The sequence below is a fragment of the Vibrio sp. R11-SG3-ISO9 genome, assembly GCF_059834255.1.
Map to the genome: position 1 here is coordinate 1 of NZ_JCBDGU010000024.1, position 57,157 is coordinate 57,157.

General features: G+C 45.8%; 58 protein-coding genes and 1 other RNA gene (1 of these 59 cut by a window edge). 31 read left to right on the top strand and 28 right to left on the bottom strand.

From position 1 onward, the window contains the following. Positions 1-276 precede the first annotated feature (276 nt). Genes hemW through AC6R05_RS06925 form a run of 7 tightly spaced genes read right to left on the bottom strand, consistent with a single transcriptional unit; the run spans position 277 to position 5,044 of the window. Positions 277-1,464, bottom strand: coding sequence for a radical SAM family heme chaperone HemW (gene hemW / locus AC6R05_RS06895; protein WP_500646986.1), 1,188 nt, complete (start codon positions 1,462-1,464; stop codon positions 277-279). After that, positions 1,464-2,063 (bottom strand): XTP/dITP diphosphatase, encoded by a 600-nt coding sequence (locus AC6R05_RS06900; protein ID WP_500646987.1) that lies wholly within the window; start codon positions 2,061-2,063, stop codon positions 1,464-1,466. Before AC6R05_RS06900 ends, hemW begins: the two co-directional genes overlap by 1 nt. A gap of 38 nt (positions 2,064-2,101) precedes the next feature. Beyond that, complete coding sequence (locus AC6R05_RS06905) at positions 2,102-2,533, bottom strand: DUF4426 domain-containing protein (RefSeq protein WP_032549854.1); 432 nt, start codon at positions 2,531-2,533, stop codon at positions 2,102-2,104. A gap of 28 nt (positions 2,534-2,561) precedes the next feature. After that, the gene (gene yggU / locus AC6R05_RS06910; RefSeq protein WP_032549853.1) at positions 2,562-2,852 is read right to left on the bottom strand and encodes a DUF167 family protein YggU; all 291 of its coding nucleotides are present in this window, start codon (positions 2,850-2,852) and stop codon (positions 2,562-2,564) included. Further along, positions 2,852-3,409 (bottom strand): YggT family protein, encoded by a 558-nt coding sequence (locus tag AC6R05_RS06915; protein ID WP_150869309.1) that lies wholly within the window; start codon positions 3,407-3,409, stop codon positions 2,852-2,854. The genes yggU and AC6R05_RS06915 overlap by 1 nt, the downstream gene beginning before the upstream one ends. Before the next feature lie 54 nt (positions 3,410-3,463). Further along, the gene (gene proC / locus AC6R05_RS06920) at positions 3,464-4,282 is read right to left on the bottom strand and encodes a pyrroline-5-carboxylate reductase (protein ID WP_500646988.1); all 819 of its coding nucleotides are present in this window, start codon (positions 4,280-4,282) and stop codon (positions 3,464-3,466) included. Between the two features lie 57 nt (positions 4,283-4,339). After that, complete coding sequence (locus AC6R05_RS06925; protein WP_500646989.1) at positions 4,340-5,044, bottom strand: YggS family pyridoxal phosphate-dependent enzyme; 705 nt, start codon at positions 5,042-5,044, stop codon at positions 4,340-4,342. 26 nt (positions 5,045-5,070) lie between these two features. Between AC6R05_RS06925 and AC6R05_RS06930 the strand changes: the two genes are divergently transcribed. Together AC6R05_RS06930 and AC6R05_RS06935 are read left to right on the top strand one after the other, a co-directional pair. Then, positions 5,071-6,108 carry a type IV pilus twitching motility protein PilT gene (locus tag AC6R05_RS06930; RefSeq protein ID WP_408693547.1) on the top strand — a complete coding sequence of 346 codons (1,038 nt, stop codon included), beginning with the start codon at positions 5,071-5,073 and terminating at the stop codon, positions 6,106-6,108. Between the two features lie 15 nt (positions 6,109-6,123). Further along, the gene (locus tag AC6R05_RS06935) at positions 6,124-7,233 is read left to right on the top strand and encodes a PilT/PilU family type 4a pilus ATPase (protein ID WP_500646990.1); all 1,110 of its coding nucleotides are present in this window, start codon (positions 6,124-6,126) and stop codon (positions 7,231-7,233) included. Positions 7,234-7,287: 54 nt separating this feature from the next. Here the strand turns inward: AC6R05_RS06935 and AC6R05_RS06940 are convergent, their stop codons facing one another. The 5 genes from AC6R05_RS06940 to rsmE all read right to left on the bottom strand — a co-directional run bounded on the left by AC6R05_RS06940 (position 7,288) and on the right by rsmE (position 10,350). Continuing rightward, positions 7,288-7,446 (bottom strand): hypothetical protein, encoded by a 159-nt coding sequence (locus tag AC6R05_RS06940; protein ID WP_500646991.1) that lies wholly within the window; start codon positions 7,444-7,446, stop codon positions 7,288-7,290. Between the two features lie 96 nt (positions 7,447-7,542). Continuing rightward, positions 7,543-7,965, bottom strand: coding sequence for a Holliday junction resolvase RuvX (gene ruvX, locus AC6R05_RS06945; protein ID WP_032549845.1), 423 nt, complete (start codon positions 7,963-7,965; stop codon positions 7,543-7,545). Between the two features lie 31 nt (positions 7,966-7,996). Next, positions 7,997-8,560 (bottom strand): YqgE/AlgH family protein, encoded by a 564-nt coding sequence (locus AC6R05_RS06950; protein WP_032549843.1) that lies wholly within the window; start codon positions 8,558-8,560, stop codon positions 7,997-7,999. 94 nt (positions 8,561-8,654) lie between these two features. After that, the gene (gene gshB, locus AC6R05_RS06955) at positions 8,655-9,605 is read right to left on the bottom strand and encodes a glutathione synthase (RefSeq protein WP_500646992.1); all 951 of its coding nucleotides are present in this window, start codon (positions 9,603-9,605) and stop codon (positions 8,655-8,657) included. A gap of 13 nt (positions 9,606-9,618) precedes the next feature. Continuing rightward, positions 9,619-10,350, bottom strand: coding sequence for a 16S rRNA (uracil(1498)-N(3))-methyltransferase (gene rsmE / locus AC6R05_RS06960; protein ID WP_500646993.1), 732 nt, complete (start codon positions 10,348-10,350; stop codon positions 9,619-9,621). A 194-nt stretch (positions 10,351-10,544) separates the two neighbouring features. Here rsmE and AC6R05_RS06965 point away from each other — a divergent pair, with 194 nt between their 5' ends. After that, positions 10,545-11,885, top strand: a complete 1,341-nt coding sequence (locus AC6R05_RS06965) for a hypothetical protein (protein ID WP_500646994.1) — start codon at positions 10,545-10,547, stop codon at positions 11,883-11,885. 80 nt (positions 11,886-11,965) lie between these two features. Here AC6R05_RS06965 and AC6R05_RS06970 read toward each other — a convergent pair whose 3' ends face one another. The 4 genes from AC6R05_RS06970 to metK form a co-directional block, all read right to left on the bottom strand. After that, a complete protein-coding gene (locus tag AC6R05_RS06970; RefSeq protein WP_150869301.1) occupies positions 11,966-12,697 on the bottom strand; it encodes an endonuclease in 732 nt (243 codons plus the stop codon). A 90-nt stretch (positions 12,698-12,787) separates the two neighbouring features. Beyond that, positions 12,788-13,291 carry a SprT family zinc-dependent metalloprotease gene (locus AC6R05_RS06975; RefSeq protein WP_500646995.1) on the bottom strand — a complete coding sequence of 168 codons (504 nt, stop codon included), beginning with the start codon at positions 13,289-13,291 and terminating at the stop codon, positions 12,788-12,790. 77 nt (positions 13,292-13,368) lie between these two features. Beyond that, complete coding sequence (locus AC6R05_RS06980) at positions 13,369-14,166, bottom strand: DUF2189 domain-containing protein (protein ID WP_150869299.1); 798 nt, start codon at positions 14,164-14,166, stop codon at positions 13,369-13,371. Between the two features lie 355 nt (positions 14,167-14,521). Next, positions 14,522-15,676, bottom strand: a complete 1,155-nt coding sequence (gene metK / locus AC6R05_RS06985) for a methionine adenosyltransferase (RefSeq protein ID WP_032549836.1) — start codon at positions 15,674-15,676, stop codon at positions 14,522-14,524. Between the two features lie 348 nt (positions 15,677-16,024). On the opposite strand from metK, the gene tkt reads away from it, so the two are divergent. Then, positions 16,025-18,019 carry a transketolase gene (gene tkt, locus AC6R05_RS06990; protein ID WP_150869298.1) on the top strand — a complete coding sequence of 665 codons (1,995 nt, stop codon included), beginning with the start codon at positions 16,025-16,027 and terminating at the stop codon, positions 18,017-18,019. A gap of 93 nt (positions 18,020-18,112) precedes the next feature. On the opposite strand, the gene AC6R05_RS06995 is transcribed toward tkt, so the two are convergent. Further along, positions 18,113-18,349 (bottom strand): hypothetical protein, encoded by a 237-nt coding sequence (locus AC6R05_RS06995; protein ID WP_032549834.1) that lies wholly within the window; start codon positions 18,347-18,349, stop codon positions 18,113-18,115. A 201-nt stretch (positions 18,350-18,550) separates the two neighbouring features. On the opposite strand from AC6R05_RS06995, the gene epd reads away from it, so the two are divergent. The 4 genes from epd to mscS all read left to right on the top strand — a co-directional run bounded on the left by epd (position 18,551) and on the right by mscS (position 23,379). Continuing rightward, the gene (gene epd / locus AC6R05_RS07000) at positions 18,551-19,585 is read left to right on the top strand and encodes an erythrose-4-phosphate dehydrogenase (protein ID WP_032549833.1); all 1,035 of its coding nucleotides are present in this window, start codon (positions 18,551-18,553) and stop codon (positions 19,583-19,585) included. A 151-nt stretch (positions 19,586-19,736) separates the two neighbouring features. Beyond that, on the top strand, positions 19,737-20,900 hold the full coding sequence (locus AC6R05_RS07005) for a phosphoglycerate kinase (RefSeq protein ID WP_032549832.1): 1,164 nt from the start codon (positions 19,737-19,739) through the stop codon (positions 20,898-20,900). Positions 20,901-21,052: 152 nt separating this feature from the next. Then, positions 21,053-22,129, top strand: coding sequence for a class II fructose-bisphosphate aldolase (fbaA, locus tag AC6R05_RS07010; protein ID WP_032549831.1), 1,077 nt, complete (start codon positions 21,053-21,055; stop codon positions 22,127-22,129). Positions 22,130-22,512: 383 nt separating this feature from the next. Continuing rightward, a complete protein-coding gene (gene mscS, locus AC6R05_RS07015) occupies positions 22,513-23,379 on the top strand; it encodes a small-conductance mechanosensitive channel MscS (RefSeq protein WP_285467991.1) in 867 nt (288 codons plus the stop codon). Between the two features lie 99 nt (positions 23,380-23,478). On the opposite strand, the gene AC6R05_RS07020 is transcribed toward mscS, so the two are convergent. Further along, positions 23,479-24,108, bottom strand: coding sequence for a LysE/ArgO family amino acid transporter (locus AC6R05_RS07020; RefSeq protein WP_500646996.1), 630 nt, complete (start codon positions 24,106-24,108; stop codon positions 23,479-23,481). 142 nt (positions 24,109-24,250) lie between these two features. On the opposite strand from AC6R05_RS07020, the gene AC6R05_RS07025 reads away from it, so the two are divergent. Next, positions 24,251-25,147, top strand: coding sequence for a LysR family transcriptional regulator ArgP (locus AC6R05_RS07025; RefSeq protein ID WP_032549828.1), 897 nt, complete (start codon positions 24,251-24,253; stop codon positions 25,145-25,147). 110 nt (positions 25,148-25,257) lie between these two features. Further along, positions 25,258-25,971, top strand: a complete 714-nt coding sequence (locus AC6R05_RS07030) for an oxidative stress defense protein (RefSeq protein WP_500646997.1) — start codon at positions 25,258-25,260, stop codon at positions 25,969-25,971. Between the two features lie 92 nt (positions 25,972-26,063). Here the strand turns inward: AC6R05_RS07030 and serA are convergent, their stop codons facing one another. From serA to zapA, 5 genes are all read right to left on the bottom strand, one after another. Next, the gene (gene serA / locus AC6R05_RS07035; RefSeq protein ID WP_032549826.1) at positions 26,064-27,293 is read right to left on the bottom strand and encodes a phosphoglycerate dehydrogenase; all 1,230 of its coding nucleotides are present in this window, start codon (positions 27,291-27,293) and stop codon (positions 26,064-26,066) included. Positions 27,294-27,556: 263 nt separating this feature from the next. Beyond that, positions 27,557-28,213 (bottom strand): ribose-5-phosphate isomerase RpiA, encoded by a 657-nt coding sequence (gene rpiA, locus AC6R05_RS07040; protein WP_032549825.1) that lies wholly within the window; start codon positions 28,211-28,213, stop codon positions 27,557-27,559. 82 nt (positions 28,214-28,295) lie between these two features. Then, a complete protein-coding gene (locus tag AC6R05_RS07045; protein WP_500646998.1) occupies positions 28,296-28,895 on the bottom strand; it encodes a 5-formyltetrahydrofolate cyclo-ligase in 600 nt (199 codons plus the stop codon). A gap of 6 nt (positions 28,896-28,901) precedes the next feature. Beyond that, positions 28,902-29,086: non-coding RNA, 6S RNA (ssrS, locus tag AC6R05_RS07050), on the bottom strand. Between the two features lie 10 nt (positions 29,087-29,096). Further along, complete coding sequence (gene zapA / locus AC6R05_RS07055; protein WP_032549823.1) at positions 29,097-29,405, bottom strand: cell division protein ZapA; 309 nt, start codon at positions 29,403-29,405, stop codon at positions 29,097-29,099. 306 nt (positions 29,406-29,711) lie between these two features. Here zapA and AC6R05_RS07060 point away from each other — a divergent pair, with 306 nt between their 5' ends. Genes AC6R05_RS07060 through AC6R05_RS07070 form a run of 3 tightly spaced genes read left to right on the top strand, consistent with a single transcriptional unit; the run spans position 29,712 to position 32,724 of the window. Further along, positions 29,712-30,287: a YecA/YgfB family protein gene (locus AC6R05_RS07060; protein ID WP_500646999.1), complete on the top strand. Its 576-nt coding sequence runs from the start codon at positions 29,712-29,714 to the stop codon at positions 30,285-30,287. A gap of 23 nt (positions 30,288-30,310) precedes the next feature. After that, on the top strand, positions 30,311-31,489 hold the full coding sequence (gene ubiH / locus AC6R05_RS07065) for a 2-octaprenyl-6-methoxyphenyl hydroxylase (protein WP_500647000.1): 1,179 nt from the start codon (positions 30,311-30,313) through the stop codon (positions 31,487-31,489). Between the two features lie 11 nt (positions 31,490-31,500). Next, positions 31,501-32,724 carry an FAD-dependent 2-octaprenylphenol hydroxylase gene (locus AC6R05_RS07070; RefSeq protein WP_032549820.1) on the top strand — a complete coding sequence of 408 codons (1,224 nt, stop codon included), beginning with the start codon at positions 31,501-31,503 and terminating at the stop codon, positions 32,722-32,724. Positions 32,725-32,805: 81 nt separating this feature from the next. Here the strand turns inward: AC6R05_RS07070 and AC6R05_RS07075 are convergent, their stop codons facing one another. The 3 genes from AC6R05_RS07075 to ygfZ form a co-directional block, all read right to left on the bottom strand. Beyond that, positions 32,806-33,012 carry a DUF1107 domain-containing protein gene (locus AC6R05_RS07075; protein ID WP_032549819.1) on the bottom strand — a complete coding sequence of 69 codons (207 nt, stop codon included), beginning with the start codon at positions 33,010-33,012 and terminating at the stop codon, positions 32,806-32,808. A 582-nt stretch (positions 33,013-33,594) separates the two neighbouring features. Then, on the bottom strand, positions 33,595-34,056 hold the full coding sequence (locus AC6R05_RS07080) for an aminoacyl-tRNA deacylase (RefSeq protein WP_500647001.1): 462 nt from the start codon (positions 34,054-34,056) through the stop codon (positions 33,595-33,597). 6 nt (positions 34,057-34,062) lie between these two features. Continuing rightward, positions 34,063-35,034 (bottom strand): tRNA-modifying protein YgfZ, encoded by a 972-nt coding sequence (gene ygfZ, locus AC6R05_RS07085; protein WP_500647002.1) that lies wholly within the window; start codon positions 35,032-35,034, stop codon positions 34,063-34,065. A gap of 168 nt (positions 35,035-35,202) precedes the next feature. Between ygfZ and AC6R05_RS07090 the strand changes: the two genes are divergently transcribed. Further along, complete coding sequence (locus AC6R05_RS07090; protein ID WP_032549815.1) at positions 35,203-35,463, top strand: FAD assembly factor SdhE; 261 nt, start codon at positions 35,203-35,205, stop codon at positions 35,461-35,463. Continuing rightward, the gene (locus AC6R05_RS07095; protein WP_500647014.1) at positions 35,435-35,854 is read left to right on the top strand and encodes a protein YgfX; all 420 of its coding nucleotides are present in this window, start codon (positions 35,435-35,437) and stop codon (positions 35,852-35,854) included. Before AC6R05_RS07090 ends, AC6R05_RS07095 begins: the two co-directional genes overlap by 29 nt. A 10-nt stretch (positions 35,855-35,864) precedes the next feature. Here the strand turns inward: AC6R05_RS07095 and nadB are convergent, their stop codons facing one another. Further along, a complete protein-coding gene (gene nadB, locus AC6R05_RS07100; protein ID WP_150869287.1) occupies positions 35,865-37,475 on the bottom strand; it encodes an L-aspartate oxidase in 1,611 nt (536 codons plus the stop codon). Between the two features lie 389 nt (positions 37,476-37,864). Here nadB and rpoE point away from each other — a divergent pair, with 389 nt between their 5' ends. The 11 genes from rpoE (at position 37,865) to acpS (ending at position 47,239) form a co-directional block, all read left to right on the top strand. Continuing rightward, positions 37,865-38,443 carry an RNA polymerase sigma factor RpoE gene (gene rpoE / locus AC6R05_RS07105; RefSeq protein WP_032549813.1) on the top strand — a complete coding sequence of 193 codons (579 nt, stop codon included), beginning with the start codon at positions 37,865-37,867 and terminating at the stop codon, positions 38,441-38,443. Positions 38,444-38,469: 26 nt separating this feature from the next. Further along, on the top strand, positions 38,470-39,111 hold the full coding sequence (locus AC6R05_RS07110) for an RseA family anti-sigma factor (RefSeq protein WP_150893427.1): 642 nt from the start codon (positions 38,470-38,472) through the stop codon (positions 39,109-39,111). Continuing rightward, positions 39,108-40,073, top strand: a complete 966-nt coding sequence (gene rseB, locus AC6R05_RS07115) for a sigma-E factor regulatory protein RseB (RefSeq protein WP_032549810.1) — start codon at positions 39,108-39,110, stop codon at positions 40,071-40,073. Before AC6R05_RS07110 ends, rseB begins: the two co-directional genes overlap by 4 nt. Continuing rightward, complete coding sequence (locus tag AC6R05_RS07120) at positions 40,070-40,540, top strand: SoxR reducing system RseC family protein (protein WP_032549809.1); 471 nt, start codon at positions 40,070-40,072, stop codon at positions 40,538-40,540. Before rseB ends, AC6R05_RS07120 begins: the two co-directional genes overlap by 4 nt. A gap of 134 nt (positions 40,541-40,674) precedes the next feature. Further along, positions 40,675-42,468 (top strand): translation elongation factor 4, encoded by a 1,794-nt coding sequence (gene lepA, locus AC6R05_RS07125; protein ID WP_150869442.1) that lies wholly within the window; start codon positions 40,675-40,677, stop codon positions 42,466-42,468. 245 nt (positions 42,469-42,713) lie between these two features. Then, on the top strand, positions 42,714-43,610 hold the full coding sequence (gene lepB / locus AC6R05_RS07130) for a signal peptidase I (RefSeq protein WP_032549806.1): 897 nt from the start codon (positions 42,714-42,716) through the stop codon (positions 43,608-43,610). A gap of 26 nt (positions 43,611-43,636) precedes the next feature. Beyond that, a complete protein-coding gene (gene rnc / locus AC6R05_RS07135; RefSeq protein WP_032549805.1) occupies positions 43,637-44,314 on the top strand; it encodes a ribonuclease III in 678 nt (225 codons plus the stop codon). Beyond that, positions 44,307-45,278, top strand: coding sequence for a GTPase Era (gene era / locus AC6R05_RS07140; RefSeq protein ID WP_032549803.1), 972 nt, complete (start codon positions 44,307-44,309; stop codon positions 45,276-45,278). The genes rnc and era overlap by 8 nt, the downstream gene beginning before the upstream one ends. An 87-nt stretch (positions 45,279-45,365) precedes the next feature. Beyond that, positions 45,366-46,097: a DNA repair protein RecO gene (gene recO, locus AC6R05_RS07145; protein WP_032549802.1), complete on the top strand. Its 732-nt coding sequence runs from the start codon at positions 45,366-45,368 to the stop codon at positions 46,095-46,097. Continuing rightward, complete coding sequence (pdxJ, locus tag AC6R05_RS07150; RefSeq protein WP_032549801.1) at positions 46,094-46,831, top strand: pyridoxine 5'-phosphate synthase; 738 nt, start codon at positions 46,094-46,096, stop codon at positions 46,829-46,831. The genes recO and pdxJ overlap by 4 nt, the downstream gene beginning before the upstream one ends. Before the next feature lie 27 nt (positions 46,832-46,858). Next, positions 46,859-47,239, top strand: a complete 381-nt coding sequence (gene acpS, locus AC6R05_RS07155) for a holo-ACP synthase (protein WP_500647003.1) — start codon at positions 46,859-46,861, stop codon at positions 47,237-47,239. An 89-nt stretch (positions 47,240-47,328) separates the two neighbouring features. On the opposite strand, the gene barA is transcribed toward acpS, so the two are convergent. Then, positions 47,329-50,142 (bottom strand): two-component sensor histidine kinase BarA, encoded by a 2,814-nt coding sequence (gene barA, locus AC6R05_RS07160; protein ID WP_500647004.1) that lies wholly within the window; start codon positions 50,140-50,142, stop codon positions 47,329-47,331. A 165-nt stretch (positions 50,143-50,307) separates the two neighbouring features. On the opposite strand from barA, the gene rlmD reads away from it, so the two are divergent. The 5 genes from rlmD to eno form a co-directional block, all read left to right on the top strand. After that, on the top strand, positions 50,308-51,633 hold the full coding sequence (gene rlmD / locus AC6R05_RS07165) for a 23S rRNA (uracil(1939)-C(5))-methyltransferase RlmD (protein WP_500647005.1): 1,326 nt from the start codon (positions 50,308-50,310) through the stop codon (positions 51,631-51,633). A 108-nt stretch (positions 51,634-51,741) separates the two neighbouring features. Next, on the top strand, positions 51,742-53,964 hold the full coding sequence (gene relA, locus AC6R05_RS07170; RefSeq protein WP_239841237.1) for a GTP diphosphokinase: 2,223 nt from the start codon (positions 51,742-51,744) through the stop codon (positions 53,962-53,964). Positions 53,965-54,306: 342 nt separating this feature from the next. After that, entirely contained in the window at positions 54,307-55,104 is a 798-nt protein-coding gene (mazG, locus tag AC6R05_RS07175) for a nucleoside triphosphate pyrophosphohydrolase (protein WP_331441524.1), read from the top strand. A gap of 151 nt (positions 55,105-55,255) precedes the next feature. After that, positions 55,256-56,896, top strand: coding sequence for a CTP synthase (gene pyrG / locus AC6R05_RS07180; protein WP_004739047.1), 1,641 nt, complete (start codon positions 55,256-55,258; stop codon positions 56,894-56,896). A 76-nt stretch (positions 56,897-56,972) separates the two neighbouring features. Beyond that, positions 56,973-57,157: the 5' portion of a phosphopyruvate hydratase gene (eno, locus tag AC6R05_RS07185; RefSeq protein WP_032549795.1), read on the top strand. 1,114 nt of this gene lie beyond the right edge of the window; only the first 185 of its 1,299 coding nucleotides appear in the window; its start codon is at positions 56,973-56,975; its stop codon lies beyond the right edge, outside the window.

Genomic DNA, 57,157 nt, shown 5'->3' on the forward strand with positions numbered 1-57,157 from the left:
GTTCCTCATTCTTGGGGATGACCGGTTAAGCTAGTGTTCTGATCATAAGTGACAATATTTAACGTCATTCCCGATAGCGACGAAGGAGCGTAGTCGGGAATCTGTTCTTTTTCTTAGCGCAAGCTAAAAAGGGTTGACCCTAAAGCCAACCCTTTCATCATTTTTCTCGAATCTCGAATCTCGAATCTCGAATCTCGAATCTCGAATCTCGAATCTCGAATCTCGAATCTCGAATCTCGAATCTCGAATCTCGAATCTCGAATCTCGAATCTCGAACTACTCGTCTTCTTCCGCCATAAACGCTTCTAGCAGGTCATTGAGGAACAACTTACCTTTTTCGGTGATTTGCCAATGCGTCTCTGTCTCTTGCAAGTAGCCTAAGTCAATAGCCCAGTTGATGGTCTCTTGAACCGCCTCAAAGCCCAGCCCTGTCGTATCCAAGAAATCTTGCTTTGGACATGCTTCCATTAATCGAAAACGGTTCATGAAGAATTCAAATGGCCTATCTTCATTAGCGACCTCAAATTCATCCGACAGATAAGGCTTAGCAAGATTCTGATACGCAGCGAGATAGCCTCTAGGGTGCTTTACCTTAGTGGTACGTACGATTCTACCATCGCTAAAGCTCAGCTTACCGTGAGAGCCACAACCGATGCCGAGGTAGTCACCAAAGCGCCAGTAGTTCAGGTTGTGCTGGCATTGATAGCCCGGCTTGCTGTAGCCTGAGATCTCGTATTGCACATAACCTGCTTCGGCGAGCTTCTTATGCCCTAGCTCGAAGATATCCCATAGGTCATCATCGTCTGGCAGCGTAGGTGGCTTGTAGTAAAACATGGTATTAGGCTCAATAGTGAGCTGATACCAAGATAGATGCGGCGGATCGAGTTCGATCGCCTTATCAAGATCCGCCAGAGCTTGTTCAATACTTTGATCCGGCAAGCCATGCATAAGATCGAGATTAAAGCTGTTTAGATCGATCTTATGTGCAAGATGAGCCGCATTGATCGCTTCATCTTGACCGTGGATTCGTCCCAATCGCTCTAGTTTCTCTTGCTCAAAGCTTTGAACACCAACTGAGATACGTGTGACTCCAGCCTCTCGATAACCGGCAAAACGTTCCGCCTCGATGGTACCTGGGTTTGCCTCCATGGTGATCTCGATATCAGCCTTAAACGGGATACGTTGCTCAATCCCTTTAAGCATTCGCTCGATACCTTGAGGGGAGAATAAGCTCGGTGTTCCACCGCCAATAAAGATCGAGTGTAGAGGTCTCGGTGACTGGTTGAGGTGATATCTTTCAATATCGGTATCAAGATCCTCAAGCAGGGCATCAATATATTCATTCTCCGGTATGTCGGCTTTTAGCGCATGCGAATTAAAGTCGCAGTATGGGCACTTCTGCACACACCACGGGATGTGAACATATAGACTCAGAGCTGGTGGAATCAGTGTCGCTTGACTCATTACTGAGCTTGCTCTTTTAGCGTTTTGAACAGTGTAGTCAGTGCTTTACCACGGTGAGATAGCTGTTTTTTACGTGTTGGTTCAAGCTCCGCTGAGGCGCAGTTATCTTCAGGTACGAAGAAGATAGGATCGTAACCGAAGCCATTGTCACCATGCGCTTCAGTTAAGATGCGACCTTCCCATTTGCCATGACAAACGATAGGTGTTGGATCGTTTTCGTGACGCATTAATACTAAAACACAGTGGAAGCGGGCGGTACGCTCGGCTTCTGGCACACCTTCCATCGCCTTCAGAAGCTTCTCTATGTTCTCTTGATCTGATGCATCTTCGCCAGCGTAGCGCGCTGAGTATATGCCCGGTGCGCCTTTTAGGTAGTCAACCTCTAGACCTGAGTCATCCGCAATGGCTGCAAGCCCTGTTTCTTTGGCTGCATGACGCGCTTTAATGATCGCATTTTCGATGAAGGTAGTTCCGGTTTCTGCAACCTCAGATACGTTGAATTCACTTTGTGCTAAAACTTCAAAGCCGAAGTCAGACAGAAGATCTGCCATTTCGCGAACTTTGCCTTGATTGCCTGTAGCTAGAACGATCTTATTCATTGGGGTAACTCTAAATTTAAATAGTGGAAGTGAAGAGATTACTCTTCAACATAAAATTTTTGGGTAAAACGAAGCGGGCCAGCGCCTTTTAGGCCAGAGTTAACATCGATATCAAAGGTGATGTTCTCTTCGTGTGTGATTGGAAACTCTGCGAGATAGTAAATCGCATCGCCTTCTTTGATTTCACGAAACTCCAAAGTTCGAGTGTTGCCGACTAGGTTTCTTGCAGTTCCAGAGATTTTAGCAGTCGTAGCAGGTTTGCCTAGTGCAGAAGTATCCAGAATGCTGATGTTTAAAATAGCTGAGTAGCCGTTTCGTTTTAACTGATACTGCTTAGCAACTTGAGCGGTTAGGAATGTTGAGTTGAAAGCAGAATAATGTACCTCAACGTCTTTGATGTTTTTAAATTGTCCCGCCCAAGTTGGCAGTGCAATCAAGCTTGTAAGTAGTGCTGTAATCCATAAACGCATAGTGACTCCAATAAATAGCAAAAAGCCATCACAAGATGGCTTCAATTTCATTCGGTATTTGGCTAGGGGAACATATTCGAACTTGTTTATGTCTACCTAACTCGCCCTTTTCGATCTTAACCAGCCCTTTAGCGACTTTAAATTGCTTCGACAGATACTTGGTTAGATGGGCATTGGCTTTGCCATCAACAGGCGGTGCTGTGATGGCGACTTTTAACTCTTCACCATGCAAGCCGATAATTTTGTCTCGGCTTGCTTTGGGTTGGATGTAGAGCCGTAGAAGAATGTCATCTTCCTCTCTCCAAACGGCTACCGACATTATAATTGGAACCAGATAGGACCAACTAGATCACCCATCAAGAAGTTAGCAAACTGCAGAACAATAAACAGTACTAATACGCTAAGGTCGAAACCACCCATATCAGGAAGAATGCGGCGGATCGGGATGAGCATTGGCTCTGTTAGTTGATGGAATACATACTCAATTGGGCTACGACCTTGGCTAACCCAGCTTAGGATTGCACGGATCAATAGTACCCAGAACAGTAAGCCACCTGCAGCTTTCAGTAGTGAAAGAGCCCCAAATATTAGGAAGCTGATATCAAATACGGCAGCGCCACCTGAGATGATCAGGTTAAGAGCAACAAACTTCAGTACGCACAATGCATAGGCAAACAATACTGTCGCCATATCAATGCTACCGATTGATGGAATGACACGACGCAATGGTGCTACAACTGGTTGAGTAGCTTTTACGATGAATTGTGAGAACGGGTTGTAGAAGTCAGCACGTGATGCTTGCAACCAAATACGTAAGATCACCACCATGATATAGAGATCAAAAAGGGTCGAGATCAAAAAGCTCATCGAGTTCATATAGGTTCCTTTTTCGGAGTAATTCATAGCGATCCAGTGATCGCTATGCTGTTCTTAAAATAGTTTTTCCATCTCTTCAGCTCTTGCTACCGCGGCTTGCATCGCTTTGGCGACAATCTCTGATAGGTGATTCTCATTAAAGGTGCGCAGAGCTTCAGCCGTTGTGCCGCCCTTAGATGTCACTTGTTCACGCAGTGTAGAAAGCTCAGTGTTGGGGTTTGCTACAACCATTTCTGCGGCGCCCAATGCTGATTGCTGAACCAATTGGCGTGCCGTTTCAGGCGTAAAACCTTGTTTGATAGCTTCCGCTTGCATCGCTTCCATAAATAGGAAGAAGTAAGCTGGGGCACTACCTGCAGCAGCAATGATGTTGTTAATCCCAGCCTCTTGTTCAACCCAAGTGACTTTGCCAACCGCTTGCATCAGCTGTGCAGCAAAGGTTTTATCGCCTTCTGTCGCTTTGGCATTGGCAAACAAACCACTCATGCCTTTGCCAACCAGTGATGGCGTGTTTGGCATCACTCGAACAAGGCTCAGTGAAGAGTCTAGCATTTCATCAAATCGAACCGCGTTGATACCTGCTGCAATTGAGATCACAAGTTTGTTGCCAAAGTCGACCTGCTGCAGTGGCTTGCACACCTTTTCCATCATTTGTGGTTTTACGGAGAGTACCACTACGTCAGCCTGCGTGGCTGCGTCGATATTGTTACTGGTTGTATTAATACCGTAATCTTTTTCAAGCGGTATTCTGCGCGTTTCTGATGGTGCTGTCGCGATAATTTTATCAGCAGGGTAACCACTCGCGACTAAACCCGCCACGATAGAACGTACCATGTTGCCTGCGCCGATAAAGGCGATGTTCTTATGTTCCATATATACAATCCTGAGCTTCATCGCCAGTTGAAGGCTGATGAGATAATACGATTAAAACTATTTTGCGTAATTGCGCGCACCAAATATCGCGGTACCGATACGTACCATGGTACTTCCTGCCTCAACGGCCGCTTCCATGTCTCCGCTCATACCCATAGATAGTGTATCTATGTTGTCGTATTTTGAACTGAGCTTTTGCTGCAGGCTTGAGAGCTGATTAAATGCAGCAAGTTGCGATTCATAATCTGACACGTTAGCAGGAATTGACATCAATCCTCTTAAAGTGAGGTTGGGAAGTGACGAAATCAACTCCGCCAATGCAAAAACTGATTCTTCATCGGTTCCTGATTTGGAGTCTTCACCACTGGTATTAACCTGAATAAGAACTTGCAGTGGCTCTAGGCCTGAAGGGCGCTGATCGTTTAAGCGTTGGGCAATTTTATCGCGCTCAACCGAGTGTACCCACTGGAAGTTTTCTGCAATCGGTCGCGTTTTATTGGATTGAATTGGTCCAATAAAATGCCACTCCAAATTAAGGTTAGAATGTTGTTCTGAAAAGTGTTTTACTTTATCAACACCTTCTTGAACGTAGTTTTCACCAAAGGCAACCTGTCCTCCGAGTGCCGCTTCAAGGATCGCGTCATTCGGTTTTGTTTTACTAACGGCTAAAAGTTGCACCGACTCTGGCGTTCGGCCACATTTTTTCTCTGCAGTTCTAATCTGCGAGGTGATTTGCTCGATATTTTGTTGAATACTACTCATAGCTGACTTTACTTAAGGGAAAATAAATGGATATCACTGAGTTACTGGATTTTAGTGTAAAGCATAACGCGTCAGATCTACATCTTTCTGCGGGTGTATCTCCAATGGTACGTATAGATGGTGAAGTTAGGAAGCTTGGAATACCGGCTTTGAGCCATGCTGATGTGCATCGTTTGGTTTTTGAGATCATGAACGATTCACAGCGCAGTGAGTTTGAAGAGAAGCTGGAAGTGGACTTTTCATTTGAGTTGCCGAATGTTGGCCGTTTCCGTGTGAATGCCTTTAACCAGTCGCGTGGTTGCTCTGCGGTGTTTCGAACCATCCCTGTTGAAATCCCGACGCTCGAGCAGTTAGGTGCTCCTGATATCTTTGAAAAGATAGCTAACTTTGAGAAAGGTTTGGTTTTGGTCACTGGCCCAACGGGCTCTGGTAAGTCGACCACACTGGCGGCGATGGTTGATTATGTAAACCGTAACCACAACAAGCACATCCTGACCATTGAAGACCCTATCGAATTTGTTCATACCAATAACAAGTGCTTGGTTAACCAACGTGAGGTTCATCGTGATACTCACAGCTTTAAAGCGGCGCTGCGTAGTGCACTGCGTGAAGACCCAGACGTAATCTTAGTTGGCGAGCTGCGTGACCAAGAGACAATCAGTTTAGCCCTAACAGCGGCTGAAACCGGTCACCTGGTGTTTGGTACACTGCATACTAGCTCTGCGGCTAAAACCATTGACCGTATTATTGATGTCTTCCCTGGTAGCGATAAAGACATGGTTCGCTCAATGTTATCGGAGTCCTTGCGCTCGGTGATTGCTCAGAAGTTACTGAAACGAGTCGGCGGAGGTCGTGTCGCATGTCATGAGATTATGATGGCAACGCCTGCTATTCGTAACCTGATTCGCGAAGACAAAGTCGCTCAGATGTATTCAATTATTCAAACAGGTGCCGCGCATGGTATGCAGACCATGGAGCAAAATGCCAAACAGTTGATTGCCCAAGGCGTGGTTGACTCAGATGAAGTCCAGAAGAAAATTGAAATAGAAACAGCACTGTTTTAATCAAAGGTATTGGCAATGGAATTAAATCCGATCCTTGAGGGGATGCTGTCGCAAAAGGCGTCCGATCTTTATATCACGGTTGATGCGCCAGTGTTGTTTCGTGTCGATGGAGAGCTGCGCCCGCAAGGTGAAGTTCTCAATGAAGATCAAGTGTCACAGCTGCTAGACGTAATGATGGATCAAGAGCGACGTGATGAGTATCGCCAAACGCGTGAGGCGAACTTTGCCATTGTTCGAGACGGTGGGCGCTTTCGTGTCAGTGCTTTCTTTCAGCGAGAACTGCCAGGAGCTGTGATTCGTCGTATTGAAACCAACATCCCAACCTTTGAGCAATTAAAGCTCCCTGATGTTCTACAGGACCTTTCAATCGCTAAACGCGGCCTTGTGCTGGTGGTTGGTGCAACAGGTTCTGGTAAGTCGACGTCAATGGCGGCAATGACGGGTTATCGTAACAACAATCGTTCAGGTCATATTCTTACGGTGGAAGATCCGATTGAGTTTGTGCATGAGCACAAGAAGTGCATTGTCACCCAGCGTGAGGTGGGCTTAGATACAGAGAGCTACGAAGTTGCGCTCAAGAACTCGTTACGTCAAGCTCCCGATATGATCTTGATTGGTGAGATTCGAAGCCGTGAAACCATGGAATACGCAATGACTTTTGCTGAGACTGGGCACTTATGTATGGCCACTCTGCATGCGAATAATGCTAACCAAGCTTTAGAACGTATTCTTCATTTGGTGCCGAAAGAGCAGAAAGAGCAGTTCTTGTTTGATTTGTCGATGAACCTGCGTGGAGTTGTTGCACAGCAGCTCATACGAGACAAAAATGGCAATGGTCGTCACGGTGTGTTTGAGATTTTACTCAACAGCCCACGTGTGTCAGATCTTATTCGTCGTGGTGATTTGCATGAACTCAAAGCAACGATGGCAAAGTCGAAAGAGATTGGTATGCAGACTTTCGATCAAGCGTTGTATGACTTAGTTATTGCAGGGAAAATCAGTGAAGAGGATGCATTCCACAGTGCTGACTCGGCTAACGACCTGCGATTGATGTTGAAAACACAACGCGGTGACGATGATTACGGCAGTGGATCTCTGGCTGGCGTTAAGATTGATATGGGATAAATGACAAAGCCCTGAGCTAGTTCAGGGCTTTAGAATCTTTGACTTTGAGAAAGTTTAGTTGTGTGAAAAACTGCGGTTGTCAGAGGAATAACCTTTCTCTTTCTCAAGCTTTATTTTTTCAGGGTATTGGTTACCGCTGTAGCCTGCTGAGCTGGTTAATGAGCTGCAAGCAGAAACGGTTAAAGCGGCAAAGATAACTAGAAAAATTTTCATGTGAACTCCCACTTTGACTATGAATAGCACCAGAACTACGTCATGAATTAAGAGCGAGATCACAAAAAGTTCGAATTATTGACCACTTAATTTTGGCTAAGAATATTGTGCTTCAAACCAGCTTTCTAGAATTACTACAGCAGATTGGTTATCAACATTGCCTTTACTCAAGGCTTTGTAGCCACCCATGTCAAACAGTTCAGCGCGCGCTTCAGCCGTAGACAGTCTCTCATCATGCAGCTCAACATCAACACCAAAACGTCCCTTTAGGCGGTTAGCAAATTTCTTTGCTCGCGGGGTAATGGTTTCCAGCTCTTTGCCATGAAGGTCTGTTGGATACCCAACAACAATGAGGTCGGGTTGCCACTCTTTGATCTGCTTTTCAATATCGTCCCAATTTGGGATGCCATCTTTCGCTTTAAAGGCTTTTAGTGGGCTAGCTGTACCTGTGATTTCTTGACCAATAGCGCTACCGATACTTTTTGTACCGTAATCGAATGCCATAATTGTACGTGACATAGTGTTTCCAAATTGATGAGATGGATAAAGGTTATGCGTGACCAGATTCTGCCGACAGTTGTGCCGCGTTGATTCCGAGCATCTGAACTGCGACCTTCCAACGTTCTGCGATTGGGGTGTCAAATATGACCTTAGGGTCGGCCTCAACAGTGAGCCAAGAGTTCTCAGTCAGCTCAGTCTCTAGTTGTCCTGGCTCCCAACCTGCGTAGCCTAAAGCCACAAGGTAGTGTTGAGGTTCATCCTCAGTGCCGAGAACCGTAAGAATATCACGTGATGTCGTGACAGAGAGCTGATCCGTCATGCTGATGCTAGATTGATAGTTGCCGTTGGGCTTGTGCAGAATAAAGCCTCTGTCTTCAGCAACAGGGCCGCCACTCAAGACGGGTTTGTCTAAACTGGCTTGATTCAACTTAGGCTGAGTCGCGTCGATTTCAACTTGCTTGAGCATATTGCCCACAGTGACGTTAATGGGAGCGTTTATCATCAGCCCCATTGCTCCTTCGTCATTGTGTTCGCAAAGGTAGATCACTGAGTTTTGGAAGTAAGGATCTTTCATTCCAGGCATTGCGACCAGAAAATGGTTAGTGAGATTCATAGTACCTCCTGCTCTAAAGGAAAAAGGAGCGGCTTGGTCGCCGCTCTCATGCTAACTCAGTCAGCTAATATTATTGTCTAATTATTAGCTTAGGTTATTTTGCGCTAATGCGGCGTTCAATCGCATCCATTAGCTTACCGGTAATCGAGATATCGAAGGCACCTTCAATTTCACGAATACAAGTTGGGCTGGTTACGTTGATCTCTGTTAGCTTATCACCAATCACATCAAGGCCAACAAAAATCAGTCCTTTCTCTTTCAGAGTTGGAGCGACTGCTTTAGCAATTGCCCAATCAGTTTCGCTAAGAGGACGTGCTTCACCTGTACCACCAGCGGCTAGGTTACCACGAGTTTCGCCTTTCGCAGGGATGCGTGCTAAGCAGTAAGGCATTGGCTCGCCATCCACAACAAGAATACGCTTGTCACCATTGCTGATGTCTGGAACGAAAGTCTGAGCCATTGCGTAGTTCTGGCCGTGGTTAGTCAGTGTTTCAATGATTACAGATACGTTTGGATCGCCTTCTTTAACTCGGAAGATAGACGCACCACCCATGCCATCAAGAGGCTTAAGAATCACATCACCATGCTTCTCACGGAACTCTTTAATCTTTTCCGCTTTACGCGTAACGATAGTGGTTGGCGTTAGTTCTGGGAACCATGCTGTGAACAGCTTTTCGTTACAATCACGAAGGCTTTGCGGTTTGTTTACGATTAGCGCGCCGTTCTCTTCTGCACGCTCAAGGATGTAAGTCGCATAGATGTACTCAGTATCAAACGGAGGATCTTTGCGCATTAGAACCGCATCCAAATCAGCCAAGGCAATTGTTTGTTCTGATTTGAATTCATACCAGCCGTTTGGATCTTCTTTCAGTTCAACAACCTTAGTGTCGGCAATTGCAACACCTTGATCGAGGTGAAGATCATTCATCTCCATGTAATGGATTTCGTAGCCGCGGCGTTGCGCTTCAAGCATCATGGCAAAGCTAGAGTCTTTTTTGATGTTGATGGACGAAATAGGGTCCATCACGATACCGATTTTGATCATTATTTTTCTCCGTTTAACCAAGATCGCCGAAACGAACTTGTAAAGCTGTAATTGCAGTTAGAGCCGCAGTTTCAGTGCGTAGAACACGTGGACCAAGTAGCGTCTCTTCAAATTTGTATTGTTCTGTCATGCTGATCTCTTCAGCTGATAAGCCACCTTCAGGGCCAATCAATAGACGAACCTTGCTGATAGGCTCTGGTAGAGTATTGATTGAGTACTTTGCTCTAGGGTGTAGGTTTAGCTTTAGTGCTTCGCTTGGCTCACTACACCACTCTTCGAGCTGCATGATAGGGCGAATCACAGGTACAGTGTTACGACCGCACTGCTCACAAGCGGCAATCGCGATCTTCTGCCATTGCGCTAGCTTTTTCTCGAAGCGTTTGGCATCAAGCTTCACGCCGCAGCGCTCAGAGATGAGTGGAGTAATGGTGTTTACGCCAAGCTCTACCGATTTTTGGATAGTGAATTCCATCTTATCACCGCGAGAGATAACCTGACCAAGGTGCAGGTCGAGTGGTGACTCACTGCTGCGCTCGATTCGCTTTGTCACGTTAACTGTCACATTTTTCTTCGATACTTCGGTGATCTCAGCCGGAAACTCAGCTCCGCTACCATCAAAAAGCAGGACTTCTTGGCCCTCTTTCATGCGCAATACGCGTCCAACATGCCCTGCAGCATCCTCGCCAAGTGCGAGAGAACCTAATTGTTGAATGGGTTCAGGGTGGTGAATTCGAGGGATTCTCATGTTGGTTGACCTGTAAATTGTTTATCTGGGGTTTATTGTCTCAGCCTAACATGGATGCGCAGTGAAGAAAAAACAAGTGGTTGGCATAAATAGGCGTGCTATCCGAAGTTTAAGGGGGACGATTTGTAATTTATAAACTTGAGGAATAGAATCCAAGTGATTGAAAATAAATATAATTAAAACTAGGCTTATTTATGTTGCAAATGAAAAAACGTTCTATCTTAGCTGGCTCTATTATTAGCGCACTGTTGGTTGGTTGTGGAGGAGGCTCTAGTTCGTCATCAGATGCCCCTGCGAGTATTGCTTCACCTAATGTGAATGGTACGCCTTCTTTAGCATCGGTTTCGACAGCCACATCCACTTCTTCATCGTCTGATATTGTTGATTGCGCTAAGGCATTTTTAGAAAAGCGCTCTTGTGATTTATCGGTTATTCAACCTATCGGGGTCGATGGTACAAATGTCACGATTGAGCAGATTGAAAGTCGGTTGGTCGTTTCACACCCATGGATGGCTGAGAGCTTTATTGCAGCACTGCGAGAAATTAACGACCAGGATCTACTCAACCTGTTTAAACCACTTAACAGTATCGTGCTCAGTTATGATGTGCGCCCATCTTTTTACAATACCGCTACGGCATCAATGTATATTGACCCGAGGTATGTGTGGCGTACGAAGAGTGAGTGGGATTCTATTTACCAACAAGATGATTACCGCAAGAACTTCCAGACAGAGTTTAAGTTCGACAAAGCGCAGCGTTACGTTGAGCAAAACTCTTACAATTACGTAACCTATTCAAATACATACAATGCAACTGCTAACTATCAGCGTGGAGCTGAGCATGTCGCGCCAGGGCTGTTTCGATTGTTGGCGCACGAGTTAGCTCATGCCAATGACTTTTTACCGGCAAGTGATTTGATACAAACGCCAAGCTCAGGAACTATCTCTAGCTACCTTCAGAAGCTACAAACATTGAATCGAGATTTGTTTGATAGCAATCCGTTAACTTCAACAACATTGATAGACGCAGCACAAGTAGCGTTTCGTGGTAAGGAGATGACTGACGATGTCCGCAATTTGACCGGTGAAACCGCTGGCATGGAGTTCGAAGGTGATAAGGCCGCTGCATTCTACTCTTATTCACATCCAGCTGAAGATGTCGCAATGCTGTTTGAAGCATACATGATGTATAAGAAATACAATGCGATCTCTGATTTTGCGTTTGTGAGCATTCCGCAATCAAGCAATCCGTCATGTGATGAATGGAAGATCCAATGGGGACAACGTTCTCGATTGTCAGATCAAGGTGTTCAAGACAGAGCCGTATTTGTTGCTAATAGAATTTTGAGTAAGCCTAGCGCTGACATTCGCACGGAGCTTGCGAACTTACCAGATAACCCAAGTGCGTTTGTGCAGGGAATGGGTTGGTGTGATAGCCGCCAATCAGGTGTGATGGCCGCTTCTCGCTCTGTACAGTGGGAAGACAACACAGTCGTCATCGATGACTTGCGCTATCTAGAAGATTTTGAACACTAATTAGCGACCAAGGCTCTTTAATTTTAAAGAGCCTTTTGTTTTTTCTGTGGGTACTTTTCTAACAATATTCAATCGTTCACTTACTTACAGCTCTCATAAACGAATGGGTTATGGTTACCTTGAATGCGGAAAATACGTTCATCACGAGTACACTCCCATTCATCGACAGGGAACTGCTTATTCCACGCCATCATTAGGTTGGTTTGTTGTTTCGATAGCTTGAAGCCGTATTCTTTGCTCATGTACAGGTAAGTGCGTGCGATTGAACCTTTGGCGCGATCGGGTGGCATAACCTTGCGCTGTTTGAAGTTAACCTGCATCTCACATTGACCGTAGCTAACGCCATCAACCCCATTCCATTGGCTGAAGTTGTAGTTAGAGCGATCACCATTCACTTCACCGATCGCAGGAGTTAGGTTGTGGAGGTCTGCTTCCATTGATTTGAAGACCTTGTCATTGCGGGTGCAGTTCTTACGACCGCCATTCTGCCAACACTGACGCTGGTGGCCGAATTGCCATGCAGGCACCACATGCTCCCACTCAATGCGAGAAGCTCGCTTCTGCTGTTTTCTGACTTCATAGCCGCAACCTTCAAGGTCAGGGACCCCTTTCTTTTTATCCTTCCAAGTAATGTCGCAACCACAATAGAAAGAAGTGGGGTGGTCAAGGTAGATCTTTACGGCTTCCCGTTTTGCTTTGGAAAAAGAGCTTGGCGGCGCGGCGAAAACGCTTTGGGTTACCAGTAGGCCAAATAGTATTGAAAAGCAAAAAGACACCAGTAGGCCAAATGCTTTTGAAGGTGATTTTTTCATGCGAAAAGACTGATAAAAGTATGATAATTATCAGTCTAGCACTCAAATGACACTTTACTCTATTACATTTTATGGCTGGCTTTATTGTGCCTAGCTGAGCTGTTTACCGGTGAAAGTGAGAAGCTGCTTGCACTGCTGACAGCGGTAGCTTGCCTGATTGCGCTGCACTTTATTATGACGACGGATGGTCAGTGGGTAGAGGGTACAGCCGCAGTTGTATTCGAATGTCTTTCCTTGTACTGATTCCACCGAAAAGCTATGCGTGGTCTTTGCTGGTACCTTGAACACCTGCTCCATCACATACTGCCACTCTTTACCATGAGGCTTAACGCGACCAAAGACTTGATGAGTAATAAGGTGTGCTATCTCATGAGGGATTACTTCCTCAATAAAGGCATCTTGATTTTCATTGAACAGCACCGAATTTAAACGTATTTCATTAAGTTGAAGATAAGCTTTTCCCGCAGCTTTCCCTCGTACTTGATAAGTCAGCTTTGGAATTGGAAATTGGCGAGAGAAGTGCGAGTTTGCAATGTGAATACACTCAGCCAATTTCTTGTTGGCACGATGGTGTAATGGGCTGTAAGACGACAAAAGTGAGACTCCAAACAAAAGGCCTTAGCTTGATGCTAAGGCCTTATCCTATCATTGCTCCCGATGTAGATCAGGTATTACATGTGGTGCTTTTTCTTGATGGTCTCATGGTAGGCGTGCCATGTACCATAGCCGAGTAGTGGCATGGTCACGATCATACCGACACCGTAAGTGGCAAAACCAATTAAGATACCGCCGCAAATGATGGCAGCCCATACTACCATAGCTGGTAGGTTAGATTTCACCGCGTTGAAGCTAGTGAATATCGCACTCATTACGTCGACTCGGCGCTCCATCATTAGTGGAATCGAGAAGGCTGAGATACTAAAAATAAGGCTAGCAATGACAAAGCCCACGACAGAGCCTGTTATCAAGAATGGGGCAAACTCAGCAAGTGGTGCACCTTGCACTGATGGGTACAGAGCATGTAACAGGGCCGCGATTCTCATCCAGAAAATCATCGCTACCATTAGCACAATGGCAAATGCCCATTGGTGAGTTGAGTTGCGAGTGATTGCCTTCATTGAGTGAAATAGGCTGGCGTTGTGGCCTTTCTCTCTTTCCCAGCTAGCATCATATAAGCCGAGTGCTAAAAATGGCCCAATCAGCATGTAGACGATCAGGCTCGGCATAACCACTAGGTGTGTGCCTTGCCACTGAACAAGCTGAACAATCGCCACGGCAGCTGCCATAAAACATAAACCATAGAATGCACTGATCATCGGCATTCGCACTAAATCGTGAAGCGCGAGTGAAAGCCAATGAAAGGGCGCAGAAATACTGACTTGGTTACACGGAATAGTGCGAGCGTATTCACTGTCACTCACCCTATTTTTGTCTTTTTTAAAATCGGATGGATTTGCAGTACGAGGCATAACTTCCCCTTAGTTAAAATAACGTCCTAAATTCAACCTCGTATGTCTTCACAGCGGCTGGCAGCGAGTCATCTTGGCTGAGCTGTTATTGGAATATCATGTCCTAGAGAGTTGTCTCGTGTTTCCTAACGGGGTGTAACCTAACCAGTTGTTGCACCAAATGTGAGCTTGATCGCCTAGGAGTACTTTAACTATTGTCACTACTGTCAAAAAACACAAATTATCCGGGGTGTTTTTAAGTGGGGTATAAGAAGAGAAGTGGACGAAATGTGGTGGGGTATTTGAGGTAACTGTATAAAAATAAAGCCCTTACTAACGAGTAAGGGCTTTTGGAAATTTTTTGCGTGGCGTTAAATTATTTTAGGCCAGCGAAGTCAGCTAGGATTGCTGCTTTGTCTGTTGCTTCCCATGGGAACTCTTCGCGACCGAAGTGGCCGTAAGCTGCCGTCTTCTTGTAGATAGGCTGAAGAAGGTTCAGCATCTCTTGAAGGCCGTATGGGCGTAGGTCGAAGTTTTGACGAACTGCTTCAATGATGATGTCATGAGGTACTTTCTCAGTACCGAAAGTTTCAACCATGATAGATGTTGGATCAGCAACACCGATAGCGTAAGAAAGTTGGATTTCACAACGGTCTGCCATGCCAGCTGCAACGATGTTTTTAGCAACGTAACGAGCTGCGTAAGCTGCAGAACGGTCAACCTTTGATGGATCTTTACCAGAGAATGCACCACCACCGTGACGAGCTGCGCCGCCGTAGGTATCAACAATGATCTTACGACCAGTTAGACCACAGTCACCCATTGGGCCACCGATTACGAAACGGCCAGTTGGGTTGATGAAGAAGTTAGTGTCTTTGTTGATCCACTCAGAAGGTAGTACTGGCTTGATGATCTCTTCCATTACTGCTTCACGTAGATCAGGAGTTGTTACTGAATCACAGTGTTGCGTTGAAAGAACAACAGCATCGATACCAACGATCTTGCCTTGGTCGTACTGGAAAGTAACTTGTGATTTCGCATCTGGACGAAGGAAGTCTAGCTTGCCGCTTTTACGTACTTCAGCTTGTTTCTCAACAAGGCGGTGAGAGTAAGTAATTGGTGCTGGCATTAGGATTTCAGTTTCGTTTGTTGCGTAACCAAACATGATGCCTTGGTCACCAGCACCTTGCTCTTTAGGGTCAGCTTTATCAACACCTTGGTTGATGTCTGGAGACTGCTTACCAATTGTGTTTAGTACAGCACAAGAGTCAGCATCAAAGCCCATGTCAGAGTGAACGTAACCAATTTCACGAACGGTTTCACGAGTGATCTCTTCGATATCAACCCACGCAGACGTTGTTACTTCACCGCCAACCATAACCATGCCCGTTTTCACGTATGTCTCACAAGCAACACGTGCTTTTGGATCCTGTTCTAAGATGGCATCAAGAACAGCATCAGAGATTTGGTCTGCAATTTTATCTGGATGGCCTTCTGAAACAGATTCAGAAGTGAAAAGGTGCTTAGCCATGAGAGCTCCACTTTTAGTATTAGGTGCAAAGTTTCTATCTGCGTCGCATAGGGTTGCGCCGAGATTAAATTCAATAATTTCTGTAGGTGTTTCTACATCTAGACGTCTATTCTAAATTCCAACGGTCGAATTACAAGCTCTTTTTTATGATATGTCATAACCAAACGATTGCTTTCTCACTTGTGCTAGTTCGTTAAAAACTAGGGAAATGTTGTAAAAGTGCGAAAACTGACCTTGAAAACCTCAGCAAAACGTTTGCAGTCGCCATAGGCGTTTGAGAGAATAACCGCGCTAATAACTAGCAATTATTTCTCATTTTTCAAATCGCTTATGCACTCAGGAGCAGACATGCCTTCTCGTAAAGATCTCGCAAATGCAATCCGCGCACTTAGTATGGACGGTGTTCAACAAGCTAATTCAGGCCACCCAGGCGCACCTATGGGTATGGCTGACATCGCTGAAGTTCTTTGGCGTGGTCACTTGAACCACAACCCAGCAAATCCAGAGTGGGCAGACCGCGACCGTTTTGTATTGTCAAACGGCCACGGCTCGATGCTAATTTACTCTCTGCTTCACCTAAGCGGTTATGAGCTATCAATCGAAGATCTTAAAAACTTCCGTCAACTGCACTCTAAGACTCCGGGTCACCCAGAGTATGGCTACGCACCAGGTATCGAAACGACAACTGGTCCTCTAGGCCAAGGCATCACTAACGCAGTTGGTATGGCGATGGCTGAGAAAGCACTTGCTGCTCAGTTCAACAAAGAAGGCCACGACATCGTTGACCACTTCACTTATGCATTCATGGGTGATGGCTGTCTGATGGAAGGTATCTCTCACGAAGCATGTTCTCTAGCAGGTACGCTAGGTCTTGGTAAGCTTATCGCTTTCTGGGATGACAACGGCATCTCTATCGATGGTGAAGTTGAAGGTTGGTTCTCTGACGACACGCCTAAGCGTTTTGAAGCATACGGCTGGCACGTAATCCCAGCAGTAGACGGTCACGATATCGAAGCGATCAATGCTGCAATCGAGGCGGCTAAAGCAGACCCTCGTCCTACGCTTATCTGTACTAAAACGATCATCGGTTTTGGTTCACCAAACAAATCAGGCTCTCACGACTGTCACGGCGCACCACTAGGTCACGACGAAATCGCAGCAACTAAAGAAGCACTAGGCTGGGCTCACGGTCCATTTGAAGTTCCTGCAGACATCTACGCTGAGTGGGATGCAAAAGAAGCTGGTGCTGAGAAAGAAGCGGCTTGGAACGCGAAATTTGACGCGTACGCAGCGGCTTACCCAGCAGAAGCAGCAGAACTTAAGCGTCGTCTGAATGGCGAACTACCAGCTGAGTGGGAAGAGAAGGCAAACCAAATCATTGCTGATCTTCAAGCAAACCCTGCTGATATCGCATCACGTAAGGCATCTCAAAACGCACTAGAAGCGTTTGGTCAAATGCTTCCAGAATTTATGGGCGGCTCTGCTGACCTAGCACCTTCGAACCTAACTATGTGGTCTGGTTCTAAGTCTCTAGAAGCAAATGACTTCTCTGGTAACTACATCCACTACGGTGTACGTGAATTCGGTATGACAGCTATCATGAACGGTATCGCTCTGCACGGTGGTTTCGTACCTTACGGTGCAACATTCCTAATGTTCATGGAATACGCTCGTAACGCAATGCGTATGGCTGCTCTGATGAAAGTTCAGAACATCCAAGTTTACACGCACGATTCTATCGGTCTTGGTGAAGATGGCCCAACTCACCAACCAGTTGAGCAAATGGCATCACTACGTCTAACACCGAACATGAGCACATGGCGTCCATGTGACCAGGTTGAGTCTGCAGTGGCTTGGAAACTGGCTATCGAGCGTAAAGACGCACCAACGTCTCTAATCTTCTCTCGTCAAAACCTTGCACAGCAACCTCGTGATGCAGAGCAAGTAGCGAACATCGCGAAAGGTGCTTACATCCTGAAAGACTGTGAAGGTAAGCCAGAGCTTATCCTTATCGCAACGGGTTCTGAGGTTGAGCTAGCAGTAGAAGCTGCCGCGCAACTAACGGCTGAAGGCAAAAAAGTACGCGTTGTTTCAATGCCATCTACTGATGCATTCGACAAGCAAGACGCAGCGTACCGCGAAGAAGTTCTACCATCAGACGTAACAGCACGTATCGCTATCGAAGCGGGCATTGCTGACTTCTGGTACAAGTACGTTGGCTTCGATGGTCGTATCATCGGTATGACAACATTCGGTGAATCTGCACCAGCTGGCGAACTATTCAAGATGTTCGGCTTTACTACTGAAAACGTAGTAAGCACAGCTCAAGAGCTTCTAGCTTAATGTGAGTTATCCACGAAGGCCTTAGTGCTGAAGTGAAAATAGAAAACCGAGCTTTGATAGCTCGGTTTTTTTATTGATTGCAACGAAAGCAGGTTACTCGAACTCACTTCCCCAGTTATCCAGCTCTTTAGTCCCACATACTTTGCATGTCACGTAGCGATCCATGTTGTAGTAGTGACCACCATTGATGATAGCGTGGGCAAACAATTTTACTTTGCCGAACCATGTTTTATCTTGGTCATAGCTGCTGGGTTGGCGAACAAGTATTTCTCTGTGTGGTGTTTCTTTGTTGCACTTTTTACAAAAATGAGTCGCTGGGTATCCAGACATAACCTTTCCCTTTGGTTGAAAAACGAGAGGAAAAACAGCCGTAGAGTTTGATGAGCTCATCTTCATAATCAGTATATTGTCAGCCGACCATTGATGGCCGTTATGAATTATTTTTAGCGAGTTAGATCACTCAACTAATGCCTTTTAGGTAGGATTCGGTTATCATCTGTTGCACGAAATTTTGGTTAGATGTATGGAACTATGCTAAAAGTCGCAATCAACGGATTTGGAAGAATAGGGCGCAATGTTCTAAGAGCGCTTTATGAAAGTGGCAAAAGCCAACAAATCAAAGTCGTCGCTGTTAATGAGTTAGCACAACCTGATGCTATGGCTCATCTGCTTCAATACGACACCAGTCACGGCCGTTTCGGCAAGAAAATCTCGAATGATCAAGAGCATATTTATATTCATCATGATAGTGGTGAAATTGATACTGTTCGTATTCTCCATTTAGCTGAAATTGACCTACTCCCTTGGCGCGATCTTGAAGTGGATATCGTGCTTGATTGTACCGGCGTGTATGGTTGCCGTGCCGATGGCCTCGCTCATATCGAAGCTGGCGCTAAAAAGGTGCTGTTCTCACACCCAGGTGCGAACGATCTCGACAACACTATTATTTATGGCGTTAATCACGACACCATCAAAGCCAGCGATCGCATTGTTTCCAATGGTTCATGTACCACCAACTGTATCGTACCCATCATCAAGGTTCTTGATGAGGCGTTTGGTATTGATTCTGGCACTATCACCACGATTCACTCGTCGATGAATGACCAGCAAGTGATTGACGCCTACCACTCGGACTTGCGTCGTACCCGAGCCGCGAGCCAATCTATTATTCCGGTTGATACCAAACTTCATAAAGGTATTGAGCGAATCTTTCCGAAATTTTCTAACAAGTTTGAAGCGATTTCTGTGCGAGTACCAACGGTTAACGTTACAGCAATGGATTTAAGTGTCACAATTAATACGAATGTGAAAGTTAATGACGTAAATCAAACCATTGTTAACGCATCTCAGTGTACATTACACAACATCGTTGACTATACTGAAGCGCCGCTCGTATCCATCGACTTTAATCATGATCCCCATAGCGCGATTGTGGATGGAACTCAAACCAGAGTGAGCAACGGCCACTTAGTAAAAATGCTAGTGTGGTGTGATAACGAATGGGGCTTTGCAAACCGAATGCTGGATACGGTACTTGCAATGCAAGCTTCTGACGGCGAGAAGTAAGGCCCGGAAGCAAATATGCGGATTATTTATTTTTAAGCTTGAAATAAATGCCAAGTATCCACATATTATGACCAGTTGAAGAATTTATAGGCTTAGCAGGGTTGCTGAGTTTCCAAAACTTTATATTTATTTAAATTTGAGAGGACAAATCATGTCTGTGATCAAGATGACTGACCTGGAACTAGCAGGTAAACGCGTATTTATCCGTGCTGACCTAAACGTACCAGTAAAAGACGGTAAAGTAACTTCAGATGCTCGTATCCTTGCATCTCTACCAACTATCAAGCTTTGTCTAGAAGCTGGTGCAAAAGTAATGGTTACTTCACACCTTGGTCGCCCAACGGAAGGCGAGTACAACGAAGAGTTCTCTCTACAACCTGTAGTTAACTACCTAAACGACGCTCTAGAGTGTGACGTTAAACTAGCAAAAGATTACCTAAACGGCCTAGAGCTGAACGCTGGTGAGCTTGTAGTTCTAGAAAACGTTCGCTTCAACAAAGGCGAGAAGAAGAACGAAGAAGAGCTATCTAAAGCATACGCATCTCTATGTGACATCTTCGTAATGGATGCATTCGGTACGGCTCACCGTGCACAAGCATCTACTCACGGTGTTGGTACTCACGCTCCTGTAGCATGTGCTGGTCCTCTTCTTGCTGCTGAGCTAGAAGCACTAGGTAAAGCAATGGATAACCCAGAGCGTCCACTAGTTGCTATCGTTGGTGGTTCTAAAGTTTCTACTAAACTGACTGTTCTTGAGTCTCTATCTAAAGTTGCTGACCAACTTGTAGTTGGTGGTGGTATCGCGAACACGTTCATCGCTGCTGAAGGCCACAACGTAGGTAAGTCTCTATACGAAGCAGACCTAGTTGAAACAGCTCAAAAGCTAATGAAAGAGTGTGCTATCCCAGTTGCAACTGACGTAGCATGTGCAAAAGCATTCGATGAGAACGCAGAAGCTGAAATCAAGCACGTTTCTGAAGTTGCAGACGACGACATGATCTTCGACCTAGGTCCTGAATCAACAGCGGCTCTAGCTGAAATCATCGGCAACGCTAAAACTATCCTTTGGAACGGCCCTGTAGGCGTATTCGAATTCAAGAACTTCGAAGCGGGTACAGCAGGTATCTCTAAAGCAATCGCTGAGTCTGCAGGTTTCTCTGTAGCAGGTGGTGGTGACACGCTAGCAGCTATCGACAAGTTCGGTATCAAAGCTGACGTTTCTTACATCTCTACTGGCGGTGGTGCTTTCCTTGAGTTCGTTGAAGGTAAAGTACTTCCAGCAGTTGCTATGCTAGAAGAGCGCGCTAAGGCGTAATGAATATGAAGGCGGGTGACTATACCCGCCTTTAACGTTTGCTGCACGTCACACTTTTTTGCTAGAATGGCATAAGTTGTGAGCAAACGTTTGCAAGTTTTTAAACTTAAGTTTTTTAATCTTAAAACGATAGAATAAATAGGACTATTTCCATGTCTAAGATCTTCGATTTTGTAAAACCTGGTGTAATTTCTGGCGATGACGTACAGAAAGTATTTGAAGTAGCAAAAGAAAATAAATTTGCTCTTCCAGCAGTAAACGTTGTAGGTACTGACTCTGTAAACGCAGTACTAGAAGCAGCTGCAAAAGTTAAGTCTCCAGTTGTTGTTCAGTTCTCTAACGGCGGTGCTGCTTTCTTCGCAGGTAAAGGCGTTAAACTTGAAGGTCAAGGCGCTCAAATCCTTGGTGCTGTAGCTGGTGCTAAATACGTACACGCTGTAGCTGAAGCTTACGGTGTTCCAGTTATCCTTCACACTGACCACGCTGCTAAGAAACTTCTTCCATGGATCGACGGTCTACTAGACGCTGGTGAAGAGTTCTTCGCTCAAACTGGTAAGCCTCTATTCTCTTCTCACATGCTAGACCTTTCTGAAGAGTCTCTAGAAGAGAACATCGAAACATGTGCTAAGTACCTAGAGCGCATGGCTAAAATGAATATGACAATCGAGATCGAACTTGGTTGTACTGGTGGTGAAGAAGACGGCGTTGATAACTCTGATATGGACGCATCTGAGCTTTACACTTCTCCAGAAGACGTTGCTTACGCATACGAGAAGCTAAGCGCTGTTAGCCCACGTTTCACTATCGCTGCATCTTTCGGTAACGTACACGGTGTATACAAGCCAGGTAACGTTGTTCTAACTCCAACTATCCTACGTGACTCTCAAGCATACTGTGCAGAGAAGTTCGGTATCGCACCTAACGCTCTAAACTTCGTATTCCACGGTGGTTCTGGTTCTACTGAAGCAGAAATCCAAGAGTCTATCGGCTACGGTGTTATCAAAATGAACATCGATACTGATACACAGTGGGCTACATGGGATGGTATCCGTGCATACGAAGCGGAAAACCGTGACTACCTACAAGGTCAAATCGGTAACCCAACTGGCGAAGACGCGCCAAACAAGAAGTACTACGATCCACGTGTATGGCTACGTGCTGGTCAAGCTTCTATGGTTACTCGTCTTGAGAAAGCATTCGCTGACCTTAACGCTGTAGACGTACTATAATTCTTCTGAATTAAGTAACGCTAAAGTTTGAAAACCCGCTCATTGAGCGGGTTTTTTTGTGCCTGATAAAAACTTGTATGAAATATGTGAAAACTCTAGCGTACGGTGAATAAATTTCGTAGTCTTTTAATTATCGGTATTTGTGTTTATGCGTAAGTTTCCTTTATTCAAGAGCTTACATAAATATGACTTTGCAATCTGTCAAAGATAGGATATCGTGCCGAAAAACAGGGGTAGAGCCCCTGTTTAGTAAAAAGGACTTAGCCAATATTTGTTTTTAAAGTGATGATTTCGTTATATAAAATGAAGTGATTTTCGCTTTAGTTACGGAGTTTGGTTTAAGGCAGTTTAGCTCATAGCATATTACATAGAGGATGCTCATTATGGCTGAAAGCTCTACCGAATTTGAGACCCCAATTGTGGATGGTCTTTCAAATGCAGAACAGTGGTTAACGAATAACTCAGATCTCTTTATTCAATACGGTGTAAACATCATTTCAGCACTGGTTATCCTATTTATCGGTAATATTATCGTTAAAGCGGTAGCGAATAGTGTCTCTAAAGTGCTTCAGAAGAAGAAGATGGACCGAGCTGTCGTTGAGTTTATCCACGGCTTAGTTCGTTACTTGTTGTTTGTTATTGTTCTGATTGCCGCTCTTGGTCGTTTAGGTGTTCAAACCGCGTCAGTGGTTGCTGTAATTGGTGCGGCTGGTCTAGCTGTCGGTCTTGCTCTGCAAGGCTCGCTATCTAACTTCGCCGCTGGTGTACTGATTGTTGCATTCCGTCCATTCAAGTCTGGTGACTACGTTGAGATTGGTGGTGTAGCGGGTTCTGTAGATTCGATTCAGATTTTCCAAACGGTTCTAACAACACCAGACAACAAGATGGTTGTAGTACCAAACGGCAGCGTTATCGGTAGCCCAATCACGAACTACTCTCGTCATGCGACACGTCGTATCGATCTGATGATTGGTGTTTCTTACGGTGCTGATCTACAAAAGACCAAAGAGCTTCTGACTAAGATCTGTGAATCAGATGAACGTGTATTGAAAGAGCCAGGTGTTCAAGTTGGTGTTCATACTCTAGCGGATTCTTCAGTTAACTTCGTGGTTCGTCCATGGGTTAAAACAGAAGAGTACTGGGGAGTGTATTTCGACCTAATGCAAGCGATCAAAGAAGGCTTGGATAAAGAAGGTATCGAAATCCCATTCCCACAAATGGATGTTCACATGAACAAAGTAGAAGCTTAATCTTGAATTAGCTTCTACAGCGATAAGCTTTTGAAAGGAAAGGCGGATAACTTAGGTTATCCGCCTTTTTGTTTGATTGGCATTTTAACAATGATGTGATTACAAGTATTGTTCAATCAAGCCGTTAGCTAGCACTGCTGCAATCGTAAACATCATGGTCGCGACAGCGATATCAATGCCTTTTTTCACTTTTGGTTTTGACAGTGTTGGGCCTAGTTTAGCTGCGCCTAGTGAGAGCGAGTAGAACCACACAAATGACGCAAGGATTGTCCCCAAAGCGAAAGCAAGACGATCGTTACCTTCAAATTGGCCGCCAATCGAGCCTAAGATAACTACAGTGTCTAGATACAAGTGAGGGTTTAGCACGGTCACTGCCAGCGCCCCTAGGATCACGGTACGCTTACCACGAGCTAATACCTCTCCCTTTGATTCCTTGTCTGATGGTGCTTTAAAAGCACTGCGCAACGACAACAAACCATAGACAGTTAGGAAAGCGATACCACCCAGAGTTACCGAAGTTAGTAAGACTTCATTCTGCGACAAGATAGCACCACCACCAAAGATACCTAACGAGATAAATAGGGTGTCGAGCAAGCTACAAATCGTTGCTGTAGTTAAATGGTGATTGCGCTTAATACCTTGATTCAAGACATAGGCATTCTGCGCACCAATAGGAATAATCATGCTCGCACCTAATCCAAATCCTTGTAATAAAACCCAAAAACTCATTTTAACCTCCACGTAATCTATTGAACCCTTAGTTTTAGAGAGAAGATACGCTTAGATGTTGAATAAGTATAATTAATGATTTTAATCTAATATTAGGCAAGCTTATACTGGCTGAGTGCATCCACATTTAGGAGGAAAAACCGTGCGAGGAATGGATTATAAATGGTTAGAAGCCCTTGATTCTGTTGTGAATCAGCGAAGTTTTGAGCGAGCAGCAGAGCATCTCTATATCTCTCAGTCTGCGGTATCACAACGCATTAAGCAGCTCGAGAAATGGCTTGCGCAGCCGGTATTGATTCGTGAAACACCACCTCGACCAACACCTGCGGGCAAGAAACTGTTGGGGTTATATCGAAGAGTGCGCCTACTTGAACATGAGCTCGTCCCCGAATTGATGAACGAAGAGAGTAGCCAAGCGCTGTCAGTTTCAATTGCGACCAATGCAGATAGTCTCGCGACTTGGTTATTGCCAGCACTGTCGGATGTAATGAAAACGCGACAAGTCGAGTTGAATATGGCTATCCATGGCGAAGCGAGGACCATCGCTAAACTCAAGAATGGGGAGGTTGCTGGCGCGATCAGTTTGGAGTCTCAAGCGATTCCAGGATGTCGCGCAGATTATTTAGGTCGGATGGATTATGTCTGTGTCGCAAGCCCTGAATTTTATCAGCGTTATTTCTCTGAAGGCGTTAACTACGCAACCCTCAAGCGTGCACCAGCTGTCTCTTATGATCAGTATGATGATCTGCATAAGAAGTTTCTTCATGACCACTTTAATGTGCCAAGAGATGCCGTGATTAATCATACGGTGGGTAGCTCAGAAGCATTTGTTCGGATTGCCATGTCTGGCGTCGCTTACTGTTTGATTCCGCGTTTACAGATCGTTGAGGAGTTAGAGTCGGGCTCGTTGATTGATATCACGCCGGGGTTCCTGCTCTCTTATCGGATCTATTGGCATCACTGGCAGCTGGAGAGTGGGGTACTCAAAGAGATTTCCCAGGCCATTCTTAACTATGCGCATCAACACCTTCCTCAGTAAGCTGACGGTTTTTGCAGCGTAAAAGTTATGTAAGAAGTTCAATATCCTCATTGGTATCACGATAAATTACTCTATGATGATAAGACATTTGCTTAGCATGGGTTTTCCTAATGAAATTAGTTCCAAAAATGTTAGCGACATCTCTTACTCTTACTGCAGCTCTGAGTGTTATCAGTTTCCCATCATGGGCTGAGGTGACCAGCTTTCCTCATCTTTCAACGACCGGTTACGGTGAAGTCGTTGCCAAGCCAGACATGGCTACTTTCTCTGTTAAGGTGGTTGAGTCGACCATGACAGCCGAGCAAGCAAAGGGCACGGTAGACAGAGTCGTTACCGCTTTTCTGAACAAGCTAGAAGAAGCTGGCATTGATAAAACCAGCATTCAAAGCTCTAACCTATATCTTGCGCCTCAGTACCATTATCCAAAAGAGGGTAAACCAGAACTTGTGGGTTACCGAGCATCACGTAATGTCACAGTGCAGGTTGAAGATTTAGCAAACCTGAATCGCTACTTGGATATTGCGCTAAGCGAAGGAATTAATCAGGTGGATAACATCCAGCTGCAAGTTCGAGATCAGGCTAAGTATCAAGAGATGGCTCGTTTAGAAGCGATTAAAGATGCGCAGACTAAAGCTAAGTCTTTAGCGAATGGTTTTGATAAAGAGCTCGGTGATGTGTGGCGCATTGATTATAACGCACAGTACGCACAACCGGTTTTGATGCGCTCGATGGCTATGGATTCAAGAACAGAATCTAATTCATATCAAGATTCGACAATCACCATTCGTGATCGTGTTGATGTAATTTATCAGCTTGAAGAGTAATTGGATCATCATGATCTAATTGCCTACAGTAGGCCAAATACTAAAAAGGCTCTCGTAATGAGAGCCTTTTTTACATCAGCTAAACGGAGAGATTAGTGAAGTAGACGAGCACGGATCGTGCCTTCAATCTCTTTCAGTTTCAGCAGTGCTTCTTCAGAGCGATCCGCTTCAACATCAATGACTACGTAACCCATGTCAGCTGCCGTTTGTAGATACTGACCCGCAATGTTAATGCCTTCTTCAGCGAAGATGGTGTTGATTTGAGTCAGGATACCTGGACGGTTTTCGTGGATGTGCAGCAGGCGTGATGTACCTGTATGCAGCGGTAAAGATACCTCTGGGAAGTTAACACTTGATAGCGTTGAACCGTTGTCTGAGTACTTAGCCAGTTTACCCGCTACTTCTACACCGATGTTCTCTTGCGCTTCCTGAGTAGAACCACCTACGTGCGGTGTTAGGATCACGTTGTCGAACTGCATTAATGGTGACTCAAATGGGTCAGCATTAGTTTTAGGTTCTGTTGGGAATACATCAATCGCTGCACCACCTAAGTGACCCGAATCAAGTGCACCGCATAGTGCTGGGATATCTACAACCGTACCACGCGCAGCGTTGATGAAGATAGCGCCCGGCTTCATGCGGTCGAATTCCTCTTTACCCATCATGTTCTTGGTTTCGTTTGTTTCAGGAACATGCAGAGAAATTACATCACACTTATTCAAAAGCTCAGTCATAGTATGAACTTGCGTTGCATTACCTAGCGACAGCTTGTTCTCGATGTCGTAGAAGTAAACGCGCATACCTAAGTTTTCAGCAATGATACCTAGCTGAGTACCGATGTGGCCGTAACCGATGATACCTAAGCGTTTACCACGCGCTTCGTAAGAGTTGTCTGCACTCTTTTTCCAAATACCACGGTGCGCAAGTGCGTTCTTCTCTGGAATACCACGTAGAAGTAGAAGTACCTGACCTAGCACCAGCTCAGCAACACTACGTGTGTTTGAGAAAGGTGCGTTAAACACAGGCACACCGCGCTTAGCCGCAGCATCTAGGTCAACTTGGTTAGTACCGATACAGAAACAGCCGATTGCAACCAGCTTCTCAGCTGCATCGATGACTTCTTGGGATAGATTTGTACGAGAACGGATACCAATAAAGTGCGCATCTTTAACTGCTTCTAGTAGCTCTTCTTCAGGTAGGGAGCCTTTATGATATTCAATATTGGTGTAACCGGCGGCTTGTAGTACTTCAACTGAAGAAGGGTGAAGTCCCTCTAACAGCAGAATTTTAATCTTATCTTTTTCCAGTGAAACTTTGGCCATTGTTCTCGTCCTTTAAAATGGAAAGGTTGGGCAAATGCGGCGCACGTGCTACAAAATGGCTTAAGGGGATAAAACTAACCATTTTGTTAGGAGACAAACGTTTTCCCTGTGCGTCTTCTGAACAATAAAGTAACAAAAAAAAAATGATTTGGGTAAGAAAATTACGGAATAAGCCATAATTTTACAGAAGCTAAGCAAAAAAAACGGTGCCCTTAGGCACCGTATGTAATGAAGTAACAGAAAGTAGCACTATTACTGGTTTGTTATTCTTCGATTTTTGCGCCTTCAGGGGTGCCTGTAATGACAACATCAGCACCACGGTGAGCAAATAGACCAACAGTTACAACACCAGCAATTCCGTTAATGATGTCTTCCATCTGTTTTGGATTTTCAATCGCCATGCCGTGCACGTCTAAGATCACGTTGCCGTTATCTGTGATACAGCCTTCACGGTAAACCGGGTCACCACCCAGTTTTACAAGCTCGCGCGCTACGTAAGAGCGAGCCATAGGGATAACTTCTACTGGCAGTGGGAACTTGCCTAGTACGTCAACGGCTTTAGTGCCATCAACAATACAAACAAATTTTTCAGAGATTGCAGCAACAATCTTTTCGCGAGTAAGGGCTGCGCCGCCGCCTTTAATCATGTCACGAGTTGGGTTGATTTCGTCTGCGCCATCAACGTAGATGTCGAGTTTCGCAACGTCGTTACACTCATACACTTTGATCTCTAGTTCTTCTAGACGTTGTGTAGATGCTACAGAGCTAGAAACGGCACCTTTAATCTTGTCTTTCATAGTGCCTAGTGCGTCGATGAAGTGATTTACTGTAGAGCCAGTACCAACACCCACAATGCTGCCTTCTTCAACATACTGAAGTGCTGCCCAACCAGCCGCTTTTTTCATTTCATCTTGAGTCATGCCAATCTCCTGAATAGGTCGTGCTTTTTTGAATAAATAGAGCGTACGTGTAAGTTAACGTTTGCGGGCGGATTATAGCGCTTTAGCCATCAATTTCCCATTGCCAAGTTTTACTCGGAGTCACGATTTTAGGTAACGGGATGTCCCAGTTTTCGGTAGGTAGCTGCTCAACGTGCTGACAATCATGAGCAAGCCCGATGGGTGTGGCTCCAACGCCAGTTTGAAACCAAGGTGCTAACGTGCGGTCGTAGTAGCCACCACCCATGCCTAAGCGGTGCCCATCGGAGTCAAAGCCAACCAGTGGTGTAAAGATAATATCGAGCTCACGCACGGGTTTAACCTGAGTTTGGTCGAGCTTGGGTTCCACAATGCCATATTTATTGTGCACCGTTGGTGTATCCGCCGCGTAGCGCAAGAATAGGAGATGTCCTTCCGAAAAAGGGTGCAGTACTGGAAGGTAGACTTCTTTGCCTTGTGACCATAGCCATTCGATCAGCGGCTGTGTATCAAGCTCACCGTCAGTAGATATATAGAGGGCGATATGTTGTGCTTTATGGATATCGTTTAAGGCTGAACAACGTTCAACGAGATCTAAGCCAGCTTGCTGCTGTTCAAGAGTAGAGAGTGCTTTACGTTTCTGTCGGATGAGAGTGCGAAACTCATTACGAGTGAGCGTCTTCATAAGAAGGGATACCCCAAAGTGCCGTTGAGAATAGATGGCCCTTGAACCAGCGAGTTCAAGGCGGATCAGCAATGATTACCGTAGGCTTCTCGGTACGGGCCGAGCATGCTCAATAGTACTCAAGTACTAACCCTTAGGGATTGCTTATCGGCTCGGGGACGTGAATCCTCTGACAAACACTCCAGGGTAAATTTGTGTACGCTATTGCTGTCCGTGCTTAACCTTACTGAGTACATCTGAAAGCGATGCAGTGAGCTTTTCCATGCGCTCGGTCAGTGCGTTTTGTTCGTCGTTAGCTTCGAACTTCTTCGTCTGTAGCTCATAACAGATGTTAAGAGCAGCGATAGTTAGCAGCTTAACTTCATTGGTTACCTTAGTACGTTCAGCCATCTCTTTCAATCGATTATCAAGATCGGCCGCCGCTGCGATTAATGACTCTTCTTGCCCTGCAGGACAATTAACTCGAGTCAATTTACCTAATATTTCAACGTCTACCGCTTGATTACTCATGATGGATGAACTCTTTAACGCGCTATTCTAAGGCCGTTGCCCTTTGTCATTATGAGAAAGAAAAAGTGCCAGCACCGATGAGGAAGCTAACTCCTCTGAGGAGGAAACTATAGGTAAACCGCTATTAAGATTCAAGCTTTTCAGGGTGACTGTTTGTAAATGAGAGCTTGAGCACACAGTAATTCAGCAAATTGAACATTTGGTAGTCACTCTTGCTGTAATTGCTAAGGATCTTCGCTTACTAGAATTGGGGTGAAGTGGTACGATTAATAGATTGATATAAAGAACAACTGAGCGAGTTATCTGATGAGCGAAACTACTTTACCTGACTACCTAACGGTTGCAACTGAATTGCAATCAGCAAGCCTTGCTGTAACGCCTGCAGAAATGCATGGCCTATTAACAGGGATGCTGAGCGGTGGGTTAAGCCTTGCAGATAAAAGCTGGCAGCCTTTGATCTTCGATTACACCAACGACGGAATGGGTTGGCCGGATCGCGCACTGACATTGGCAGAAGCAACGCTGAAAGTAACAACCAGTGAAATTACGGGCTCAGGCATGGAGCTTTCTATGCTGCTTCCGGACGAAGACGCGAGTGCAAGCCTATTTGATCTGGCGGATGGTGTATCAGATTGGATTAACCACTTTATCTCAGGTTTAGGCTTGGTTGGTGCGCAACTGAACAAAGCGTCAGATGAGACCAAAGAAGCATTGGCTGATCTAGAAGAGATGGCAAAGTTAGGCATCGATGAAGACGACGACCTAGACGAGCAAGCACACCTACTTGAACAGGTTATTGAACACGTTAAAGCTTGTGCATTAACGATTCATGCTGAGTTCGGTGCTCGTCCATCAGAAGATAGCGCACCAACCATTCACTAATTGTTTCGAGTTTAGAGGTCACGATGGCTCAATTTGATGTGGTAATTGCTGGTGGAGCAATGGCAGGCGCAACACTTGCTTTAGCCCTCAACCAGTTAAGTCAACGCTCTTTATCGATAGCTGTGGTTGAACCGTATCAGGTTGACCATAGTGCTCACCCTGGGTTTGATTCTCGCTCTATCGCACTCTCTTACGGAACGGTGCAGATTTTAGAGTCTCTCCAATTGTGGTCATCGATCTTACCGGTAGCGACGGCGATCAAAGATATTCATGTCTCAGACCGCGGTCATGCAGGGATGACGGATATCTTTAGCGAACAGCTCGCAGTGGATGCCCTAGGCTACGTGGTAGAACTTGCTGATGTTGGGCGTATCTACCAAGAGAAACTTGAGGCTGAAAGCAATATCACTCTGTTTTGTCCATCCTCGGTGAGTGAGATTACTCGCTATCTTGAGCATACGGATATTGAACTGAGTTGTGGCGAGACGATTTCTACGAAGTTGTTGGTTGCGGCTGATGGTGCCATCTCGACTTGCTGTGAGCGTTTAGGTATTACTCTGAACGAGCACGACTTTGGTCAGGTTGCCGTTATCGCAAATATTGTCGCGAACGAACCGCATGCTGGACGTGCGTTCGAGCGCTTTACTGAGCATGGCCCAGTCGCGTTATTACCGATGACTGATAACCGTTTGTCTTTAGTTTGGTGTCTGCCACCAGAACAAGCTGAGAAAGTAATGGCGTTAGATGAAACGGCCTTTCTGGAGCAACTTCAAGACGCCTTTGGTTGGCGCCTAGGCAAGTTGGAAAAGGTAGGACAGAGGGCGAGTTACCCGTTGATTTTGCGTCATCGACAACAGAACATCTCCCATCGATTCGCGATTGTTGGCAATGCCGCACAAACCCTACACCCAATTGCGGGACAAGGATTTAACCTCGGCATTCGCGATGTTGCGTCGCTAGCGGAAGAGGTATGTGGGCAACTGGATGACGCAGGCCACTACTCAGGGTTGACACGCTTTAGAAAACGTCGAGAGTCGGATCGTGAAACCACGATTTCACTCACTTCAGGTCTGGTTCACCTGTTTTCAAATGACTGGCCAGCTACACGCTTAGGTCGTAATCTCGGATTGGCAGCAATGGATAACATCTCACCCCTTAAAGGCCCTTTATTGCGCCACACGCTAGGCTTGGTTGAGAGATAAGGTAGAAAATAATGATGCAAAGTGTTGATATCGCTATTGTTGGCGGTGGCATGGTTGGATTGGCATTAGCCGCAGCCCTTAAAGATAGTGATCTAAGAATCGCTGTGATTGAAGGCAAAGCGCCGAGCGAAGGATTGAATGAACTGCCGGATGTTCGTGTGTCGGCATTGAGCCGTTCAAGCGAAGTGATATTACGTAATCTAGGCGCATGGCGCGGTATTGAACAGCGACGTGCTGCACCTTATCAAGCGATGGAAGTGTGGGAGCAAGACAGCTTCGCACGCATCGAGTTTGATTCCACTCGTCTGGCGCAGCCAAATCTTGGTCATATTGTTGAGAACCGAGTGATTCAACTGGCACTGTTGGATCAAGTGAAAAAGCAGGACAATGTGAGCTTGTATATGCCAGCTACATGCCAATCTTTGGCTATTGGTGAAAGTGAAGCTTGGCTGACTCTAGATAATGGTCAGGCATTGACGGCCAAGCTGGTTGTTGGAGCTGATGGCGCAAACTCATGGGTTCGCAGACAGCAAGATATCCCACTCACACATTGGGACTATGGGCACAGCGCGATAGTGGCAAACATTCGCACTGAATCTGCGCATGACAGTGTTGCGCGTCAGATCTTCACACCGCAAGGTCCATTGGCGTTTTTGCCAATGCAGTCGCCAAATATGAGCTCAATCGTATGGTCAACTGAGCCGAATCGTGCCGAGAAATTGGTATCGATGTCCGAACAAGAGTTCAACAAGCACCTAACTACAGAGTTTGATGCCAAGCTTGGTTTATGTAGCGTAGTCGGTGAGCGCTTTGCCTTCCCACTTCGTATGCGTTATGCGCGTGACTTTGCCGTGGAGCGTGTTGCTTTGGTCGGTGATGCTGCCCACACCATTCATCCATTGGCAGGCCAAGGCGTGAATCTTGGTTTGCTTGATGCTGCGAGTCTAGCGCAAGAGTTGATCAAGTTGTGGCAAGCGGGTGAAGACATCGGAACTAAGCGTAATCTACGCAGCTACGAACGCTGGCGTAAGGCTGAAGCGGCGAAAATGATTGCTTCGATGCAGGGCTTTAAAGACCTGTTTGAAGGAGACAACCCAGCTAAGAAGTTGATTCGTGGTTTGGGGATGAAACTCGCTGGACAGCTGCCTGGGGCAAAAGACGAAATCATGAAACGTGCACTAGGTTTAACCGGTAATCTACCGGAGCTTGCTAAGCGACCAATAAGCACCAATTAATGATAAATGCTCAGGTTTCTAGAAACGCAAAAGGGTTGGCAGTGCCAACCCTTTTCTGTATTCAGTCGATAATTATGTTGATTAAGCGTAAGCGCACCTTAGCTTCATAATTTCATTGTTTATCTCTTTGACGGTATCAAAATGGCGCTTTTCAGCCCTCTCTGGCAGAACCAGTTTACCGTTATCAAATTCAAATTTCCCAACGCCGTAAATGTAGATTCGTCCTTTAAAAAGTCGACTTACATGTTTAGCAATCATACCGGGTGTATAGCGCTTAAACAGTCTCATTTTTTCTTATCCTTATCTTTACCTAGCCAGCATATTATAGAAAATCTCCGGGGGAATAATTGTGATAAGCGTGGAGTAATATGCAGTAGAGTTGTCTCTTTGTAGATATTTGTGCTGCAGTAAGCAGATTTACTAGCAAATATCGTTTTTATCGTGAGCTTCTCCTCAAAAACAGTCGGTTTAGTGAACTGCCTGCTGACTTTCCTGTCTGGGCTTTAGGCAGCGCACTGTTAGCAAAGTTAAGAATAGGCGTAAATTCTTTATTTGTGTAATAAAAGTGTAAATTTTTTGCATAAAAAAAGCCCGTTCAAAAACGGGCGAATAGTCACAGATGCATTACACAAAAGTGGATGACTGACGTTACTCAGTGGATTCACTTTGACTGGTTAGTTATCGCTTTGATTAAAACCTAACCAGTGAATGTAGACTACCCTAGAATAGTCTTCTTGACTAGTTATGCTTTAATTTTGACTAAATATATTTTCTGGTCGGTCTGGTAAATATGATAAATGTCTCAATTATTATGAGAATTTTCATACATAGCTTAGTGCTTTTGAGATTAAGATCGATCTGTAATTGAGGCTATTTGCAGATCTCGGCTTCAATTGGCGCACATAGGTTCATAAGATCGTTGAGATCAAGGGCGATCCCAGCCATTCGCTCACCAGAACTGATCGTGACAATTTTATTCTGTTGAAGAGAGCGATCAAAAATGATCGGCATATAGCGCTTAAGTGCTAGTGGGCCAACACAACCGACTTTAAAGCCAGTGACCGTTTCAACATCTTGTTGGGATACACAGGTCATTCGGCGGCAATTGAGCACGGCTCGCACTTTTTTGGGATCAATTGACTTGTCGCCCGGTGCACACGCTAGCGCGTATTGGTTGCCCATATCTCGCAGCAGAATACATTTGACCATTTGTGACGGTTCAATACCTCTAGCCTGCGCTGTCTCTTCAATCGAAGTGGTTTCTTTATCTTGCAATAGCAGGCGGTAGGCCACCTGCTGTTGATCTAACCAATCTGTAATTACCGTTTTCAAAGGGAATTACTCTTCTTCCAAGCTATAAGGTAGCGGTTGGATAGTCCATTTGTGTTCTGGTTGCTCGGCAAGGCGCAGTTCAACATCATCATCTAAATTATTCGGTAGAACAATCAGGCCAATAGCTGTGTTATCAGAGAATTGGTAGACATTCAGGAGACGGCCAGCACCACGCCAGTTTTCACCTACGCTGCGCTCTAGTTCAATCGCTGAATCCAACGTTAGTGGCTGCTCGGTCGTACCAGATACAATGCGCATTTCACGCTTGTTCATGCCACGGTATTTCGCGCGTGCTACTGTCTCTTGGCCAGTGTAACAACCCTTGCTAAAACTGATGCCGCCAATCGCTTGTAAGTTCAGCGCTTGCGGGATGTGTTCATTCTGCTCTGCTGCAGACAGCTTTGGTTGAGCATCCATGATCTCAAAGTACTGCCACAGCGTTTCGGAAACTTTTTCAGCTGAGTTACTCTCAACTAATGTTTGTGCTGCTTCAGAAGTCACAAGTAGCGCCCAACGAGAATCCGCGACTTTCACAGCGCTACCGCCTTCGATCGCACGTACATTGCCACGCTCTTCAGAAAGGGTATCGATAAAGCTATCCGCTTGAGAACCCATGATGCCAAGGACAACGTCTTCAGTCTGCTCAATGGTTACCTTAGAGAATACCGCGTACTTTTTGATTTCCTGAAGCTCAACTTCAATCGCTGACTTTGGTTGGAGTAGGGCGTAACCATCATTGTGGTGGAATAGGCGGAAAATGCTCCACACTTTACCTTTTGCATCACAGTGTGCGCCTAGCGTTGACTCATCACTCGCTAGCTGTACTACGTCGCACGTTACTTGACCTTGTAGGTAAGACTTCTTGTCGTCGCCTACCATAGTAATCGCACCCCAGTCAGAGATGTGTGTCACCATCACTTCTGGAAGTGTGTCGTTGTGCGTGTGATTAAGTGGTTGAAACGTGTTTTTCCAATCCATTTTGCCTTTCCTGAGAAATTTGATTTGTGTCTATGTTAATCCGGTTCGTTTTTTTTGTCAGCCTAGGTTTTTTTGTGAGCTGAGATAGGGACTGAGACGACTATGCTAGTTGCAGCGCTTATGAGTTGTTACACTCGAAGAGAGAAAAATAATAGGTGAGGATAACCAATGTACACTGCAGAGCAGAAAGCACGAATTAAATGGGGCTGCCGTCGCGGTATGTTAGAGCTTGATGTAGTCATCATGCCCTTTTTTGAGGAATGTTTTGATTCATTGCAAGAGCAGGAGCAACGTGATTTTGTTTCGCTACTAGAGTGTGATGATCCCGATCTGTTTACATGGGTGATGGGTCACGGTCGTAGTGAAAACCTAGGTCACGCATCAATGGTCGACAAAATTGTTGCACACAACCTCAGCAAGGTTCGTTAAGCTCAAGCTTAGCCCTTCGTATTACGCATTATTCGCAAAAGGCGCCACTCTGTGGTGCCTTTTGTTTTTTGTCATTACGTCAAATATCCCTCTTGTTGTCACTCCTTGCATCTTCGCACTGCTGTACCTGATGATGCGCGATAATAAAATTGGCTGGCCAATAGCGACGGGTGCGATAGAGCTTAGACCTAACCAAGAGATAACGGTCAATGGGCAGAAACGTGTTCTTCAATCAAGCGATACCATTTTCCGTTCTCTGTTCGTGATGTTGAAGTTCAGTGAAGGTGAGCCAGTCATTGTATGGCGGGATAGCTTTCGTGAAGCGGACTATCGTTATTTATTGGTGTGGCTAAAAACAAAAAGGGAGCATCATGCTCCCTTTAAGTCGTAATTTTTTCGCCTTAGTTTTTGTTCGGCGTCAGAATTGTTGGACCGCTGTCTTCAGCCAGTTCAGGGTAGTCCAGCGTATAGTGCAGACCGCGGCTCTCTTTACGTTGCATCGCACAGCGCACCATTAGCTCAGCAACTTGCAGTAGGTTACGCAGCTCTAGCAGGTTATTTGAAACCTTAAAGTGACTGTAGTATTCGTGAGTTTCTTGCTGCAGCATCTGAATACGGCGCATAGCGCGCTCAAGACGCTTATCAGTACGTACGATACCCATGTAATCCCACATAAATAGACGCAGTTCATGCCAGTTGTGTTGGATGATAACCTCTTCGTCACTGTTGGTCACTTGGCTCTCATCCCATGCTGGTAGCGCTGCACACAGTTGAGACTGTTCGATGTTCTCTACGATGTGTTTTGCTGCGGACCAAGCGTAAACGACACACTCTAGTAGTGAGTTTGACGCCATGCGGTTCGCACCGTGAAGACCGGTGTAGCTTACCTCACCAATCGCGTAGAGGTTTTGCAGGTCGGTTTGGCCATCCTTGTTCACCATCACGCCACCACAGGTGTAGTGCGCAGCAGGAACAATTGGAATCGGCTCTTTGGTCATATCGATACCCAGATCCATCAAGCGCGTGTGAATCATTGGGAAGTGCGCAGTAATGAACTCTTCGGGCTTGTGGCTGATATCCACATACATGCAATCGGCACCAAGACGCTTCATCTCAAAGTCAATCGCGCGAGCTACCACATCACGAGGGGCTAGCTCACCACGTTCGTCGAAATCTTTCATGAAGCGAGTGCCGTCAGGGCGGCGTAGGTACGCACCTTCACCGCGAAGAGCTTCAGTTAACAAGAAGTTACGAGCTTCAGGGTGGAATAGACAGGTCGGGTGGAACTGGTTGAACTCAAGGTTCGCAACACGACAACCTGCACGCCAAGCGATCGCAATACCATCACCAGAAGAGACATCTGGGTTGGATGTGTACTGGTAAACTTTCGAGGCACCGCCAGTGGCAAGTACCACGAATTTCGCGCGAACGGTTTCTACTTGCTCTTGGTTGCGGTTCCAAATGTAGGCACCGATAACTTTATCTTTTGAGCCACCGATTTTATCTTCAGTGATCAAGTCGAGGGCATTATGGCGCTCGAAGATCTCAATGTTTGGGTGGTTATTAACGTTGTCTTGCAGAGAGGTCTGCATTGCCATGCCGGTTGCATCTGCCGCGTGTAGGATACGTCGGTGACTGTGGCCGCCTTCACGAGTCAGGTGGTATTTAGGCTGACCTTCAGTGCTGTTTTCGTCTTTATCGAAAGGCACACCGCCATCGATTAGCCATTGCACACACTCTTTAGCATTCTCAGCAATGAATTGAACGGTGTCTTCTTCACATAACCCAGCGCCAGCAATTTGCGTATCTTCAACGTGCGACTCAATGCTGTCTGATTCGTCAAATACGGCCGCGATACCACCCTGTGCGTAGTACGTCGATCCTTCGCTACGTGGTCCTTTGCTTAATACGATTACTTTTGCATGTTCAGCGACGCGTAAGGCTAATGACAAGCCAGCAGCACCACTCCCCACCACTAATACATCACATTGATGTTCACGGTTTGCGTTCATAAAACTTTTTAAATCCCGGGCTATAGTCGAGTTGTCCACTCTAAATTGACGTTGTCTTGTTTTAGGAGGGCTTTAACGACTGTTATACTCAGTCTCAATGAGTCCTTAAAGACAATGCAGAATCAAGATATAGACAGCTATCTAGAAATATTTAATTGCTCAATACCATTGCTTTTGCTTAAGTTTCCCCAAATTGATAGGGGTAGCTATTTTTATTACATCACATTGTGAAACAATAATGGCAAATAATTTTAAGAAAGTTGGAACTTTCCTTATTTGACCTAGTCACAATAGTGCTCATGTAGACAGTGGTGTCAATACTACATTTCGCATAATTAGTACCCATATCTGAGAAGGTAAGGGTGATAACAATAGGAGTACCCGCTCGAATGAACGAGCAGCTAACCGATCAAGTGTTGATTGAGCGAGTTCAGAGTGGAGATAAGCAAGCATTTAACCTGTTAGTGGTTAAGTATCAAAACAAAGTTTGCAATCTTATCTCTCGCTACGTGAATAATTCCGGTGATGTGGCTGATGTGGCACAGGAAGCGTTTATAAAGGCTTACCGCGCGATACCAAACTTTAGAGGCGAGAGTGCCTTCTACACATGGTTGTACCGAATTGCCGTGAACACAGCAAAAAATCACATAGTTGCACAGAGCCGTAGGCCTCCTGCAACCGATGTAGATGCAGATGATGCAGAATATTTTGAAACTGGCAGCGCACTGAAAGAAATTTCGAACCCTGAGAACTTAACGCTGTCGAAAGAATTGAAAGAAGTAGTTTTCGGAGCGATTGAAGCGCTACCGGAAGACTTGAAAACTGCAATGACCTTACGCGAACTTGAAGGCTTGAGTTACGAAGAGATTGCAGAAGTAATGGATTGCCCTGTAGGAACCGTACGTTCGCGTATTTTCCGTGCTCGTGAAGCGGTGGAAAAGAAAATTAAACCTCTTTTGCAGCGCTAAAACTTGTAATAATTATGGTGAAAATAATGGCTGATAAAGAAAAGCTTTCGGCACTCATGGATGGTGAAACGATCGATAAAGCTCTGATTGCAGAGCTGGAGTCCGATCAAGAAAGCAAGGATACCTGGCAGAGTTACCATTTAATCGGTGATGTCATGCGAGGCGATGCGCCAGAAACGCTAGAGTGGAACATTGCGGATAGTGTTGCTGCGGCGCTTGAGAATGAGCCTGCGCACAACAAACTCAACAATGTGCATTCATTGCGCCCAGAGCAGACACAAACTGTTGCTCCAGAAGTGCAAGAAGAACAACCTAAACCTCAACAAGCAAAACGCCAGATGCCAGCTTGGCTGCAGCAGTTTGGTCAAGTTGCCGTTGCGGCTTGTGTGTCGTTGGCGGTTATTTTGGGTGTTCAACAGTATGGTGGTAGCGATCCAGCCGCACCTGAAGCAGAACAACTGCCTGTACTGCAAACTATCCCGTTTGCCGGTTCGGTAGAGCCAGTAAGCCTAACTCGTGAATCTGTTGAGAAACCGGTAACAGATGCTAACTTGCAAGAGCAGCGCAAGCGCGTACACGCTATGTTGCAAGATTACGAGTTGCAATTGAGATTAAACAACGACGCGTCGACTGAAAATGAGTCGCGTCTAGAATCGGATATTGAATGAAGAAATTCCTGGTCAGTGCACTGACACTGTTCAGCTTGATCTCTCCAAGCGCCTTTGCAGAAGAGCCCTCTGCAAAGGCCTTATTGCATCAAATGAACGAGGCCAGTCAGCATTTAAATTACGAACTTTCCTACATACTGATTAAGAAGAGCAGTATTGAACCGCTCTTGTATCGTCATGCCGTAAGTGACGAGCAACAACTCGCTCACCTTGTCTACCTAAGTGGCCCCGTACGCGAAGTAATTCGTCGCGGCAACGAAGTCAGCTACATCGAACCAGGTACTGAACCTTTTACGATTGAGTCTGGCAATATGGTTGCGCCAGTTATTCCGATGTTGAACAACGACATTGATATCCTGAACGAGTATTACGACTTCGTGAAGGTAGGGCGTGCGCGTGAAGCCGGTACGACAACGCAAGTGTTGCGTGTGGTGCCAAAAGACGGCCTGCGTTACTCCTATGTTCTTTGGGTTGATGAGAACACGAACCTGCCTCTACGAGCGGATCTGCTCGACCGAGATGGTGAAATTCTAGAGCAGTACCGTACGATTTCCTATGTGGTTAACGACAAGATTGCAGAAGCTATGGCAGGGCTGAACAACGCTCAGCTACCGAAAGTGCTCTCTTTACCCGATGGTGTAGTGGGGGAAAGCGATTGGCGTGTCTCTTGGATTCCTGATGGATTTGAAGCGAAAGAGCTAAACCGCTACCCAATGGCAACAACCAATAAGATGGTTGAAAGCCAGATGTTTAGTGACGGTCTATTTAGCTTCTCGGTTTATATCTCAGACAGAGATGAGCACTCTCTTAAAGGTCAGCTTGTGCGCCAAGGTCGTCGTACCCTGCATAGCTTAGTGAGTGGTGATAATGAGATCTCTGTAGTCGGAGATATTCCTCCTGCAACCGCGCAGCGTATCGCACAATCGGTGCAATTTGCTGCTAATCAAGGTACAAGCCAATGATGACCGCATTGGCTACAGTGAGTGCCGTTGAGAAACAGGGCGCTCACTATCATGTGCAATTGAGCTGCGAGCAGCAGACCAGTTGCAGCAGCTGTTCCTCTCAAAAGAGTTGTGGCACTGGTATCGTGACCAAAGCCGTTGGCAATAAGTCCCTTTTCTGGCAATTAACGACCAAGAACCTTGTGAAAGCTGGACAAATCGTCGAGATAGGTTTTCCTGAAAGGAGTCTGCTGGAGTCGGCAGCTCTAGTGTACCTCGTTCCATTGTTCATGATGATGCTCGGTGCTGCCTTTGGTCAGCTGCTGTTAGCGCCTTTACTTGGAGTCGGAGAGGGCGCAGTTATTCTGTCTGCTGCTATATTTACAGCTGGTGGTATTGCCCTTGCAAAACGTTTGGCCAAACCAATGGAAGACAAATCGAAGCAGCAAGTGGTGTTGATTCGAATCCTTGGTGAGCCGCTTGTCTAATTTATGATGCGTATTGCGGTTAAATTGGGTAGAATCTGCCAACTTGATTGAAATGCCGCCACCGCAGTCTATGAAACGCGGTCGATACGCGGCTTTCTTACCGTCCTAATTTAAAGAGTTTGTCACACCAAATTATGAAGCACATTCGTAACTTTTCGATTATCGCCCACATCGACCATGGTAAGTCGACCCTATCTGACCGTCTAATCCAAGTTTGTGGAGGATTAAGCGATCGTGAAATGGCTGCGCAAGTCCTTGATTCGATGGATCTGGAGCGTGAACGTGGCATCACTATCAAATCTCAGAGTGTGACTCTTAACTACACTGCTAAAGATGGTGAAACTTATCAATTAAACTTCATCGATACTCCAGGACACGTTGACTTCGCATACGAAGTATCTCGTTCTCTAGCCGCTTGTGAAGGTGCGCTACTGGTTGTCGATGCGGGTCAGGGTGTAGAAGCTCAGACACTAGCAAACTGTTACACAGCGATCGAAATGGATCTGGAAGTTGTGCCAATCCTAAACAAGATTGACCTTCCTGCTGCGGATCCAGAGCGCGTATCTGAAGAGATCGAAGAGATCGTTGGTATCGACGCGATGGAAGCGACTCGCTGTTCTGCGAAAACTGGTATTGGTGTTGACGATGTACTAGAAAACATTGTTTCAGCGATCCCTGCGCCAGAAGGCGATCCAGATGCGCCGCTACAAGCACTGATCATTGACTCTTGGTTCGATAACTACCTTGGTGTTGTATCGCTAGTACGTATCAAGAACGGTTCTCTAAGAAAGAACGACAAGATCAAAGTAATGAGTACTGGTCAAGTTTGGGGGGTAGACCGTCTAGGTATCTTCACACCAAAACAGGTTGATACCGAAGTTCTGCAAACTGGCGAAGTAGGCTGGGTTGTATGTGGTATTAAAGACATCCTTGGTGCACCAGTAGGTGATACGCTGACACTGGCTAAAAACGGCTGTGAAACGGCACTACCGGGCTTTAAGAAAGTAAAACCACAGGTATACGCAGGTCTATTCCCTGTATCATCTGACGATTACGAAAACTTCCGTGATGCACTAGGCAAATTGAGCCTAAACGATGCATCACTATTCTACGAGCCAGAAAACTCTGCAGCTCTAGGTTTCGGTTTCCGTTGTGGCTTCCTTGGTATGCTTCACATGGAGATCATCCAAGAGCGTCTAGAGCGTGAATACGACCTAGACCTGATTACAACTGCGCCAACCGTAGTTTACGAAGTTGAAAAAACTGACGGCACACTGCTTTACGTAGATAGCCCGGCTAAGCTTCCGGCTATTAACGATATCGATGAGATTCGTGAGCCAATCGCGCGTTGTAATATCCTAGTGCCATCAGATTACCTAGGTAACGTAATCACACTGTGTGTTGAGAAGCGTGGTGTGCAGGTTGATATGATTTATCACGGTAACCAAGTAGCGGTTGTTTACGATATTCCAATGGCTGAAGTGGTACTGGACTTCTTCGACCGTCTGAAGTCAACATCTCGTGGCTACGCGTCACTGGATTACAACTTCCAACGCTTTGAAGCGTCTAACATGGTTCGTGTAGACGTTCTTCTAAACGGCGACACTGTTGATGCACTAGCAATGATTACCCACAAAGATCAGTCTCAGACTCGCGGTCGTCAGCTAGTTGAGAAGATGAAAGAGTTCATCCCTCGTCAGATGTTCGATATTGCAATTCAAGCGGCTATCGGTAACCACATCATCGCTCGTTCAACAGTTAAGCAGCTGCGTAAGAACGTTATCGCGAAATGTTACGGTGGTGACGTGAGTCGTAAGAAGAAGCTTCTGAAGAAACAGAAAGAAGGTAAGAAGCGTATGAAGCAGATCGGTAACGTAGAGCTGCCTCAAGAAGCGTTCTTAGCAATTCTTCACGTTGGCAAAGACTAGTATCAATCGTACTAACTAACTGCTAAATATTACTGGTTAAAATCGCTTATTTCGTTGTTGCAAAGATTTGTAATTAGGCCCACTAGTCACTGCACTTTGCGCCTAGAACTAAGCGATTTTTCCTGCGTAATCTTTCAAGCATCTAGTCAGTGTGATTGATAACAATTAGAAATATTAAGTAGAGTGAAAGAGTTATACTCTTTCACTTTCGTTATTTTTAAAGAAATGAAATTTAAGGGATATAAATGGCTAATACATTTTCGCTTATTTTAGTGATCGTAACCTTAGTGACTGGCGTTGTATGGGCGTTAGAGAAGTTTGTTTGGGCTAAGAAGCGCCAATTGAAACTGGCTAGCGTTACCGCTCAAACTAACGGTTTAGATGCTGAAACCAGTGCAAAAGTGACGGCTCAGCCTTGGTGGGTTGAAAATAGCGTATCCATTTTCCCTGTAATTGCATTTGTTTTGGTGCTGCGTTCATTTATCTATGAACCGTTCCAAATCCCATCGGGCTCGATGATGCCAACCCTACTTGTAGGTGACTTTATCCTAGTTGAGAAATACGCTTACGGTCTAAAAGACCCAGTGTGGCGCACTCAACTGGTAGAAACAGGCAAGCCTGAGCGTGGTGACTCAATCGTATTCAAATACCCGCCACAGCCAAACATTGACTACATTAAACGTGTGGTTGGCTTGCCGGGCGATATGATTCGTTACAACAGTAATAAAGAGCTGTGTATTCAAACCAAAGGCACACAAGGCTGCAAACCTGTGAAGCTGAGTAACGTTGAAGAGAGCCAATTTATTCAAGACGGTGTGCCACTTATCCAACTCAATGAGAAGTTGGGTGACGTTGAGCACCAAGTTTTAGTTAACCCACTGCGTCGTGACCGTGTGCAATCGTACCAGCCTCGTCCAGGTGTTAACGAGTGGGTTGTTCCAGAAGGCCAGTACTTTGTAATGGGTGATAACCGTGACAACAGTGCAGATAGCCGTTACTGGGGCTTTGTCCCTGAAGAAAACCTAGTAGGTAAAGCGGTTGCGATTTGGATCAGCTTTGAATTCGAGCGCAGCTCAGACAGTGTTTTACCTTCTTGGATCCCAACTGGTGTGCGTTTTAACCGCATCGGTGGCATTAATTAATCGATCACTAAATACATCGAGAGAGCATGAATTCTCCAATTGATAAACTAGAGAGAAAGATCGGCTATCAGTTCAAAGATACCGATCTCATTCACCTGGCGCTGACTCACCGCAGCGCTGCAGGTAAGCACAACGAACGTCTTGAGTTTCTGGGCGATTCAATTTTAAGTTTTGTCATCGCTGATGATCTCTACCACCGTTTCCCGAAAGTAAACGAGGGTGATATGAGCCGTATGCGTGCTACTTTGGTACGTGGACATACATTGGCTGAACTAGGTCGTGAATTCGCCCTAGGAGATTACTTAAAATTAGGTCCAGGTGAGTTAAAGAGTGGCGGATTCCGTCGTGACTCTATTCTGGCAGATGCTGTCGAAGCAATCATTGGTGCTATTTACCTAGATAGCGACACTGAAACAATTCGCGGCATCATTTTAAGCTGGTACAAAACTCGCCTAGAAGCGATTCAGCCTGGTGTTTCTCAAAAAGACCCGAAAACGCGTCTGCAAGAGTTCCTACAGGGCCGAAGAAATCCGCTACCTGTCTACACAGTGACTAATATTAAAGGTGAAGCACACAACCAAGAATTTACGGTTGAGTGTAAAGTGGCAGGTGTGGATAAACCTGTTATCGGTAAAGGCACTAGCCGCCGCAAGGCAGAACAAGCGGCTGCTGAAACAGCATTAGAGCAACTAAGCAATGTCTGATAACAACCAAGAATTCGATATCGATGCATTCTTTGCATCTGATAACAAAGAACCTAGCCTACCGGAAAACCAGCACTGTGGTTTCATCGCTATCGTCGGTCGTCCGAACGTAGGTAAGTCGACACTTCTGAACCATATTTTGGGTCAAAAGATTTCGATCACATCGCGTAAACCTCAAACGACTCGTCACCGTATTATGGGTGTAGAGACCGAAGGGGATTACCAAGCGATTTACGTTGATACTCCAGGACTTCACATCGAAGAGAAGCGTGCTATCAACCGTCTGATGAACCGTGCAGCAAACAGCTCTTTGAGTGATGTGAACTTGGTACTTTTCCTTGTTGACGGTACGCACTGGACTGAAGACGATGAGATGGTACTGACCAAGCTTAAGAAAGCGAACTTCCCAGTCGTTCTTTGTGTGAACAAAGTAGACAACGTGCAAGACCGCAATGACGTGATGCTGCACATGATGGAAGTGTCTAAGAAGATGGACTTCATCGATGTTGTGCCAATTTCGGCAAAACACGGTAAGAACACTGATGTACTGCGTAAGCACGTTCGTGAACATCTTCCGAAAGCGACACACCACTTCCCTGAAGAGTATGTAACAGACCGTTCTCAGCGCTTCATGGCGTCAGAGATCATTCGTGAGAAGCTGATGCGTTTTACGGGTGATGAGTTGCCTTACTCAGTGACGGTTGAGATCGAACGCTTTGACTACAACCCAGACAACGATGGTTTCCACATCAACGCTCTTATCCTAGTTGAGCGCAGTGGCCAGAAGAAGATGGTGATTGGTAAAGGCGGCGAGAAGATCAAGACAATCGGTCGCGAAGCTCGTCTGGATATGGAAGAGCTATTCGGTCGTAAAGTATTCCTAGAAACTTGGGTTAAAGTGAAGTCGGGTTGGGCTGACGATGAACGTGCACTGCGTTCACTGGGCTACATCGACGACTTATAACCCGCTAGAGGCGCAAGCGCTTCGCTCCGGGTCGAAACCATTTTAAAAGGAGCCAGTTAGGCTCCTTTTTTCTATTTAGAAGGTGATATGTCTTCAGAAGGGTTACAGCGCTGCTTTGTATTACATCGCAGACCGTACAGTGAATCGAGCCTGATTTTAGATGTGTTCAGTGAAGAGTTCGGACGAATGACACTGATGTCTAAAGGGGCACGCAGTAAGCGTTCCAATCTTAAAGGCGCGTTGCAGCCGTTTACACCACTGCTGCTGAAATGGTCTGGTAATGGCTCAATGAAAACATTGCGCCAAGCGGAACCTATCAGCCTTGGACTGCCGCTAACTGGGATTAACCTCTACTCCGCCATGTATGTAAATGAATTAATCGGGCGAGTTTTGATGGCAGAAGTGCCAATGCCCGCACTTTTTCATGATTATCTTAATGCTTTAACAGAACTGGCGCATAATGAAAATCCAGAGCCTGCATTGCGACGCTTTGAACTCGCTCTGTTATCAGCAATGGGTTACGGCGTTGATTTTCTGCACTGTGCAGGTACCGGAGAACCTATTGATCCGACAATGACTTATCGCTATCGCGAGCAGAAGGGCTTTATCGCCTCAGTACGTCGTGACAACCTGACCTTTATGGGTGATGAACTGATAGCGATCAGTGAACGTAGATTTATAACGAAAGAGCAGTTAAAAGCGGCAAAACGCTTTACACGCATAGCCTTAAAGCCGTATCTTGGCGGCAAACCATTAAAAAGTAGAGAGCTGTTTATGCCACAAATAGGTCTCTCTAGAGCACGGAGTATTGGAAAATGAGCTCAATCCTTTTAGGCATTAATATCGACCACGTTGCAACCCTACGTAATGCACGTGGAACTCAATACCCAGATCCAGTTCACGCAGCAGAAATTGCTGAGCGTGCCGGTGCAGACGGTATCACAATTCACCTGCGTGAAGACCGTCGTCATATCCTTGACCGCGATGTTCGTATTCTGGCTGAAACTATCCAGACTCGCATGAATTTAGAGATGGCGGTAACGGATGAGATGGTACAGATTGCACTAGATACTAAGCCTGAGTTTGTTTGTCTGGTTCCTGAAAAGCGTGAAGAGCTAACGACAGAGGGTGGCTTGGACGTGGTTGGCCAACTTGAAAAAGTAAAAGCGGCGACACAAAAGCTGACTGAAGCGGGCATCAAGGTATCTCTATTCATCGATGCGGACCGTGAGCAAATTGATGCAGCGAAAGCGTGTGGTGCACCATTCATTGAACTGCACACTGGTCACTACGCAGACGCGAAGACTGAAGAAGACCAACAAGATGAGCTGAAAAAGATCGCAGCAGGCGCAAGCTACGCAGACGACCTAGGCATCACAGTGAATGCAGGTCACGGCCTGACGTACCACAACGTTGCGCCAATCGCCGCTTTACCAGAGATCTACGAGCTGAACATTGGTCACTCTGTGATTGGCCGTGCAGTATTTGATGGCCTAGCGAAAGCGGTATCAGATATGAAAGCGGTCATGGAAAACGCGCGTAACAACGCTTAATTGATAAAATCGGAAGGTTAAAGAGTCATGGCAGTGGTTGGCCTTGGTACAGACATCGCAGAGATTGAGCGAGTTGAAAAGGCATTAGCACGCAGTGGCGCAGCCTTTGCGGAGCGTATCTTAAGTGAGGTGGAGCTTGAACAGTTCCACTCTTTGAAGCAGAAAGGGCGCTTTTTAGCTAAGCGCTTTGCCGCCAAAGAGGCTGCTTCAAAAGCACTAGGGACCGGTATCGCAATGGGCGTCACCTTCCATGATTTTCAGGTTGCGAACGATGAGTATGGTAAGCCAGTTCTTACCTTGCACAACAAAGCGAAAGAGTTAGCCGCAAGCATTGGCGTTAACTCTATCCACATTACGATCTCAGATGAACGTCACTACGCAGTAGCAACGGTGCTCTTCGAGTCTTAATGTTCCGCTAAGCAGTGACAATCAAAAAAGCAGAGCTATTGGCTCTGCTTTTTGTTTTTATGGTGCCCATTACTTACCTGTGCCGAGGATTAACTCGGCTGAATCGGAGTCAGGTAGTGAATTGCTGTGGCCTGTACCTTATCTAGCTCATCCTGAAGTTCGAACAGTTCTGGCTCGATGTCCTCTATCTGAGTGCCAGAGCGCAGCTCTTTCTCAATGGTCGCACACACCGCTTTGAGTCTCGGCACACCGCTGTATGAGCTGCTGCCGTGCATCTTGTGGATGATGTGGATTAGCTCATCAACTGAGTAGTCCGGTTCTTCAATCGCTTTCTCTGCTGCGTCGTACACTTCAGGAATAAAGTCGACCAGCATCTGCAACATATCACGCGCAAGATCTTCTTTATTGGCCGCTTGCTTGAGTGCGGCTTGCCAATCAATGATGATGTTTTTGTGCTGGCTACTCTCTGTTTCGATAGTATGACTTTCAATCTCAACACCAACTGCAGGGTGCTCAGGATCGATCTTTTCTACATTCTCTACTTCAGATTCGGGGCTCCAGTGAATCAGAACTTGCTGCAGTACATGCTCTTCAATTGGCTTGGTCAGATAATCGTCCATACCAGCTGCCAATAGACGATCGCGTTCGCCACTCATTGCGTGGGCTGTTACCGCAATCACTGGTGTATTGGCGTTATTTTCCAGCTCTTTGATATGCTTACATGCGGTCACACCATCCATCTGTGGCATTTGGATATCCATGAAGATGATATCGAATGTCTGCTCAGTCGCTCGGTCAATTGCTTGCTGGCCATTAGTACAGCTGACAACCGTTTCCACACGCTCTTGCAGTAGCGCGGTAATCAGCTTCAAGTTGGCTGGGTTATCATCGACTGCCATCACTGTCAGTGGTAGCTTCTCGTCGCTATGCGTCTCAATGACTGGTGCATTGAGGAGCGGTGCTTGGTTAGAGACAAGAGTTTGCAGCAGCTTCTTGCGAGACAGTGGTTTGGTGATGCACTGTACATCAACATTTTTCATCAACTGCTCACCCAGTGCGAGCTCGGTACTTGGGGTGCCAATGATGACGTTTTGCGAGATCTCTCTAGCGCGGTTTGCCCATTGCTGAACGACTTCTAGTTCATAGTCTTGGTTAGCCGCAAGATTGAGAAGAACGTAATCATAGTTGGTCGACTCCTCAGGCATTACTGAACGGTAGGTCACGATCAACCCTTCTTGAGTCAGTACTTGCTGAGTAATCGACGCCGCTTGCATGTTCGGTTCAATCAACAGCAGTTGCTTCTCTTGCAGACACTGGGTCTCTATAAGATCTGTCATCGGCATATCGGTGGTCGATAGTCTTAGTGTGAACCAGAATGTCGAACCTTGGTGCAGGCGACTGGTTAGACTGATCTCGCCGCCCATCTGGCTAACCAGTTTTTGGGTGATAACCAGACCTAACCCTGTACCGCCATAGCGACGTGAGATACTCGCATCGGCTTGGCTAAAGGCTTGGAACAGTTGTGCTTGCTGGCGTTCAGAGATACCAATACCGGTATCTCGCACCATGAACTGTAGCTCGATGTTATCTTCTGATTGAGAACGTAGCTCAACGCTGATATCGATGTTACCGCGCTCGGTGAACTTGATGGAGTTGCCCACCAGGTTAGTAAGAATCTGTTGAATACGCAGTGGGTCACCGACAAGACCAGCAGGTACTTTCGGGTCAACTTTCAGAGTTAGTTCAAGCCCTTTCTCGTGAGCATTGGTAGCTTGTAGGTTCACTACCTCTTCAAGGCTTGCTTGGAACTCGAACGGGATATTCTCTAGAGCCAGTTTACCCGCTTCGAGCTTCGAGAAATCGAGGATATCGTTAATGATGCTCAGTAGGTTGTTAGCTGAGCGTTCAATGGTCTGCAGATAATCGGTCTGGCTGGTGGACAGGTGCGTTTTCAGCATCTGACGAGTAAAGCCAATCACACCATTAAGCGGCGTTCTTAGCTCGTGTGACATGTTGGCCAAGAACTCCGATTTCACGCGCGCCGCTTCTTGAGCGCGCTTCTTCGCGATATCCAATTCAACGTTCTGAATTTCTAACTGCTCGAGTGTTTCACGTAGATCGGACGTCGCTTGGTCGATACTGTGCTGCATCTCAACGTGGTATTCAGAAAGAGATACCGCCATCGCGTTGATACCGTTTTTGAGTGAGTCCAACTCACCGTGCATCTTGCCTTCGATACGTACATCTAAGTGACCACGACGAATTCGGTCTACCATGTTCTTCATGTGTGTGATCGGTTGAGTCACGTCGTGCATTAAGCGGAATGCAAACACACCAGACAGGCCAAGGCCTAGGATAAGGACCAGAAACGCTGAGAAGATCTCTTGGTATTGTTGTAGTCGTAATGAGGAGAGATCCAGCTCGATGGCGATGTAACCGACAGCCTGATTCGCTTGAGACTGCCCGTTAGCAGAGTTCATGAACTGACCTTCAGCAATAATAGGGGTTCTTAAAATCAGCGTATTATCAAGCAACTTGGACGAACTAAGGTGCGGGATAGGCTTATCTTTGGGATAGGTTAGGCTTTCAAAGTCAGGGTGGAAGTTTGAGGTTACAAATAGCTCATGACGCTCATCGAACACCGCGATACTGCGCACCAACTTAGAGTTCTTACGATGGGCGTAGCTGATGAGTTGACGAACCGACTCTCGACTCTCTAATTGCATGCCAGACTCACTTGCAATCGCAAGAGGTTCTATAATGCTGGTACCTGTATTGACAACTTGTCCTTCGAGGTCTTGATAGCGGTTAAATGAGAAGAATGCACTCAATAACAACCCTATAATCAGGGTCGGAGCTAGAGTTAGGGTAATTACACGGGCTCTCAAGCCATATCTGGTCATGTTCTTTAATTACATCGAGGTCTGGATATGGGAAAATAACGCACACAATGGTGGCTAAGTGAACGGTAAGCTTAATCAAAGCCGCCACGTTCGACAATGATTCCAAGACATAATAGTGAGTCCTGGATACAAATAAATGATTAAAAGATAGTTTAGGCACAAGCAATGGCACGTTTTTTTCAACCAAAAAAGAAAACTCAATTCGAGACCAAGCATCAATCGGTTTTGGTTGAACGAATGGATCACAATGGCGCAGGTATCGCTTATCAGAAAAATAAACCTGTGTTTATTGATGGTGCGTTGCCGGGTGAGCAGGTGGTAATTCAATTAACGGAAAGTAAAAGTAAGTTTGCCCGTGCGAAGCTGATTAAACTATTAAAGCCAAGTGAACAGCGACTAAAGCCTTTCTGTAAGCACTTTAATCAGTGTGGCGGTTGTCATTTACAACATATGGATTATGCATCGCAAGTAGAGCACAAAGGGCAGTCACTGAGTCACTTGATGAGCCAATACCAAACCCCTACCACTGAAATTGCAGAACCAATTACAGGCCCGCAGGTTGGCTATCGTCGCCGTGCTCGCGTGAGCTTGTTTATGGATAGAAAGAATCAACAGCTGCAGTTTGGTTTTCGCAAGAAACAGAGCAAGCATATCGAGAATGTGACGGATTGTGCAGTGTTGGAGCCTAGTTTAAATGCGCTGCTGCCAAAGTTGAAAACGCTACTCGATACCTTTAGTCAACCCATGAACCTTGGGCACGTAGAACTGGTTCTGTCTGACAAAGGGCCTGTGATTGTCCTTCGTCACCTTAAACCACTAACAGACAAAGACCAGCAAGCACTTATCGATTTAGCAACAGAGCAGGGTGCAATCTTGTATTCAATGCCAGAAACAGATCAGCTGGTTCGTTTGGTGGGTGATGCGCCGACATACAGTGAAACAGGCGTTACTTTGCCGTTTGAACCGAATCACTTTATTCAAGTCAATCAGCAAGTGAACCAGAAGATGGTGGCACAAGCGATTGAATGGTTGAATCCACAAGCTGATGAACGTGTTCTCGACCTGTTTTGCGGTTTAGGTAATTTCAGTTTACCTATTGCAAAACAATCTGCGTTGGTGGTCGGTGTTGAAGGCGTCGATGAAATGGTGAAACAGGCAACAAGCAATGCCGAAGTAAATCAACTCAACAACGCGACATTTTACCAAGCGAATCTAGAAGAAGAGCTCTCTTCTCAGAAGTGGGCGAAAGAGAAATTCGATAAGGTATTGCTTGATCCTGCGCGCGCTGGAGCAAGTGGGATTGTCGACCAAATTTCAGCGCTAGGAGCGAAGAGTGTGGTTTATGTTTCATGTAATCCTGCTACTCTAGCTAGAGATACGGCAAGCTTGCAAAATCAAGGTTATCAAATGGTCAAAATGGGTATGTTAGACATGTTTCCGCATACCAGTCATTTGGAATCTATGGCACTATTCGTCAAAGAAAAATCATAGAACGAAAAGGCGTATAAGAAACGTCTTGTTACCAGTATGAGTCGAACTAACTTGGACCCGGTTAGTCATACTGAGTTGGGTATAAAACATAATAACTAGGAAGGCATGATGGTTGCGGTACGAAGCGCACATTTAAACCCAAGCGAACAGTTTGAGCTAGAGAGCTGGATTGCATCTTTAAATCAGGATGCCAAAACGTCGAATAAACTGATCAAGGTTTATCGTCACTGTGAAGAACTGCTAAAAGAGCATGAGCAAGCCTCACTGCTATTGTGGCGTGGCCGAGAGATGATAGAAATCTTGGTGACGTTATCAATGGATCGCGCGACACTCGTTGCGGCTCAGCTTTTCCCTGTTGTCTCCAGTGGTGTATTTGAGCGAGAAGCCTTTGAAGAGAGCTACGGCAAAGAGATCGTTAAGCTGATTGATGGCGTTGAAGAGATGGCGGCACTTGGCCAACTCAACGTTACCCTTGAAGGCAGCGCAGCGTCAGGCCAGGTTGATAACGTGCGCCGCATGCTATTGGCTATGGTTGATGATTTCCGCTGTGTGGTCATCAAGCTTGCTGAGCGTATTTGTAACCTTATCGAGGTGAAAAAAGCACCTGATGAAGTGCGTAGAGCGGCAGCGAAAGAGTGTGCCAACATCTATGCGCCACTGGCTAATCGTCTTGGTATTGGTCAGCTTAAATGGGAAATCGAAGACTACGCTTTTCGTTACCAACAACCAGATACCTATAAGCAGATCGCTAAGCAGCTTTCTGAGCGTCGTATCGTTCGCGAACAGTACATCACAGATTTCGTTGATGACCTTACGTCTGAAATGGGACGCTCTAGCATCAACGCGGAAGTAAGCGGTCGTCCAAAACATATCTACAGCATCTGGCGTAAGATGCAGAAGAAAGGCTTGGCTTTCGATGAGCTATTTGACGTGCGTGCTGTACGTATCATCGCAGACCAACTGCAAGACTGTTATGCAGCGCTTGGTGTTGTGCATACCAAATACAAACACTTACCAAGTGAGTTCGATGACTATGTCGCGAACCCGAAACCGAATGGCTACCAATCTATCCATACCGTGGTACTTGGGCCTGAAGGCAAAACCATCGAGATCCAGATCCGTACTAAACAGATGCACGAAGACTCAGAGCTGGGTGTTGCCGCGCACTGGAAGTACAAAGAAGGCTCATCAGGTGGTCGCAGCGGTTACGATGAGAAGATCACATGGTTGCGTAAGCTGATCGATTGGCAAGAAGAGATGTCTGACTCTGGTGAGATGCTGGATGAAGTTCGTAGCCAAGTCTTTGATGATCGTGTATACGCGTTTACACCACGCGGTGATGTGGTCGACTTACCAATGGGCGCAACTCCGTTGGATTTCGCTTACCACATTCACTCTATGGTCGGTCACCGCTGTATCGGTGCCAAAGTAGGTGGACGTATCGTTCCATTTACTCACAAGCTCTCGATGGGTGATCAGGTTGAGATCATCACTCAGAAAGAGCCAAACCCTTCACGTGATTGGCTAAACCCAACCACAGGCTTCGTTCATTCTGGTCGTGCTCGCGCCAAGATTAACGCTTGGTTCCGCGCACAAAGCCGTGAGAAAAACCTCGAAGCAGGTCGTGATATTCTAGAGAGCGAGCTGCACAAGATTGGCGCGACGCTCAAAGACGCCGACCAATATGCCCTGAAGCGTTTCAACGTGAATACGCCAGATGAGCTGTATGCGGGTATCGGTAGCGGTGATTTGCGAATCAACCAAGTGATCAACCACATCAATGCATTGGTGAATAAGCCAACTGCGGAAGAGGAAGATCAAAAGGCACTAGAGAAGCTACTTGAGTCAGAAAACAAGCCTGCTCAACAGAGCCGTCCTAAGAAAGATGCGGTTGTGGTTGAAGGTGTCGATAACCTGATGACGCACCTTGCACGCTGTTGTCAGCCAATCCCAGGTGACAGCATCAAGGGTTACATCACTCAAGGTCGTGGTATCTCTGTCCACCGTAGTGATTGTGAGCAACTGAGCGAGCTAAGAATCCACGCACCAGAGCGTATCATTGATACGGTTTGGGGTAATGGCTTCGTTGGTTCTTACATCCTAACGCTGCGTGTTGAAGCGCTAGAACGTAGTGGATTATTGAAAGACATCACCTCGCTGTTTGCTAATGAGAAGATCAGTGTTACGACCATGAAGAGCCGTACTGACTACAAGCGTCAGCTATCAGTGATGGACTTTGACCTGGAAGTGACCAACATTGAAATCCTCAGCCGCGTGACGAGTCGCGTCGAGCAGATCAAAGATGTTATGAGCGTCAAGAGATTAGGATAGTTTTTACGTTGTACTTAGCTTTCTAACGGCGTTAGTTTCACTTATTTTCGGAATGCCGGCCCAGGCTCATCACATAGGCAAGCTATGCTCAGGAGCCTCATAAGTTTACTGCCTTGTTAGAAGAACTAATTACTTAGTAAAAAAACATAGTTGTCATTCCCTACAGTGAGGAACGAACGTGATAGGGAATCTCGCTAAGTAGTTTGAGATCCCCAACTCGCTCATACTTCGCTCTTGGGGATGACGAAAAATAGAAAGGTGAGTGGTTTTAACTGCTCACCTTTTTTAGTTTTAAGAAAAGAATTAGATTAAAACAATCAAATAGGATAATAGGAAAGCACCATGAGCCACCCGATTGAACAACTAGAACAAATTATGGCGAAGCTGCGCGATCCAGAAGGTGGCTGCCCTTGGGATCTGAAACAAAATTTTGAAACAATTGTCCCGCATACTATCGAAGAGACATACGAAGTAGTGGATGCGATTCACAACAAGGATTGGCCAAATCTACAAGAAGAGCTGGGCGACTTGTTGTTTCAGGTGATTTTTTACAGTCAACTTGCGAAAGAGCAAGGGTTGTTCGAGTTTTCTGATGTGGTAGATGGTGTGAATGAGAAGCTGACTCGTCGTCATCCACATGTGTTTTCTGATGTTGAATTTGATGATGAAGAGGCAATCAATGCCAACTGGGAAGCCGAGAAAGCCAAAGAAAAAGTGCAAGCAGGCAAAACTCAGGAAAGTATTCTAGACTCAATACCAAACTCTCTACCTGCACTTTTGCGTGCTACAAAGGTGCAAAAGCAGGTAGCAAAATATGGCTTTGATTGGGAATCAATTGGCCCTGTTGTCGATAAGGTTCGGGAAGAGGTCGATGAAGTGCTTGAAGAAGCACTGCAAATTACGCCAAATGAGGATTTGGTAGAGGAAGAATTGGGTGATTTACTGTTTGCGACGGTGAATCTAGTGAGGCATCTAGGGAAAAACCCAGAATCGGCACTGAGCAAAGCTAACGTAAAATTTGAGCGTCGCTTTAAAGGTGTAGAAGGAAAAGTTCGTCAAAAAGGTAAAACTTTGAACGATTTTTCCCTCTCTGAGCTCGATTCTATGTGGGATGAAGTCAAGTTGGCGGAGAAAAGTTGAACAAAGCTTTTGTGCTGATTTGATTTGAAGCAAAAAATAAAAAATAGCAGTGTGATAGATTTCACGTTGTGGCGATAAGGGGCTTCTGGTATATTTTCATCCCGTCCAGAAGAAATCCATTTTCCCTCATTCAACCAATTTCAGGTTAAACATGACGACAAATTACATTTTTGTTACTGGCGGGGTTGTATCCTCTCTAGGTAAAGGTATTGCAGCGGCATCGCTTGCAGCTATTTTAGAAGCTCGTGGTCTTAAAGTGACTATGATGAAGCTTGACCCTTACATCAACGTTGATCCAGGCACTATGAGCCCGACTCAACACGGTGAGGTGTTCGTTACGGAAGATGGCGCTGAAACTGACCTTGACCTTGGTCACTACGAGCGATTCATTCGCACCAAGATGACTAAGCGTAACAACTTCACAGCGGGTCGTGTTTACTCAGACGTTCTAGCGAAAGAGCGTCGCGGTGATTACCTAGGTGCAACTATCCAAGTAATCCCTCACATCACTAACTCTATCAAAGACCGTGTAATTGCTGGCGCAGAAGGCCACGATGTTGCGATCGTTGAAGTTGGTGGTACGGTTGGTGATATCGAGTCTCTACCATTCATGGAAGCGATTCGTCAGCTAGCAGTAGAGCTAGGCCGTGAGCGTGCAATGTTCATGCACCTAACACTAGTTCCTTACCTAGCAGCAGCTGGTGAAGTGAAAACTAAACCGACTCAGCACTCTGTAAAAGAGCTACTGTCTATCGGTATCCAGCCAGATATCCTAGTTTGTCGTTCTGATCGCATGATCCCTGCGAACGAACGTAAGAAGATTGCTCTATTCTGTAACGTTCAAGAGAAAGCAGTAATCTCAATGAAGGATGTAGACTCAATCTACAAGATCCCTCAACTAATTAAATCACAAGGTCTTGATGACCTAGTGTGTACTCGTTTTGGTATCAACGCTCCAGAAGCAGACCTATCAGAATGGGAACAGGTAATCTATGAAGAAGCGAACCCAACTGGTGAAGTAACCATCGGTATGGTTGGTAAATACATTGAATTACCAGATGCATACAAGTCAGTGAACGAAGCACTTAAGCACGCGGGTCTTAAGAACCGCCTAAGCGTTAAGATCAAGTACGTTGACTCTCAAGAAGTAGAAGCGAAAGGCGAAGAAGCACTTCAAGGTCTTGACGCTATCCTAGTACCAGGTGGCTTCGGTGACCGTGGTGTTGAAGGTAAGATTTTCGCAGCACAATACGCTCGTGAGAACAAAGTACCTTACCTAGGTATCTGTCTTGGTATGCAAGTGGCACTTATCGAGTACGCACGTAACGTTGCGGGCATGGAAGGTGCACACTCTTCAGAATTTAGCAAAGACACGAAGTACCCAGTAGTTGGTCTAATTACTGAATGGGTAGATGGTGAAGGTAAAGTTGAAGAACGTACTGAAAAATCTGACCTAGGTGGTACTATGCGTCTAGGTTCACAACTATGTCACCTAGAGAAAGGTACGAAAGCTCGTGAACTATACGGTAGCGCGACGATCCATGAACGTCACCGTCACCGTTACGAAGTGAACAACAATCTTCGTCCACAAATCGAAAAAGCGGGCCTAAAAGTATCGGGTCTGTCTGCGGACAAGAAGCTGGTTGAAGTTATCGAGATTCCAAACCACCCATGGTTTGTTGCAGCTCAGTTCCACCCAGAGTTCACTTCTACGCCTCGCGATGGTCACCCATTGTTCGAAGGCTTCGTTAAAGCGGCTGGCCAAAACCAGCGTGACGAATTAGAGAAGTAAAGGATACCGGCAGTAGCGTTTGCAGTGCTGCTGCCTTTAATTTGACATTATATATTCAACGAGAAGGAAACATTCAATGTCTAAGATCGTTAAAGTTCTAGGTCGTGAAATCATCGATTCACGTGGTAACCCAACTGTAGAAGCTGAAGTACACCTAGAAGGCGGTTTCGTAGGTATGGCTGCTGCTCCATCTGGCGCATCAACTGGTTCTCGCGAAGCTCTTGAGCTACGTGACGGCGACAAAGCACGTTTCCTAGGTAA

Bases quoted from the DNA above. Each gene is read 5' to 3' on its own strand.
- hemW (WP_500646986.1), bottom strand. From the start codon at position 1,464: ATGAGTCAAGCGACACTGATTCCACCAGCTCTGAGTCTATATGTTCAC.
- AC6R05_RS06900 (WP_500646987.1), bottom strand. From the start codon at position 2,063: ATGAATAAGATCGTTCTAGCTACAGGCAATCAAGGCAAAGTTCGCGAA.
- AC6R05_RS06905 (WP_032549854.1), bottom strand. From the start codon at position 2,533: ATGCGTTTATGGATTACAGCACTACTTACAAGCTTGATTGCACTGCCA.
- yggU (WP_032549853.1), bottom strand. From the start codon at position 2,852: ATGTCGGTAGCCGTTTGGAGAGAGGAAGATGACATTCTTCTACGGCTC.
- AC6R05_RS06915 (WP_150869309.1), bottom strand. From the start codon at position 3,409: ATGAACTCGATGAGCTTTTTGATCTCGACCCTTTTTGATCTCTATATC.
- proC (WP_500646988.1), bottom strand. From the start codon at position 4,282: ATGGAACATAAGAACATCGCCTTTATCGGCGCAGGCAACATGGTACGT.
- AC6R05_RS06925 (WP_500646989.1), bottom strand. From the start codon at position 5,044: ATGAGTAGTATTCAACAAAATATCGAGCAAATCACCTCGCAGATTAGA.
- AC6R05_RS06930 (WP_408693547.1), top strand. From the start codon at position 5,071: ATGGATATCACTGAGTTACTGGATTTTAGTGTAAAGCATAACGCGTCA.
- AC6R05_RS06935 (WP_500646990.1), top strand. From the start codon at position 6,124: ATGGAATTAAATCCGATCCTTGAGGGGATGCTGTCGCAAAAGGCGTCC.
- AC6R05_RS06940 (WP_500646991.1), bottom strand. From the start codon at position 7,446: ATGAAAATTTTTCTAGTTATCTTTGCCGCTTTAACCGTTTCTGCTTGC.
- ruvX (WP_032549845.1), bottom strand. From the start codon at position 7,965: ATGTCACGTACAATTATGGCATTCGATTACGGTACAAAAAGTATCGGT.
- AC6R05_RS06950 (WP_032549843.1), bottom strand. From the start codon at position 8,560: ATGAATCTCACTAACCATTTTCTGGTCGCAATGCCTGGAATGAAAGAT.
- gshB (WP_500646992.1), bottom strand. From the start codon at position 9,605: ATGATCAAAATCGGTATCGTGATGGACCCTATTTCGTCCATCAACATC.
- rsmE (WP_500646993.1), bottom strand. From the start codon at position 10,350: ATGAGAATCCCTCGAATTCACCACCCTGAACCCATTCAACAATTAGGT.
- AC6R05_RS06965 (WP_500646994.1), top strand. From the start codon at position 10,545: ATGTTGCAAATGAAAAAACGTTCTATCTTAGCTGGCTCTATTATTAGC.
- AC6R05_RS06970 (WP_150869301.1), bottom strand. From the start codon at position 12,697: ATGAAAAAATCACCTTCAAAAGCATTTGGCCTACTGGTGTCTTTTTGC.
- AC6R05_RS06980 (WP_150869299.1), bottom strand. From the start codon at position 14,166: ATGCCTCGTACTGCAAATCCATCCGATTTTAAAAAAGACAAAAATAGG.
- metK (WP_032549836.1), bottom strand. From the start codon at position 15,676: ATGGCTAAGCACCTTTTCACTTCTGAATCTGTTTCAGAAGGCCATCCA.
- tkt (WP_150869298.1), top strand. From the start codon at position 16,025: ATGCCTTCTCGTAAAGATCTCGCAAATGCAATCCGCGCACTTAGTATG.
- AC6R05_RS06995 (WP_032549834.1), bottom strand. From the start codon at position 18,349: ATGTCTGGATACCCAGCGACTCATTTTTGTAAAAAGTGCAACAAAGAA.
- epd (WP_032549833.1), top strand. From the start codon at position 18,551: ATGCTAAAAGTCGCAATCAACGGATTTGGAAGAATAGGGCGCAATGTT.
- AC6R05_RS07005 (WP_032549832.1), top strand. From the start codon at position 19,737: ATGTCTGTGATCAAGATGACTGACCTGGAACTAGCAGGTAAACGCGTA.
- fbaA (WP_032549831.1), top strand. From the start codon at position 21,053: ATGTCTAAGATCTTCGATTTTGTAAAACCTGGTGTAATTTCTGGCGAT.
- mscS (WP_285467991.1), top strand. From the start codon at position 22,513: ATGGCTGAAAGCTCTACCGAATTTGAGACCCCAATTGTGGATGGTCTT.
- AC6R05_RS07020 (WP_500646996.1), bottom strand. From the start codon at position 24,108: ATGAGTTTTTGGGTTTTATTACAAGGATTTGGATTAGGTGCGAGCATG.
- AC6R05_RS07030 (WP_500646997.1), top strand. From the start codon at position 25,258: ATGAAATTAGTTCCAAAAATGTTAGCGACATCTCTTACTCTTACTGCA.
- serA (WP_032549826.1), bottom strand. From the start codon at position 27,293: ATGGCCAAAGTTTCACTGGAAAAAGATAAGATTAAAATTCTGCTGTTA.
- rpiA (WP_032549825.1), bottom strand. From the start codon at position 28,213: ATGACTCAAGATGAAATGAAAAAAGCGGCTGGTTGGGCAGCACTTCAG.
- AC6R05_RS07045 (WP_500646998.1), bottom strand. From the start codon at position 28,895: ATGAAGACGCTCACTCGTAATGAGTTTCGCACTCTCATCCGACAGAAA.
- zapA (WP_032549823.1), bottom strand. From the start codon at position 29,405: ATGAGTAATCAAGCGGTAGACGTTGAAATATTAGGTAAATTGACTCGA.
- AC6R05_RS07060 (WP_500646999.1), top strand. From the start codon at position 29,712: ATGAGCGAAACTACTTTACCTGACTACCTAACGGTTGCAACTGAATTG.
- ubiH (WP_500647000.1), top strand. From the start codon at position 30,311: ATGGCTCAATTTGATGTGGTAATTGCTGGTGGAGCAATGGCAGGCGCA.
- AC6R05_RS07070 (WP_032549820.1), top strand. From the start codon at position 31,501: ATGATGCAAAGTGTTGATATCGCTATTGTTGGCGGTGGCATGGTTGGA.
- AC6R05_RS07075 (WP_032549819.1), bottom strand. From the start codon at position 33,012: ATGAGACTGTTTAAGCGCTATACACCCGGTATGATTGCTAAACATGTA.
- ygfZ (WP_500647002.1), bottom strand. From the start codon at position 35,034: ATGGATTGGAAAAACACGTTTCAACCACTTAATCACACGCACAACGAC.
- AC6R05_RS07090 (WP_032549815.1), top strand. From the start codon at position 35,203: ATGTACACTGCAGAGCAGAAAGCACGAATTAAATGGGGCTGCCGTCGC.
- nadB (WP_150869287.1), bottom strand. From the start codon at position 37,475: ATGAACGCAAACCGTGAACATCAATGTGATGTATTAGTGGTGGGGAGT.
- rpoE (WP_032549813.1), top strand. From the start codon at position 37,865: ATGAACGAGCAGCTAACCGATCAAGTGTTGATTGAGCGAGTTCAGAGT.
- AC6R05_RS07110 (WP_150893427.1), top strand. From the start codon at position 38,470: ATGGCTGATAAAGAAAAGCTTTCGGCACTCATGGATGGTGAAACGATC.
- rseB (WP_032549810.1), top strand. From the start codon at position 39,108: ATGAAGAAATTCCTGGTCAGTGCACTGACACTGTTCAGCTTGATCTCT.
- AC6R05_RS07120 (WP_032549809.1), top strand. From the start codon at position 40,070: ATGATGACCGCATTGGCTACAGTGAGTGCCGTTGAGAAACAGGGCGCT.
- lepA (WP_150869442.1), top strand. From the start codon at position 40,675: ATGAAGCACATTCGTAACTTTTCGATTATCGCCCACATCGACCATGGT.
- lepB (WP_032549806.1), top strand. From the start codon at position 42,714: ATGGCTAATACATTTTCGCTTATTTTAGTGATCGTAACCTTAGTGACT.
- rnc (WP_032549805.1), top strand. From the start codon at position 43,637: ATGAATTCTCCAATTGATAAACTAGAGAGAAAGATCGGCTATCAGTTC.
- era (WP_032549803.1), top strand. From the start codon at position 44,307: ATGTCTGATAACAACCAAGAATTCGATATCGATGCATTCTTTGCATCT.
- recO (WP_032549802.1), top strand. From the start codon at position 45,366: ATGTCTTCAGAAGGGTTACAGCGCTGCTTTGTATTACATCGCAGACCG.
- pdxJ (WP_032549801.1), top strand. From the start codon at position 46,094: ATGAGCTCAATCCTTTTAGGCATTAATATCGACCACGTTGCAACCCTA.
- acpS (WP_500647003.1), top strand. From the start codon at position 46,859: ATGGCAGTGGTTGGCCTTGGTACAGACATCGCAGAGATTGAGCGAGTT.
- barA (WP_500647004.1), bottom strand. From the start codon at position 50,142: ATGACCAGATATGGCTTGAGAGCCCGTGTAATTACCCTAACTCTAGCT.
- rlmD (WP_500647005.1), top strand. From the start codon at position 50,308: ATGGCACGTTTTTTTCAACCAAAAAAGAAAACTCAATTCGAGACCAAG.
- relA (WP_239841237.1), top strand. From the start codon at position 51,742: ATGGTTGCGGTACGAAGCGCACATTTAAACCCAAGCGAACAGTTTGAG.
- mazG (WP_331441524.1), top strand. From the start codon at position 54,307: ATGAGCCACCCGATTGAACAACTAGAACAAATTATGGCGAAGCTGCGC.
- pyrG (WP_004739047.1), top strand. From the start codon at position 55,256: ATGACGACAAATTACATTTTTGTTACTGGCGGGGTTGTATCCTCTCTA.